The sequence below is a fragment of the Bacillus sp. NEAU-242-2 genome (assembly GCF_027853835.1).
GTDB classification, from domain to species: Bacteria; Bacillota; Bacilli; order Bacillales; family Bacillaceae; genus Bacillus; species Bacillus velezensis.
Window position 1 is genome coordinate 230,135 of sequence record NZ_JAPNNY010000001.1, and the last position, 57,671, is coordinate 287,805.

Consider the following 57,671-nt stretch of genomic DNA (forward strand, 5'->3'; position numbering starts at 1 on the left):
AATAAGAACGGCGTCTTTTGCATGCCGGGCGATTTCTTTGGCGAATAAAAATCCGAGTCCGCCCGCACCGCCTGTGATCAGATAAACACCTTTATCCTTCCACGGCTTTTCGGCGCCGAACTGTTCAAGCCCTGTTTCCTGCCATTGTGCCGTATAGCGCTTGCCGTTTTCATAGCGAATATGCTTGTCATCAGGATGAGCGCTGCATTCTTTTACATATCGGGACAGCGTGTCTGCTTTGACGTCCGGCTCCAATTCAATCAGCTGGCCGGTCAGGTTCGGGTTTTCAAGCGCCGCTGTTTTCAAAAGCCCCGTTAAGCCGCAAAGGAGCTGCGTATCCGCTTCTTGAGGCACGACAATCTGAATGAGCTCGCGCCCGCCGGAATTTGAAGCGAGAATTTTCTTCACTTCTTCGAAAGCCTGAAGCGCACAAGCTTCAAACCGTTCGTCTTCACTCTTATGCTGATCACGGAGCACGTGACAGCTGAAGTCTGTCTGTATGCTGTTCATTTGATCCGTAAACCGGTCTGATATCATCACGTGACGGGCTTTGAAATGAGTCGGCGCTTTTTCATGTACAGCGGCCTTCTCTTCCCATACGTGTTCAAAAAATAGTGTATCTGTTTTATCCGTTTCAATTTCCCGTGCGGAATAACCAGTCATTTTCACACATACATTGCCTTGTTCGTCACATACATCAATATCCAGCTTCTGCACGGCATCTTCAGGCTTGCTTTCGCCGCTGTACGCAATGGAAACCCACATATCGCTTTTACAGCTTTTCAACACATCAATCTGTTCGAGAGCAAACGGCAGCATCGGCCTTATGTCAGTCCCGTCTCTGTCAAGCATTAACCCGATTGTCGCGTGGAAGGCCGCATCCAAAAGGCTCGGATGGAGGACAAACTGATCTTTTGTATGAGAAATAGATGACGGGAGTGAGAGCTTCGCGAGCACTTTGCTGTCTTTTGCATAGATTTCCGTGACCGCTTTGTGAGCATCCCCGTATTCAATCCCCATCTGTTTATATGCCTGATAGCAAGCGTCAGGTGTGATCAGACGGCGTGACTCTCTTAATTTGTCAATCTCGATTTTAGCCGGTTCGCCCGCTCCGACACACGCCGCGCTTCCTTGCGCATAGAGAACGGGCTCTTGTTCCGCGGAAGCCGATTCACTGTAAACCGTGAAGCCCATCTCCCCATTTTCTTCGTCATAAAGGCGGAGATACAGTTCTGCGGATTCATCCGCCGCTGTAAACGGACGTATCCATACAACATGTTTCAGACGGACTGTTCCTTCTTCCTTCGTTTCTGCCGCGTGTTCAACGGCCGCCCGGACCATTTCCAGATAAGCCGCGCCCGGTAACGTCCGCTCGTTTTTGACGACGTGATCTTTCAGGAAAAATTCTCCGCCGCTAAAAGAGGACCGGAAACGAACACCTGACATGTTTGATACATTTTCATGAAGGAGCGGATGCAGCATGCCTGCCCTGTTTTGCGGCAGCGATTCTCTTTTCTCCGCCTTTGGCACCCAATACCGGATTTTTTCAAATGGATATGTCGGCAGGCTGATCCGATTCGGTTTGTTTTCACTGTACAAGAGATTCCAATCCATCGTTCCTCCGCCGGCCCACTTTTCGGCAATCATCTCCAGACTCCCGGAAGAAAGCCAATTATGTATCAAGTCCGGAGCAAGCTCTGCCTGTTTGCTTTTATCGGCTCGGTTCCGCCAGCATCCGCTGACCGTTTTACCCGCCAGAAAGCCTTCCAGCCTCTCTTTGAGCTGTGTCATATTCTGAGCGGTGAACGCAACCCGCTCCTCCATCTGTTCACGGCCGATCTGAAGTGTATACGCCGCATCCTCAAGCGGCAGGCCGGGATGAATAAATGCAGACAGCTTCGCAACATACTCTTTTAGCCGTTCTTCATTTCGGGCTGAAACCGGGAAAATGAATGTCTGTTCTTCTGCCGGTTCAGCCACTGTTCCGTGTGATTCTTCAGGGACAAATTCCTCCAGAATGAGATGCACGTTTGAACCTGTCGCCCCAAAAGAACTGATGCCTGCACGCCGGGGATATACGGTCTCATTTCCGTTTTCCTTTACTGAGGGCTGCTGCCATGCTTCGGTATGATGCTGGACGTAAAACGGTGATTGTTCAAAATCTAAATACGGATTCAGCTCCTCGGAATGAAGAGACGGCACCAGAGTTTTATGGTGAAGCTGCAGGGCAACTTTGCTTAAGCCGCTGATGCCCGCCGCCGATTCCGCATGGCCGATATTGGACTTCACTGATCCGATCGAACAGAACTGTTTGTCCTGTGTGTACTGGCGGAACGCCTTGACAAGGCCTTGAACCTCGATCGGGTCGCCGAGAGAAGTTCCCGTCCCGTGCGCCTCAACATAACTGACCGTGCGCGGACCGATGCCCGCTTTGTCCAGGCATTCTTCAATCAAATCGGCCTGCGCGACAGGACTCGGCACGGAAATTCCGCTCACTGTCCCCACGTGGTTGACGGCACTGCCCTTTATCACCGCATAAATCCGGTCTCCGTCTTTTACCGCCTCTCGCAGCGGTTTTAATAAAACGGCACCGATTCCTTCAGCCGGTACATAGCCGTCTCCGTCTTTCCCGAATGTATGACAAACCCCGTCTGTTGAAAACATGTCCCATAAACCGTATGTCAGATATTTATTCGGATGCAGCGACAAGTTGACGCCTCCGGCAACCGCCGATTCACATTCCCCGCGCCGAATGCTTTCCGCAGCAAGGTGAACCGCAGTCAGCGAGGATGAACAGACCGTATCGACCGCCATGCTCGGCCCGTGAAAATTGCAAAAATATGAAACTCTGTTTGCGATTTGCGCATAATTAAGAGAAAGCGGGAATACATGATCTTCAGAAGAAGCTTCAGCCCCGACCAACGTATAATCCTTATGCATCACCCCTGCGAAGACGCCGACGCGCTGTCTCTTATTCCGTCCGCGCGCCTCTGCGAGCGACTTCGGCGTATATCCGGCATCCTCAATCGTTTCCCAGCATGTTTGTAAAAACAGCCGTTCCTGAGGGTCCATTGTTTCAGCTTCCCGCGGCGTAATCCGGAAAAATTGGGGATCAAAGCAATCCGGATCATCAATAAATCCGCCCCATTTTGAAATGCTCTTTCCGGAAGGCGACTTTACATTTTCAAACCGGCGCCAGTCCCAGCGAGACTCCGGAATTTCGGTGACACAGTTTTTTCCTTCTTTCAGGTTTTCCCAGAATTCATGAATATTTTCGGCCTGCGGATAGCGGCCGGCCATGCCGATAATCGCGATATCTTCATCTTGCGGAACACTGCTTTTCCGTCTTCTTTCTGTTTGCTTCTCAACCTGCTTCTCTATTTTTGCAGGAGACGCGCTGAAATGGCTTCCGTACTGCTCTGTCAGGAAAGCCGCCAGCTCTGCTACCGTCGTATATTCAAACAGCAAAGTCGGAGAAAGGGTTTCGCCGATTTTTTCGCTTATCGTTTCGACGACGTCAAGCAGTCCGGACGATGTCAGCCCCATTTCATAGTAGCCGACTTGAGAATCAATCTGTTCAAGCGGCTTGCCGATTTTTTCAGCCATCAGATTCATGACATACCGTTCTGCTTCCTCATGCGGGTGTCCGCCTTCAAGCGATGCCGCAACTTCCGGTAAACCGGCTTTTTCAGGAGACTTCTCAGCAGTCTTTCGGTCTGTATTGATCAGCTCGGCATCCCGCACGAGCTTGCTTGTGAAATCTTTCAGCTCGGCTACTTTTCGGCCGGATGTGTTAAAAAACTCCAGTGTAATGTAAATGAGCTCTTTTTCCTGCCGAAGCGACGAACGTTTGATTCTCGTGATGCAGCCGGCCTGCAAAGGTTCGGAAGCTGTAAAAGATTCGTAGAAAAGAGGCAGAAACAGCCTCTTTTCCCCATTTAACAGCGAGGAGATCAATAGGTTTGCGCCGACGCCGCTTCCGTCAAGAAGAGTCGGATGGAACAAAAACCCTCCGGCCTGTCCCATCGCGTCTTTTCCGAGCGATACATCAAAGGTAACGCCGTCCCGCTCCTCAAACACTTCTCCTTCTGCTTTCATATATCCGCTGTGAACCAATTCCTGGCTTCTGCATTGTGCATACAGCTCATTTAAATCGATGGTGCGCTCCGCCTCGCGTTTGACAGAGTCAAGATCAAGCGTGTCACTGAAAACTGCGGGTGCCGTCTCGTGCATTTCCGCTTTGACGTAAATACGTTCTTCCGGCTGGACTCGTCCGCCGCTGACCTCAGCCCCTTTTGCGGTAAGTTTCCAGCGCCCTTCTTTTACCTTTGTACATTCAACCGTAAGCTTGACGGCGCTGTCTTCTTTCGCGATAAGCGGCTGATATATGGATAAATGGCGCAGCTGAAGCCCGTCGTATGAATAGCCGCGCTCTTTGAAAATCTGATAAAACATATCAATATAAGCCAATCCCGGAAGGACTTTTTGTCCGTAAACGTCATGATGTAAAATAAACGGATTTTTCAGCGATAAAGTGATTTGCTTATTGAAGTTCTTCACGTTAAACCTCCACTTCATAGGTATCCCAGATGTTTGCCGCAGCTTTTTCGTTCGTTTCTTCTTTGCTGTCCGGCGAAATCAGCCGCTTATTTAATGCAGGCGGTGTTAAAGGGTGGCGCTTGATTCGGCGCCCTTCGTCTTCCTGCCACGCTTCCACAATGACGTGGGCGTTTGTTCCGCCGTCGGCAAAGCAGTTAATTCCTGCCGCCGGTATTGGTGACGGCCAGTCTGCCAGAGTGCGGCTGAACTGAATATTGGCCTTTTCTCTATCAAAATGTGTGTTTTCATGCTCACCTGATAAAAACGGGATAAAGCTCTTTTCTTTCAGCATGAGAACAACCTTTATGAAACTTGCAATTCCTTCCGCGCAAAGCGGGTGCCCGATGTTCGGTTTCACAGATCCGATTCCGAGCGGGCCGGCATCTTTTGAACGGTAGACGGATTGAATGGCCTTCAGTTCTAACAGATCCGTCACGACCGTGCCTGAACCGTTCGCTTCAATATGAGTAATGTCTTCCGGCTGTTTTCCGCTTTTTTCAAGAGCCGTCTTCATGACGGATTTTTGCGCTTCCAGGCTCGGCGTAGCCGGGCCTGCCGTTCTTCCGTCATTATTGACGGATGCCGCCTTCACTACGGCATAAATAGAATCTCCGTCTTCAATGGCCTGAGACACGGTTTTTAAAAGAACCATTCCGACTCCCTCGCCCAGCACGACTCCATCGGCGCGTTCGTCAAATACATGGAACGACTGCGCTTTACTTAATATGCCGCGCTGTTCAAATAATTTATGGGTTTCTTCTGATTCAAACAGGCTCACACCGCCGACGACGGCCGCTTTTATTTCTCCTGTTAGAAGAGCCTGCACGGCCATATTCATTCCGACTAAAGCAGAAGAACAAGCCGTATCGAGGACAACACTCGGGCCGCGCATATCAAAATATTGAGAGAGATTTGCGGCCAAATAATTCTGGCCCAGCGCGACGATCGGGTTTTTCGCATCCAGCAGTTTCTCTTCACCCGGTCTGTGACGGCTGCGTCCGCCGAGATACACACCTATTGCTTCTCCCTTTATCTCATCCGGCGTATAGCCCGCGTGATACCACAGGTTAAGACATTCTTCCAGAGCGGCCAAAGCTTGAGGGTCCATTGCCTTTACATCTTCTTCAGCCAGTAAAAAGAAGTCCGGATCAAATTGATCAATTCCATCAAGCATTCCCGCGTAATAAGGCGTCTTCAACCCCCATCGCTCAGCCGGAACAGGACCGATAGCCGAACGGCCTTCAGCCAAAAGCGACCAGTACGCCTCTAAGGAAGCCGCCCCCGGAAACCGGCAGGACATGCCGACGACCGCGATATCTTCCCGGTGAATCTGTTTTTCGGCCGGCTCTTCTTGCACCTTAACGGCTTGTGTTACAATTACCGGCTCAGCCGGCTTCTTCATAACAGGCTCCGCCGCCAAATCAAACCGTTCTGACAAAACTTCTGTATATCCTTCGAGAAGCCAATTTGCGAAAGATTGAATCGTCGGATATTCATACAGAATGGACGGGTCAAGCGATGCCGAGAGATTCCGATTGATCCGCTGCAGAAGCTGAGCAAGGATAATGGAGTCCACTCCGTAATCTTGGAATAATACGTCTGTCTCAAGCTGATCCTGGTCAATCCGCAGCTCTTCAGAAAATAATTCTTTCAGCCATTCTTCTGTTTTCCTTGTTAATTGAGCGTTGTCTGCGGCAGTATCAGCGGTTTTTTCCGCCGGTTTTACCATAGCCGGGCTCATTGGCTGATCCTGCCTGCTTCGCCGCAGGAATCGCTCCGGCTTCCACAGCTTAGGATTCAGAACGGCCGGCAGCACCGGGCCTCTTGCTGATGCAAGAAGTATGCCGTCAAGGAGCTGTAATCCTTCTGCATTCGTGATGCTGTATAGCCCGCTCTCTTTATAAGCTTTGTTCGTGACTTCGCCCATTCCGGTTTCTTTCCAGTTCGGCCACTGAATGCTTACGATCGGCAGCTGCTCTTTGTATGAGTCTGCAAAATAGTCCATATACGCATTGGCCATGGCATAGTCGGCTTGTCCTGCCGAAAGCGCCGGTATCGCAGCTGACACGGAAGAGAACAAGACGAAAAACTTCAGCGGCTCTTCGCTGAGCACACTGTATAATGCCTGAAGCCCGTCTACTTTCGGCTCGAGCACGCGCTGTATGTCTTCATCGGTTTTTCTGATGAATGCGAGCGTCTCTTTATCGGTCACACCCGCACAGTGAATCACGCCGCCGATAGGTCCGAGCGTCTGTTTGATCTGACTCAGTTCCTGTCTCAGCCCGGCTTCATCAGCTAACGGGACTGACAATACCTTCACTTGTACACCTTTGGATTCCAAGTCGAGAACAGCTTCAATTTTCGCTTTTACAGAAGCCGTCACCCCATTCAGTCCGCCCGTCCACTCACTTCGCGGCGGAAGGGTCTCACGGCCTGTAAGCACCAGTTTTTTCACTCCGTAATGTTCGGCAAAATGACGTGCGCATAAAAGACCGATCCCCCTCGTCCCCCCGGTGATCAGAAGCACATGGTTGTCCGGAAAATCAATTCTCTCGCCTTGCATATTCATATTTTCTGATTCGCTCAATACAGCGCGGTAGCGCAAGCCGTCCCTCCGGCAAACTTCCGCGTCATCAGTACGGGCATGAAACTCATCGGCAATCTGCTTCGCCAGTTTGTCATCAGAAAGCGCTCCTTCAAGGTCGAGATGCCTTGAAGACAGATGACCGTACTCACATGCCAGCATTCTGTACAGACCGGCCCGTTTTGCTCCTGTTGTTTGATTGGCCTCTTTATTTAATGACTCAAGGTCTTTCGTGACACAAAGCAGTGTCATCCCTTCTTTATGCCCATGCTCAATCAATTGCTGAAGCCATTTGATTCCGGCCATGTCTTGAGAATCTTCTTTCGCTGCGCCGAGGAGGTCGATGACTCCGCCAAACGCCTGCCAGTCATATTCACCGGTAAGGTCTGATGATGTGATGATACGGTGATTCGGCATATGCGCTGCGATCTCTTCTGCGAGATTGATCGTGTCCCCGCCTGTCAAAATCGCAATGGAACGTGGGCACGGTTCACGCAGTTCGAGCGGGCTCAGTTCCCATTGTTTTGTCAGAATACGTTTCATCCGTTCCTCTGTATGGACCTTATTTTTGTCAGGATTCTCAGGCACCCAATACGTGTCTTTTGCGAACGGATAAGACGGAAGACTGAGTAAACGCGGCGTACCTTTTTCATAAAGCCGGTTCCAATTCAACACCCCGCCTTTCACCCATACCTCTGCCAGCTTGGCGAATTTTCCTTTTTTAATCCAGGCGTCAATGACGATGTCCATATCTTCATCTGCCGTGAATAAGGCAAACGTATCTTTATTGCGGTGAGACTGGCCGGTATACAGCCCCGCGATGTTTTTCTCATTTTTCGTAAATGCTTCCAGCTTTGTTTCCAATTCCGCCATCGTCGCTGCAAGAATGGCCAGGCGCTCTTCCATTTCGTCCCTTCCGGTTTGCAGCGTATAAGCGACGCCCGCCAAGTCTTGATCTGTATACGGCGTTTGACGGATCGCTTTTTGCAGCTGCTGCGCCTGTTCAAACAGTTTTTCTTTTGATTTGGCGGACAAAAGGATGATTGCCGGATTTTCCGGACTGTGCTCAGGCTGCGCGGCTGCTTTCGGAACATACTCTTCAATGACGATATGGGCGTTGACCCCGCCGATGCCAAATGAGCTGACCCCGGCCCGGCGCGGAATCGCATTTCCGTTTCTATCTTTCGCTGCCGTCCATTCCTGAGTCTCCCGCACGATGTAGAAAGGACTGTCATCGAGCTGAATGTACGGATTGATCGTCTCGCAATGCAGGCTTTTCACCAGCGTTTTGTGCTTCATTTGCAAAAGCACTTTCATGACGCCTGATACTCCCGCGGCAAGCTCTAAATGGCCGATATTGCTCTTGACCGAACCGATGCCGCAGCGGTGATCGGAGACTTCGGGCTCTTGATTTGTTTTCGCCAGCTCGTGAAACGCCGCTTTCAAACCGTTTATTTCAATCGGGTCGCCCAATTCCGTTCCTGTACCGTGCGCTTCAATATACGTGACGGTGCTCGGGTCCACGCCCGCTTTCCGATATGCTTTCACCAATAAATCAGCCTGCAGTTTCGGATTCGGCGAGGTTAACGTATTCGCCCGGCCGCCGTGGTTTTCAGCCGTACCGCGGATCACGCCGTAAATCGGATTGCCGTCACGTTCTGCATTTGTCAGTTTCTTCAGCATCAGAATTCCCGCGCCTTCTCCTCTGACATACCCGTTGGCATCTTTGGAGAAGGTTTTGCATTTTCCGTCTTTGCTGAGCATGCCTGCTTTGCTGTAGCTGATATGCGCTTCTTCCGTCAGAATCGTGTTGATTCCCCCGGCAATCGCCATGTCGCATTCTCCGTTTTCTATAGCGGATACCGCCCGGTGAATCGCAACAAGCGAGCTTGAACATGCCGTTTCAATCGGCTCGCTCGGCCCGTGAAGATTTAACAAATAGCTCAAACGGTTCGGACCGATGGAAGGAATCATGCTGCCTGTCGCCGCATGTCCTTCCGGCGCAAGTCCTGCCCTTGTGAACAAATCTTTATAACCGGTATTTCCGGTGCCGATAAAGACACCCGTATTTGTGCCGGAAAGGCTTTCCGGCTTACAGCCCGCATCTTCTATCGCCCGCCATGCATAAGTCAATAACAGCCGCTGCTGCGGATCTAAATATTGGGCTTCCCGCGGTGAAATCCCAAAGAACAGCGGATCAAATTCAGCTATTCCGTCGATAAAGCCGCCCCACTTGATATTCGTTTTGTTCCTTTCAAGATTCGGGTCGCCATCAAACGCTTGCCAATCCCAGCGTTCTTTCGGAATGGTTGTGATAGAATCTTTTCCTTCTTTCAGATTGCGCCAAAATTCCTCTATATCCTTCGCGCCCGGGAATCGGCCGCTGATTCCGACAATGGCAACAGGGTCCAAGCGGCGCGGCTCTTGTGTCGCTGCCCTAGCGTTCATTACCGTTGCGAAGCGCTTTTTCCGCTGCATTTTCGGTTTTTGGGCTTTTGGCTGCTCTTTTTTCGGAGACTCCTTCTTCTTTTCGCCGAAACGGCCCGGATGCTCTTTTGCCAAATATCCGGCGAGATTGCTGATCGTCCCGTGCTCGAAGAAGATCGTCGGCGCCAGCTCCAGCTGATACGCTTCATTTAATTGATTCGTAAAGACGGTAAAGGATACGGAATCAAAACCATATTCACTCAGTTCCGTATCTGTATCAATGTCCTCACGGTCAACTTTTAAAATGCCGCTTACCATGGCTGTCAAAGCGGTGTGAAGCGCTTGAAGAGATTCTTCTGCATCGTGTTTTTCTTCCGGCTGAAAAGGAAGACCTGCTTCTGTTTCATCCGTCAAATACTCTGCTAAACTGCGGATCGTCCCGTGCTCGAAGAAGATCGTCGGCGCCAGCTCCAGCTGATACGCTTCATTTAATTGATTCGTAAAGACGGTAAAGGATACGGAATCAAAACCGTATTCACTCAGTTCCGTATCAATATCAATCTCGTCTTGGCCGACTTTTAAAATTGAACTGACCAATCTGATAAGCGCACCGTGCCATTTGTCTCCCGAAACGGCGGATACAGGCTCTATTTTCTCCACCTGCGGCTTTTCAGTTTCAGAAACGGACAGGAACGACTGTTTTAATTTTGCTGCGTCTCCTTCAGCTGCTAAAAGCTGCGGCTTTTCCTGAGCCATTCCTTCATAAAATGCGGCCAGGCCTGACGCCTTTTGAAGCGGAACCATGCCGAAAGCTTTTTTCATCATTCTTTCCGTCTCGTCTCCCGCCTGCATACCGCCATCTTTCCACAGCGTCCAGTTAAAGGCGATCGTTTTTCCGTGCCGCAAGCCATTCTCCGTAAGGGATTGCCTGTAAGCGGCGTATGCATCCATAAACGCGTTGCCGGCGGCATAATCAGCCTGCCCGACATTGCCGAGAACGCCGGAAACACTGGAGAACAATACGAAAAAGTCAAGATTGCAGTCTTTGCTGGCTTCATCTAAATAAGCGGTGCCGATCACTTTCGGATCAAGCACTTCCCTGAACTCTTCCTTCGTTTTTTGCAGCAGGAAACGGTCTTGAATCACTCCCGCTGCGTGAATAATTCCGTTAAGCTCCCCGAACTCCGCCGTAATCTCTTTTATCAGCGCTTCATTTTCCCGCCGGTCTGCCGCATTCAGCTTTTTGTAGACGACATTTGCGCCTGAGTCCTGAAGTATAGCAAGCTCACGCTGTTTGGCTTCTGTCAGATTTGAGCGGCCGGTCAGAATGATTTTCGGGTGTTTTACGCGACCTGCGATTTCTTTTGCGAACATCAACCCCAGGCTTCCTGCGCCTCCGGTAATCAGATATACGCCTTCGTCCTTCCAGACGGCGCCGCCACCTGCAGGATGCATTTCTTCCCAAGCCTTCACATACCGTTTTTCTCCTGTATAACGGATATGTTTATCATGCGGCCGATGACTGTCGTTTTTCAGTTTTTGAGCGACAGCCGGCATTTCGCCGATTGATTCCATCTCGATGAGCTGACAGTCAAGTTTTCCGTATTCCAGCTCTGCTGTTTTTAACAAACCTGTTAACCCCGCAAACAATTGCTGGCTGCCGTCTGCTGAAATAACGGTCTGAACCAGAATGCGGCCCTGCCTTTTTTCGCTGATGATCCGCCGGATGTGTTCAGCGATTGTCTGCGCAAAGCTTTGGAAGCGTTCAGCGGCTGTTTCACCCTCACCTTCTGCAATCAGCAGTTCGGCGTCTTTCAGGCCGGATGCCGCTTTATCTTTTATACGGCAGGCATCTTCACAAAGTATGATCAAATGCTCATCAGCATGGACAGAAGCTTTCTCGGATGCGGCGGCTTCTTTCCAAACCGGTGCAAACAAGACCTTTTCCGAGCCTGATGGCCGCTGAGCCGATTCTGCATCGCCTTCAAGCACTCTCGTAGAGAATCCTCTCACCTTCACGCAAAGCGCTCCTGTTTCGTCGAACAGGTCAATGTCGGCTTTCTGCACGGAATCACCGGTTTGATATCCTTCACTGAAGCGCGCATGCGCCCGCATAGTCGGCGTGCATGCTTTGATGACTTCAAGATATTCCAGCGCAAACGGCAGAATCAGCTTTTGTCCGGAAAACTCCTGCATAATGCAGATCGTCGCCGTCTGAATAGCCGAATCAATGATGCTCGGATGAAGCGTAAATTGTCCGTTCGTATGAGAAACAGAATCCGGAAGCTGTATGTCCGAAAGCACTTCTTTCTCGCCGATAAAGGCGGACTTAATGCCTTGGAAGGCTTTTCCGTGGAACATCCCCCTGCTCCGGCCTTCCCGATAAAAGGCCGCCGGATCAAGAATGTCCGCTGTGCATCTGTTTTGTATGGCAGAAAGGTCGGTCTCTGGCTCTCGTTCAGCCTTTATGATTTCGGCCCGTCCTTGGCTGTGCAGCACTTCTTCATCGTCAGCGTTTACGCTGTAAATGTCATATGAGATGATGCCGTCCTCTTCAGGGAACAGCGCAATATGGACTTGGCGCTCTTGTTCGTGAACGACGATCGGTTTCATCCAGACGGTATGATGGAGCGTTATTCTGTCTTGGTCTTTTAATAAGCCGCCAAGCGCCCGTTTTACCGCTTCATAAGACATTTCCAAATATGCCGCTCCCGGCAGTACCGCTTTTTCCCTGACCACATGATCCTTCAGGAAAAATTCTGAGCCTGTAAACCGTGAGCTGAACCGCTGAACGGCCAAATCTGACGTGTTTTGCTGCACGAGCGGGTGTAAAACTGAGACTCCGGTGTATGCGGCAGATGTTTTCTTTTCTGCTTTTTTCGGCCAGTACGGCTCCTTTGCAAACGGGTAGACCGGCACGCTGATCCGTTTCGGATGCTTGTCTTTGTAAAGCTTGTGCCAATTGATGGCGACACCTTTACTCCACATTTCACAGAGCTTCGTTGCTTTTCCTTTCGCAAGCCATTTCTCAATGAGTTCAGCACTGTCATCATCATCAGAAAGCCAGGCAATATCTTTCGCCTGCTGTTTTTCTCCTCTGAAGCAGCCTGTTACAGCCGGCTTATCATTGATAAAATCGGCAAGCTGCCGCTTGAGCTCCGCAGTGCCGCTTGTGATAAAGGCCGCGCGCTCTTCCATCGCTTCCCTTCCGACTTGGAACGTGTAGGCAAGATCAGCGAGGCCGGCGGCCGTTTTTCTTTCCAGAAAAGCCAGCAGCTGTTTTGCGTACTCCTTCAGACGATCTTTTTTTCTGGCAGACAACGGAATGATGAACGGACCGGCAGCGTCTGCTGCTTCGGATGCATCCGGATATTGTTCAAAAATCGCGTGTGTGTTTGTTCCGCCAAGACCGAAAGAGCTTAAAGCCATGCGGTGCGCTCTGTTCTCACGGGTTAACTCTTTCTTTTCTCCCGCTACGTAAAACGGAGAGTCTTCTAAATGAAGATTCGGGTTCGGCTCTTTGTAATTGATGCTCGGCGCGATTTCCTGATGATATAAGCTCATGACAACCTTGATACAGCCCGCCATTCCGGCCGCTGTATCCAAATGCCCGAGATTTGTTTTGACTGAACCGATGCCGCAGTATTGTTTTTTATCTGTATATCGGCCGTACACCGATTGAAGTGCGGACAGTTCGATCGGGTCGCCGAGTTTTGTTCCTGTGCCGTGAGCTTCGACGTACGCGATCGTTTCAGGATGGATGCCCGTCTGATCAATGACCTTCTGAATGACCTCAGCCTGTCCTTTGACGCTCGGCGCATAAAATCCGACCTTATCCGCTCCGTCGTTATTGACGCCGATTCCGCGCAGCAGCGCATAAATATGGTCGCCGTCCTTAACGGCATCCGACGCTTTTTTCAAGAGCACGGCGCCGGCTCCTTCACCGCCAATCATTCCGTCAGCAGCCGCGTCAAACGCTTTAATATGCCCGTCGCTTGAAAAATTCAGCCCCGGCTGATGAACATAGCCGGCACTTGATTCCGTATGAAGGGTCGCACCGCCGACAAGGGCATACTTGGCTTCGCCGGACTGCAGGCTTTGAAAAGCCGAATGCATGCCGATTAACGAAGATGAGCAGTTGGCATGGACAAAATAGCTCGGCCCTTTCAACCCGAGTTTATGAGAAATCATCGTCGGAATCGTACCGCTTTGGGCAAGCACCCATGACACGTAGCCATCCGGCGTTTCCAGCTGTGCTGTCGTCTCCTCCGGCAGCAGGCTGCGGTAAGAGTTCGCGCTGGCAGACATATACACGCTTGTTTCCGGAATTTCTTTTGAGATATATCCCGCATCCTCGATTGCCTTCCATGAATGGAGCAAAAGCATTCTCAGCTGAGGGTCCATATATTCCGCATCTTTCGGCGAAAAGCCGAAGAAACCGGGATCAAACATTTCTTTCCCCTCTAAAACTGATTTAGCCGGAACGAAGCCGGGATGATCAGCCAGTTCTTCAGAAACACCGGATCGGCGGAGCTCCTCTTTTGAAAAGAAGGTGATGCTTTCTTTGCCTTCTTTGATGTTATTCCAAAATTCATAATGATCTTTCGCTCCCGGAAACTCACAGGATATACCGATAACCGCGACACTGTCCTCATAATAATCGGGAATTTCTCCCGCTGGGTGTTCCCGGTCTTCTGTATTCACTTTCTTTTGCGGCACAGGAGCCAAAACGGCTTCTTTCGGTTTTTGTTCTGTGATGTACCGGCTGATGTCTTTTACCGTCGCGTATTCAAACAGCTCCGTTACACTGAATTCACAATCCAGTTCCTGCGTCATCCGGTCAGTGACAGTCACGGCAAGAAGCGAATCTCCCCCCGCATCAAAAAAGCGGTCATCAAGCTCTATATCTTTGCTTTTCAATACATCCTGCCAAATCGCCAGCACCGCCTGCTGGATATGAGATGATGAAAATGTTTGTGTGTCCGGCTGCTTTTCCGTCAGATCACGGGCAGCAAGAAGCTTGCGGTCAACTTTTCCGTTCGGTGTGAGCGGCAGCTCTTCAAGACGGATAAACGAAGCTGGCGTCATATAGGCCGGCAGCGCTTGTTTCAAATGATTGCGCAATTCCTTTGCAGACGGAAGCGGCTCTCCGTTTTTCAGGATATAAAATGCGCAAAGCTTTTCATTTCCGGAGTGATTGTTCACAACCACTACGCTTTCCTGTACGGCCGGATAGGCATTCAGCCGGCTCTCAATATCTCCGGGTTCAATCCGGTAGCCGCGGATTTTGACTTGGGTGTCCATCCGTCCCATGTATTCAATGCGGCCGCCGGGAAGAAAACGCGCCATATCGCCTGTTTTATAAAGCTTTGATCCCAGTTCGAGCCGGTGGCTGACGAAAACTTTATCTGTCAGCTCAGGCTTGTTGAAATACCCTCTTGCCAATCCGTCTCCCGCAATACAAAGTTCTCCCGGCACCCCTTCTAAAACAGGGTTGAGACCGGAATCCATAATATACACACGGGTATTGGCGATCGGGCGCCCGATCGTAAGCGCGCTCTCATTTTCCGTTATACGCTGCACCGCGGACCAGATTGTCGTCTCTGTCGGCCCGAACATATTCCAAGCCTCACTTTTCGTATCGAGAAACTGCTGCTTCAATTGTTCGCTGAGCGCCTCTCCGCCGCAAAGGATTTTCACTTTTTCTTCATTTGACCATCCGGAATGAAAGAGCATTTTCCACGTAAACGGCGTCGCCTGCATGATCGTCGGTTTGTACTCTTGAATCAGCTCTTTCAGCTTCCGTGCGTCTTTTGTGACTTCTGTCTTACAGATGTTGCACTCCGCTCCTTTGATTAAAGGAAGGTACAGCTCCAGTGCCGCGATATCAAAGCAATATGTCGTGACGGCAAGCAGTTTGTCTTTAGACGAAAGCCCCGGTTCATATGCCATCGAGATTAAGAAATTGGTCAGGGCCCGGTGCGGAATCATCACGCCTTTCGGTTTGCCCGTGCTGCCCGACGTGTAAATGACATACGCCAGATCGTCAGGTGTCACTAACCGCTTCAGCGACGTTCTTTCCGCGGCTGTGCTTTCAATACAAGACCAATCGCGGTCAATGGCAGTTGTCTGCACGCCTCCCCAGTTCAAGGAGTGCTCTAAATCAGCTGTCGTCAGACACATTGAAATCCTGCTGTCGGCGATCATATATTCCAATCTGTCAGCGGGATAAGAAGGATCAAGCGGCACATACGCTCCCCCGGCTTTTAAAATGCCGAGAAGGCCGACAGCCATATGCAATGAACGGTCTGTATAAATGCCGATGAGATCATCAGGGCCTGCACCGTGCGCCTGCAAATAGAGCGCCAGCTTCGTGCTTTTTTCATCAAGCTCACGGTACGTCAGCTTTTGCTGTTCATACACGACCGCACAAGCGTCCGGCGTTTCTGCCGCCTGACGTTCAAATAATTCATGGAAGCAGGCATCCGGATATTCACGGCTTGTCTCATTCCAAGTCTTAAGAATCATGTGCTCCTCTCTTTTTGTCATGAGAGAAACGTTCTCAAGCGGCATATCCGGATTCGCCGTCAAAGCTTCGGCGGCCTGTACAAATTGGCTGAAAAGTCTGGCCGCCCCTGCTTCGTCGAATAATTCGGTGCTGTATTTAATCGTAAGATCCATGCCTGATGCTTCTTCCCACATTTCAAATACAAGATCATATTCCCCCTCCTGATGAATGTCTTTTACAAACTCACAGGAGAATTCCTTGTATTCATCCAGCATCGATTGATAACTTGAATGCTGCAGAAAGTTCTGATAGAAAAAGGCATTGCTGAAAACAGGCGAACCGTTCTGCCGGGGTTTCGCATGCACATCATGCACCATTTTCGGAAACGGATAAAAGGAGTGATCCAGTCCGTCCAGAACGGCATCCTGCACCTTTTGAACAAAGTCAGCAAATGTTTCTTTTCGTCCGGCTCTGCTCCGTATAGGAAGCATGTTGAGGAAATGGCCGACCACTCCGTCAAAGCGTTCTTCAGGTCTGACCATTGCAGGCATGCCTGTCACAATATCTTCCTTATCTGTATATTTGCTTAAAAGCACCATATAGCAGCTCAGCATAACGGTAGACAAATGAATCGAACGGGATGCGGCAAACGCCGTTAGATTATTCAGCAGCCGTTCGGGAAGACGGCGTGTCAGCGTATCTTCTGTAAACTCCGGAACGCTGCTGTCCGCGCGCATCGGCGGAAGCTGAAGGTCAGGCAGATCGCCCCCGAGCTGTTTCATCCAGTAAGCGCGGGCAGCTTTGCTTTCTTCACCCGCTAAATACCGCTTTTCCCAAGCCGCGAAATCGGAATGAATGCCGGGAGCGGCGGCCGCAAACTCTTCTTTTCCCTCCACCAGCGCCTGATAATGATCCAGCAGACTGTGAATAAATGTAATGGATGAAATACCGTCAAACACGATGTGGTGAATGACCGTCAAAAGATAATGTTCCGAGGCGGATTTTGAAAGCAGCTGCACACGCAGCAAAGGCCCGCCTTCTTTGACAAACGGCTCTTTCACTTTTTTCCGTATCAGAGCGGATATTTGTGATTCATTGACGTCAGAAATATCTTCTTCCAAGAATACAAAAGGATCTGCCGCTTCTATGAAATAAAACCCGCCGTCTGTTTCATTCACGGCGCTTTTGAGCATCGGATGCTGCTTTAATACGAGCTGAAACGCCCGTTTCAGTTTCTCTTTGTCGATTCCGGTTGTGAATCGGAAACAGAGCGGGACATGGTATGCAGTCGTTTCAGGCGACATTTTCTGCAATGTCCACAGCCCTTTTTGGACTTCTGAAAGCGCCGGCGCCGTTTGCCGTCTCTCCCGTTCTGCCGGCGGTTCGGCTTTTTGGGAATGATGCTCCGCTGACATGTTTGCCGCTTTTTCAGCAGTATAAGCCGCTAAAGCGCCAATCGTCGGGTTTTTGTGCAGCTCTCTTGCCGTCAGCCGGATGTGATACGTTTTTTCAATTGATCTGGCGAGTTTCATCATCTTGATGGAGTTGACGCCAAGACTTTGAAACGGTGTATTTGGATCAACAAGCTCATCCGCGATGGAAAGTTCCTCTTTCAGAAAACGGATAAAATCCCGTTCAATTTCTTTCTCTGCAGAAGCCGTGTCTGAATTGCCGCCTTCTTGTCTGTTATTATGTAATGAATCAAATTGCCCTTGTTCAAATGAATGTTTCAGCTGAGTGCGCTGGATTTTCCCGATTGCCGTCTTAGGAATGTCTTCTTTTGCGACCGGAAGCAGATAATCAGGGGTAACGCCGATTCTCTGTGTCACGTGCTGGTGAATGTGATGAAGAAGCTTCGTCATGCGGTTCTCATCCAACGGAATGGATGTCACAAAGAAAATCGCCAGCTCATCTGTCGTGCTTTGATTCGGCCGGACGGCGCATGCCGCTGTATATGACGTTTCAATTTCCGGCAATTCCTCAACCGCTGATTCAATGGCGTGGCTGTAATAATTCACACCGTTGATAATGATGGCATCTTTCGTGCGCCCCGTTATCGTCAGGCGGCCTTCACGCAGAAATCCGAGATCTCCCGTTTCAAACCAGCCGTCTTCTGTAAAGACACTCTCGTTTAAGTCCGGGCGCTCATAATATCCGCTCGTTACAGTCAGACCGGACACTTGGAAGCGGCCGATTTCTCCTTCTTCCACCACTTGATTGCGGTCATCCGTAATTCTCATATTAAACCCCGGGATCGGCAGACCGATCTCGACGAAACGATCGTCGTCACTCGTGTTTTCCAGTGTAAACTCATCTGAGAAAATAACGCCCGAAGACGTTTCGGACATTCCCCATGCGGGACGGATGGCATTAGCCGGCAGACCGTGCGGCTCTAAAAGCTCCATAATTCTGCGTCCGACTTTCGCAACCGCGGCCTCCCCGCCGTTCAGCATGTAACGCATGGAAGATAAGTCCCATTTCCGTGTTTGAATCTCTTCTGCGAAATCGGCAAGCAGCCCAAAGGCAAAATTGGGGGCCCACGTGACCGAAGCGCGGTAATGATCAATCAGGTCGAGCCATTTTAAAGGATCCATCAAAATGGATTCGCTCGGTATGTTGATTTCCTCACATCCGAGATAAACATCACGCAGATGAAGCATTCCGATGCCGCCGACATGGTCAAAAGGCATCCAGTTAAACGTGACATCCTCACTTGTATAGCCCTGCATCTGAATATTTCCTTTGACCATGCAGACGATGTTTTCATGGCTGAGCATCACGGCTTTCGGCGTGCCCGTGCTTCCCGAGGTCAAAAGCAGCATCGCCAAATCTTCCGGACGGGGATGATGCCAGTCCGTATCCATTTCATGCGCACTGAGATCTTCTGCCGCCAAAGCGCAAAACCCGGAAAGCTCCTGCTCCTCCGCCCATTCAGTCATCTCCGGCAGCACTTCACGGCTTGTGATGACATACGGCTGATTCAAAAGCGTCCAGGCGTCTTTCAGTTTTTGCGTCCCGCTGTTCATTTCTGTATAAGCCGGAGCGGCCGCAAGCGGAACCGGGATCGCTCCTAAAAAAACACAGCCCCAAAACGCAGGAATCAGCTGGGAATTGTCACTGAGCTGTAATATGACTTCATCCTGAGCCTTCACTCCTGATTGGCGGAGCCCTTTCACAATCGAAAGAGCGATCTTTTTCAGGCCGCTGTAAGTCTGGTACACTTTAGTGCCGTCAGGCTGTATATATGTGATGCCCTTTTGATCTCCCGCTGTCGCGGCGGTTTTGTGCAGGACTTCAGGAATCGTCATCGGCTGATCCGCTGAAAGCCGCAATGGTTTTCCGTAGCTGACAGATGGCTTGAGTAACCCGCTTGCCTTCATATCACTTTTCATAGAGCTGCCTCCATTTCATCTGTATGTAAGATGTATGTCTTATACTCCGTACATCGTCGTGATTCGTTTTTTCACTTCATCATCATGAAACGTCTCATCGTGCATGATTAACTCCTTCTCAATGACAGCCGGAAGCTGCTCGCGGAACGGCGTCACCAAGTGCCTTTTCAATGTAATTAAAGAGTTTCTCGGTTTTTCCGCAAGCTCACGAGCCAATTCCTGCGCATAGTCTAATACTTCCTGCCGCGGAAGCACCGGAAAAGGCACTCCTCTTTTCTCCAGGTCACCGCCGCGGTAGTGGCCGCCGTTTAACAGCATTTCATGGCCGAGGCTTGCCCCAAGCTTCTCCGGAACGATAAAGGTAGCCCCCATTCCGGGGGTGAAACCGTATTTCATAAAGTTTGCGGTATACACGCTTTCTTTGCTTAAAATGACAAAATCACTGAAAAGCCCCATGACAAACCCGCCTCCGATTCCGTGGCCCTGCATGGCTGAAATAACGGGGATATCACATTCCAGCGCCAAAGAATACATGCGGTCTTCCGTAAACTTCGTGATGCCCTGCTGAATCCTGAGCAGACCTTCCTGTGTGCCTCCGGAAGCAAAGTAATGGCCGTATCCTGTTAAAATCACAGCTTTATAGACTGACGATTTTTTTATACGGGTGAATGCTTCCATCAATCCATCCGTCAGTTCTTTGGAGAAAGCGTTTTTATGGGCTTTATCCTGCATTGTCACTTGGATAATATCCGGTTCAATTTCGAGCAGTTCAACTGCGGCGTTCGGCATGATATCCTCCTAACTGTTCTCCGTTTCCCAAGGAAGCCGCCCCGTTTCTGCATAACGGAAAATGGCTGATTGGTTATCCGGATCTGAAAACATCGCTTGATTTTCGGCTAGAGCAATGGATTTTGAACGATGAACAAGGTCGTTTAAGGAATCCATGTATTTTTTATAGCGGATGACTGCTTTTTTCGACAGCGGGCGAAGACGCAGCAAATGCTTTCTCAGCTCTGTTGCTGAGTCCGGGACGCATACGTCACAAAGTCCCCATTCAAGCGCCTGGCGCGCCGGCACGGGCTTTGTCATAATCGTCATATAATGCGCCTTTTGAAATCCGATTCTTTGAATTAAAAACGGCAGAACGCAGGCTGGATAAAGTCCGAATAACAGTTCAGATAAACTGAACGAAGCACTCTCCTCTGCAATGACGATATCGCACGCGGCGGCAAAACCGACACCTCCCGCATTTACTTTTCCGCGGACGCGGGCGATTGTGATGTACGGCCCGGATTTTAATGCCAGCCACAAACGGTAAAGCGGCTCCTGCGATTCCGCATGCTGCATTCCCTGCCTCATTTTTCGGTACATCTCATCAAAATCCGCCCCGAAACAAAATACCTCCGGCTGCCCTTCAAGCACTACGGAGGTCACGGAGTCCTCACATTCAGAAAGAACGTGCAGGCATTCCTCCACTAAACGCTCATTAATCGTATTGTTGGCTTCAGGCCGATCAAAGGTGATGAAGCAGACATTTTGCTGAAAACGGACGTTGATCGTCTCATAGGTCACGGGATCCACCTGTATTTCCGATGAAATTCCGTGATTTCTTCCAAATATAAACGAGGGCTCCCGGCATGATGGTCTAAAATGTTCGGAATCATATTCATATCCAATTTGACATTCCGGGTTCCGAACTTCACCAAACCGCTGCCTTTAAACAGTTCTTCATACTCTTCCATGGACAGCCTGTATCTGTTGTTCAGATGCTCTTCTATTTTGAAAGAATGCTGCCGCGTTTGTCCTTCAGGCGTCACAACGCCGCTGTAAAATTCTGAACAGCATCCGGAGCCGTACGAGAAACAGCCGATCCGCTTAGAAGTGTCGAATGCCCCTTGGTCAATCGTGCTTGCAAGAGCCAGTAAAGAGGCTGCCCCCATAATGTTTCCGACTCTTTGGCAGTAGCGGAGCCCCGGCTCTACCCTGGTTTGAAAATCCTGTTCGATCTCAGCGTTTTTCGCTTTTGCAAGCTTGCGCATCATCGTCCGGTGGGCCCCTTTGACCATGCCGCCAAACGGTGTATGGAAGGCTAGATAGTGAAACGTCTCTTTGTAGTCAGCGCCCGGCACACGGTTTTTGTACTCGCGAAATGTCTGTTCACAGCAATCGAGGTATGACATCAATGACAAGTCGGCGTCACCGGCTTCACTGTCCGGGATCGGACGGCATGTATCCATCACCTCATAGCCGTAATAGCCGTTGGCGCCCGCATCCGCCTGAAATACAATTGGATTTTCACCGATCAATAAGGCGACGGCACCCGCTCCGGCGCTCGGTTCGGCGTAAGACCAATCCTCGCTTAACGCATCGCCGCCTTCGGCAATTAAAAACCGGGAAATATCCGTTGCGACGACAAGCGCCTTCGCTCCGGGGGATGTCTGCGACAAAATAAAGTTAAGCGCCATCTGCAAACCCGCCGTTCCTGAATAACAGGCCTGCTTCAGTTCAAATAAACGGCAGTTCCGGTTGAGGCCTAAGTAATCATGAATATATGTACTGAGTGATTTTCCGAAGTCAATACCGGACTCCGAGCAGGTAATCAGCAGCTCGATTCTGTCTTTTTCAGCCTCTGTCAATCGGTCGATAATCGGCTTTGCCGCGTTAACGCCGAATGTGACGGGGTCTTCGTACGGAAGCGCCACCGCTTTTTCTTTCATCAGTAAATTCTCAAATCTGGCAGGGTCTAAGTTTCTGTACTCCGCCAGCTGCATGACATCAAGGTATGCCGTCCCGCCAAACACATTTATCGCTTCTATTCCGGCAGCCGCCATGAACTTCGCCTCCAATATGAATTTTGAGTTTCCGATTTTTCACCGTTTTATCAGACAGCCTGTACCTTTTCATAAAGCTTTGCCGCCAATTCGCCGATGTTTGACACTCCCGTCAGCTCAACACGCGGGATCTGCAGTGATAATTCTTCAAGCATCATCGTGATAATTTCGGCGCGGTCCACTGAGTCCGCCCCCAGATCAACTAACCGGTCTTCCTGTGAAAGCTGTTCGCCTTCTAAATCAGGCAAAACCTCGTAGATTGTGTTCTGCAGCAATTCAAAGATTCTTTCTTCACTCATTGTCAGTTCCTCCCTGTTTCATCTTTTATGAATATTCCATGTTTTCAATCTATCATTTCGTCTTGTCAACACGTTTGCAGAAATGAGCCTAACTTCTGATTCAAAAGCGAGGCCGTCTCTTCCATAAGACGAAGGCCGATACCATCGGCATGGCGGTTTTTCCAGGACTCCAGCTCCGTACCTTTCACCCATTGATTAAAGGCGCCTAATGCCGGGCCGCAATGAATCTGGAAGTCTACCTTGGCTTCCGGGTCTCCTTTAATCGCCGAAGCAGAGCTTTGCCTGAAATACCATTTGAATATGAGCGCCATTTTCTGTTTCGGATTCCGTTCGGCTTTTGAAATGTCTTCATTCGAATAATGAGCCTTCACTTTGTCATAAATACTGCTTACACTTGCCTTAAAATACTTCTCTTCTATTTGTCTGAGTGTCTTTTCATCAATTTCTTCAATTGAGCGGTGACGCTGATACAGTTCATGCAGCTTAGAGGCCCGGGTCGGAAAGAACAGCCCTTTCTTTAATACCTGCACCTTGCTGCCTGATTCAAACATATCGCCGGCCGGCGCGTAGGCCGTGTCCTGTACATTCATCTGCTGCAGGAGATCCTTTACGAGGCCGCTCGTCGCTGCTTCAACGGTGCATTGGTTAATGGATCCGGTCACAATAAAATCAGCGCCGAGCATAAATGCGGCCATAGCAGCCTCAGGCGTTCCGATTCCCCCTGCGGCTCCGATGCGGACGGTTTTGCCGTATCGGTATTTTTTCATCATGTCATCTCGTAAACGGATGATCGCCGGCATGAGACTGTAAGCAACTCCGCCGTCAGTGTGGCCGCCTGAATCAGCCTCTACGCAGATGTCATGCGCAACGGGTATTTCTCTCATCAGACTTGCTTCTTCAGCGGTAATTTTGTTTTCGGCTGCAAGTTTCTGCAGAATGTGATCAGGGGCCGGGCTGAGAAACGCTTCCGCTACTTCCGGACGGGACAGCTTGGCGATAATCCGCTGACGCGCTATTACTTGTCCGCCGGCACCGCGTTTTAACCCCTTAGCGCGAAACCTTACTAAAGCGGGAGTAACCGTTAAAAATGCTGATGCTTCCAAGTTCTGAATCCCATGCTTCAGTAAAAGATCAATCATTTTTTCTTCTGAATCTGTATGCTTCATGTTATGTACAACATTAATACCGAAGGAACCGCCGTCACGAAGCTCATGCTGAATTGACAAAATGGCGTCCTCAACGTGCGCGATGTTCAAACCGCCCGTTCCGAAAAAGCCCATCATTCCTTTTTCGGCCAGTTTGACGACCATTTCCTTCGAAGAAATTCCGCGGTACATGCCGCCGGCCAAGTAGGCGTATTTCAATTGATAATCGCGCTTAAACTCTTCATTTCCTAAAGACGCCGCCGTAATTGAGCTTTTTCCAGCCTCAGCCGGGACTTTGATTTCATCTGTTATCGGCTCCGCTTCAGCCGTAATTCTTTGAATCAGCCCTGTCAGCACTTTTCCGGGACCGATTTCCTCAAAACTCATGTTCTTTCTTCCCATTAAGAAACGGATACTGTCTGTCCAGTTCACCGATCCCGTTATTTGTCCGGTGAGTGTCTCTTTCAGCTCGGTCTGCTCATATGGTCTTGCCGTCACATTTGAAATGACCGGGATGGACAGCGGCTTAAAATGGAAAGTTTCAATAAACCGTGAAAATTCCTCCTTCGCTTCCATCATATATCTGGAATGAAAGGCGCCGCTGACATTTAAGCGGTGAACCATTTTTACGCCGTTTACGGCTTCAAAAACGGATGCGGCTTTTTCAATATCTTCTTTATATCCGGAAATGACAATTTGCTGCGGTGTGTTCATGTTGGCGATATCAACCATATGCAAGTGATACTCTTTTAAAACGTCCGTCACCTGCTCATGAGTCAGGCCGATCACCGCTGCCATGCCGCCTCCTTTGGCGCGGCTCATCAGTTCGCCCCTTTTTCTGACCAGCTGTAAGCCTTCTTCAAAATCAAAGGCGCCCGAGGCGTATAACGCGTTATATTCGCCTAAACTGTGTCCGGCGGTAAAATCCGGTTTCAAGCCGGTTTCTTCTGTTTTTTTCAAATAACTGAGGGCATTGACGACATAGAGCGCCGGCTGAGTGAATTGAGTCTGATTGAGACGTTCTCCGTCCCGGCACAGCTCCTGAATAGAATATCCGAGAATATGATCGGCCTTTGCAGTTAATTCAGGATAGCGGCCGAACAGGTCCTCTCCCATCCCTATTTTTTGCGAGCCTTGGCCTGGAAAAACAAAGCTGATCATCTTACAGTCTCCTTCCGGGCGGTGATAAAATGCTGTCTTCTATTTGCTGCAAATGGGTTTGTTCTTTATGAAACGGCGTCATAATGGCACGGATGCGTTCAGCCGATCCTGCGGGAAGAATCTGTTTGGCAAATGCGGCCAACGTTCCGGAAGGCCCGGCATCGATATACAATCCTTTTTGGCGGCTGTCTGCGAATTGAAGCGCTTCACGGAATCGAATCGGCTTTCTTACAATATCCCAGAAAAAGTCCGCTTGTATATCGGTCTCAGCCTCTCCGGTCGCACTGGAGATGTACGGTATAAACGGAGTCCGGATTGATTTCTGAGCTAAAAAACGCTTGTACGGCTGTTCCGCCTGATCAACCAGCGCTGAGTGAAACCCGTAAGATACCGGCAATAGCTGATGAGGAATCTGCTTCTCTCTCAGATCGTCCATGATCTTTTTGATATGTTCCCGCTCTCCCGAGATGACAAAGTGAGAATGATAGTTTACAGATGCCAATTCACTATGTTCGCCGAGCAGCGGATCATCTTGATATAAAGCCGGATCACCCAGTATCGCAAGCATGCTGCCGTTACGGCAAGTTTCCGTAATGATTCGGGCCTGTTCCAGCACGCAATCTAAAGCATCCTCGGCGCTCAGCACACCCGATACAGCGGCTGCTGCATACTCTCCGAGGCTTGCTCCGATCACATAATCGGGACGTATGCCTCTTTGCTCCAAAGCATATGCAAGTGCGTACTCAGCCATAAAAATGGCAGGATGGCTGAAAAGAAGGCGGTCAAATGGATCAGACAGACGATTGCCTGTATGATAAACCTCTTTCAGGACAGAGTAACCGAAACGGCTGACTGCAAAATCGTCCAAGTCAAGCATTTTCTGCCGAAAAGCGGCGTTATGTGCAAACAGCTCTTTCCCCATTTGATAGTATTGGGAACCCTGTCCAGAAAACATGAAAACAATTGGCTGGTTCATTTGTTCTCCTTTTTGCTCTTTATTTTTTTAAAATATTGATTTGTACGTTTTTCGTGATGTCGTGTGCAGGTGAAGTGGTCGTGATGTTGTATGGCTGGCACTATTGTGTGAGATAAGAATTTTGACTTGCGTTCCGCTACATGGCGGGTGAAGCTTCAGTTTCTTTTTTGATGCGGTGAATAAGTCCTGTCAGCACATGGCCCGGGCCGACTTCTTCAAATTCCATCCGCCCTTTGTCCAGCAGATAGCGGATGCTGTCGTTCCATCGCACTGAGTGGTCGATCTGATCGGCCAGAACGGAGTGGATTCCGTCTTGCTCATAAGGTCTGGCATGCACATTAGAAATGACAGGAATTGATATAGCAGAAAAATGAAATGACTGTAAAAATTTTTCGAACTCTTGTTTTGCTTCGCTCATATATCTCGAGTGAAAAGCGCCGCTGACGTTTAACGGATGAAACATCGTAACGTCTTTTAATCCTTCGAATACGCTTTTGGCTCTTTCAATGTCTTCTTTGCGTCCGGATATGACAACTTGGTGAGGAGAATTCATATTGGCAATATCAATCGTATGTAATCCGTTCGTTTGAAGGGCGTCTGACACTTGAGCTGCAGTTAACCCCATAACGGCGGCCATTTTTCCGTCAGTGGCCATACTCATTAATTCGCCTCTTTTACGGACAAGCTGCAGGCCGGTAATAAAATCAAAAGCACCTGCTGCAAACAGCGCATTATATTCTCCCAAACTGTGGCCGGCCACATAATCCGGCTTTATGTCATTATCTTGGATTTTTTTCAAATAGCTTAACGCGTTTACAACATATAAAGCAGGCTGGGTGAACTGCGTCTTGTGAAGGTTGGAATACGGATTCTCAAGACAAAGCCGTTTCATGGAATATCCGAGTGTTTCATCAGCCTGCTCCGTTAAGTCTTTAAATTCATCAAACAATGAGCTCCCCATTCCCTGCTTTTGAGAACCTTGTCCGGGGAATAAGTATGTGATCATTTTCTCAGCCATCCTTTCTCGGATTCAGTTAAGAAGCATGTTCAAGTTGATAGTAACTTCACAAAAATACCATGTCAAGTTAATTTATCCTATGCGGAATCCTGAATAATGCCTATTTTTCCCTGACGGAAGGCGGACTCAGGGCTTTTGGAACAGACGTAAGCAGAATGTCCCATTCGGCCTGCCCGGCGCTTTTATCCGCAAACTACCGTTACTCAGCCATTCATCACCCAAAAGCGAGCAATAACTATCATTTCATTTCAGAAGTTCCGTGCCCCAAAAGAAAAACTAGTTAGATAGAACCAAATTATACGCTACTTAAAATGAAACAGCCCTTTTTGATTTTTTCTGTTGCGGAAATTCACGAAATGTTCTTTTTTTTCAATCTGAAAGTAAATATTGTTTTTCAAAAGACTCTCCATTTTTTGACCCGGCTTCTCCCCGAAGGAGTGCCCCGGATACACACGCACATGCGGCGGAATAGAGGCTTTGATCCTCTGTATACTGTGAAACATATCTTCAGCTGAGCTGCCCCTGTCCTCACATATACCGCACCCCTCTGTAAACACGGTGTCACCGGTAAAAAGGTGATCAGATAGCAAATAGCACATTCCCCCGGCCGTATGTCCCGGGGTCAGTATACTTCTGATGATAAACCCTCCGGCCGCAAAGGTTTGGCCGTCTTCAAGCGCTATTAAGTTTCTGCACCGGAATTGATAGAAATCGATTTCCGCCGACGACATGTATATATCAGAATGATAGATTTGCTGAAGCGGCTCCGCCAAGTTTACATGGTCATAATGCGAATGTGTTAATAAAATAGCTGATAAATCAACATCCAATTCATGCAGTTTATCGGTTATTTTATCGATTTCCCAGGACGGATCCACCGCTATCGCAGATTTTTTTGAGCGGTCTGCGATAATATAACAATAGTTGGACCACATCTGGTGATAAGTTTTGATTTGATGCACTTCATATGTATGATCCATTGTCACCATTCCCATTTAAAAGATCCGGGCAGACTGCTGCCGCCGCCCAGCCGACTGTAACCACTTTACCAGATGGCACCACGTTTTTCCATGGATTTTCCGGTAAAGTTTAAAAAACTTTCTGCTCCCGCCAAAAGCACCAGTCTGGGCCTTTTTTACAAATTGCTATGCTGATATATCAGGAAATCAGGATGTTCATTTAGATGAATTCTTCAGGTAATTTTATTCAGAAAATGAAGGATGGTATATTTCAATCCTTTTCTTCAAGCTAAACTAAACCCCTACGGCGGCTTCCTCAAAATATATCAGAATACATTAGCTCCTTACACCGAATTTCAATGTTATGTTTATGAGTTGGCATTAACACACAATTCGAATTAGAAAGATACGACGTAATTCACACACAAGATGTTGTTTCTTCACTTTCTTTTGCCAGAATACAGTCCAAAACTTAGAACGCCGGAGCATTCTCCCCTGAGTAATCTTTTATGCTAGAGTAAAGCATCTTCTGGACCAAACGGCACGTACGCCGCTTGATGGATTACTTAAACTCTTATGTTTCCTCTTTAAACGGGACTATTGTTGGTGATTATCAAATTTAACCTGTGTTAAACTTTAGACGGGAGGTAATTATGGAAAATAAAAGAAACGCTGAACCGAGCCCAAAAGCTATAAGAATTCTAACTTACATCATTCCTATAATTTTAATAGGGCTTATCCTTGTCCTTAAGAATATTAACACCGCCGCAGCGGAAATTTCATTTTATATTGTTGCTGTCGGTGTAGTTCTCTTAGTGGTTTTCAGTTTGATCAAAAATAGAAAAAACCGCAGGAAGAACTAAATGTAAGGGGGCTAATTACTAGTCCCCTTTGACTCTTTTAGATTGTCAGCTCACCAAATTCCATTCTGATTTAAATTCTTCCCCCATCTCCCTGTGAATTTGTAAAAGCAGGTACTCATGATAATCATGTAGCCCTTTAAGAGATTTTTCACGAGTAACATTCAGATTTTCAGGAATGGGTTTCTTCATTATTTCACTATTAATTGACGATATAGACGATCACACCAAACACGGCATTCTGAGCTGTCAAACCAAATGCTGTCCATAAACAATGTTTATATCGCATAAAGCAGCAACTCGTTTGAATTCCTTTTTTTTCGACTTTATCCAACCACGTTGGCGGTTTTATATTATCGGATCGCCTTTTGTCTTTTTCTCGTGCTCAGTCCGGGCTGCCAACTCTTCCGTATTCTTTTTATTTGGGTTGCCTTGTATCAATTGAAGCGTCGCGGATTTTGCAGGCCTCGGCATGTACTCACCTCATTTCATGTCAAAAAAGTTGCATTTTTCGCTTGTTTTTTTCGCCAATCGTGTTACGATGAAATTAACAACAAAACCAGTCGTACCAAGCCCTCTCGGCAAATTTGCTGAGGGGGCTTTCTGCTGTTTTCGGAACTTTGAAAAGCGGTGTTTGTTTGCAGAAGGGGGATCGCCGTTCTCCGTTCGTTTCCCTTCCAGAGATTTGTTAGGGGGAGAGGGTCACTTGCCCTTACTGCCGTGAGCCTTGTTGTGACAGGCGTTACACAAGCTTTCAAGGTTCTTTATGTCCAATCGTTTCGACCAATCTTGCTTTACTTCCACAATATGATGCACCATGTCAGCCGGAGTGAAGCAATGATCTTTCAAACAATGCTGACAGAGATAATTGTCTCGTATCAAAGCAAGTTGTCTTGTTCGTTTCCATTCAGTTGATTTATAAAAACTTGTTATTGTTTTGTTTCTTGAATGTTTGTTGTAATGTTTCGTTTCTTCTTGTCGTTGTGTCTTGTGTGTATCACAGTACCGGTCACGGGTGAGGCTGGAACACCCGCGGGCAGCGCATATCCTTAGAGGTTTAAGAGGCATGATGCCTTATCCTTTGTAACCTTTATATTCATTGTTATTCCTCCTCAAAGATTTAATAGAAAGAAAACATCACTTGAGCCTTTTTTCATTTATGCTTATTGCACCTAGGTTATGGCTAATTGGTCTTACTGATCCATCTTCTCTATGAGCAACAATGTCAATATAAATCGGTTTGATCCCATACTCATCCCCAGTAAGATAAGAGAAATCTACACGGACTTTATTCTTTATTTCTTCGCCTTTATATAAAACACGCGGAACGGAAGTAATGTCATCAAGCTCAATCTGTAGCAAAGGCGTTGCTTTCGATGTCTTTAAAGGTTCTGGTTCTTTGTGATTTAGCACTCCTTCCGAGACACAACTGCCAATTATCGGCCCACCAATATATTCAACAGCTTCTGTCTCGCCTTTAGCAGGAGAAAAAGTCTTCGCTTCTATAAACGTTTCATTAACAATATTGGAGTCTTCAACTTCAATTATTGCAAGGTCTAACCCTCCATCAAGAATTACGATGCCTGTTTTAATTGCCTTTTCAATTTCCATGCGCATTTTTTCTTTTGCTCTTCTATCAAGAGGTACATCCGTTTTAACAACTGGAATTTTCAAGTCTGTTCATCCTCCTTCATATTCTTTCCATGTATAGTTGCGAATTCCTGACCATCACAAAAAAGTGTTTCAGTAGCATCTGTTTGATCTTCCTTCAGTAACTCCAGTCTTTCGTCACGATTAGAAGTTTTTGCCCAATTATTGAATTCCTGAATTCCTATATTCACGCGTTCCAGATGCAACTGCTTTTGTTTCTCGTTCAATTCGATTTTCCTTTTACTGATTTCAATGTCATAATTAATCTGTTTTAAAAGAAGCTCTTGCTCAGTGCACCACGCTTTAAATTGATCAACATATAAATTGTCTTCAGACATGGTTAATCCCTCCAATAGAAAAAGCGCCCTCCCGATTGGAAAGCGCTTGATATATTCTTTCTAAACTGCCCTCGCGCTCAAGCCGCCGTTAACCGCTAATAGTCTAACCTGAGATTTACCGGACGCAGTTTACAGAGAACATAAAAAACACCCTGAAGAATGCTATTCTTTATGACTTGCCCTAAAGCTACTGTCAGCCAAAATCCTGCAAGAAAAATAAACCATGATGTTAGAAAAGGATGATTGTATATTGTTTCCACGAGACTTTCCTCCTATACTAGTATAAGGGGGGATTAAAAAATGGGTATTCTACCAAAGTTTATTGATAATGCTGCCGGCAAACCAGCGCAGGCAGTAGGTGACACATTAACGGATTTATGGAAATTAGGAATTGGCAATCACGTGTCACTATGGTCTAGGAAACAAGAATTTCGCCATAAGCAAAATTTTGAGGACTATGTTTATAAGGTGCAAAATAAAACTCAAGTTATTCCTGAGGAGTTTCTTAAAGAACCAGAACTCAATATAGTAGGACCTGCTATAGAAGCTTCAAAGTTCTATATTGATTCAGAACAACTACGAGAAATGTTTGCCAACCTTATTTCTTCTACTATAGATAGTAGAAAATTTTCCAAAGTTCATCCTTCATTTGTAGAGATAATCAAACAGTTATCGCCATTAGATGCAGCCATCTTGATAAACTTTAAACAATTTCAACAACTTCCAGCAATAAGAGTTGACGCGTCTAAAAATGATGCAGGTACTTATGTTGTTATTCAACAACATATTTTGAATTTTAAAGATCAAGTTGATTATAAAGCTCAAGCTTCATCAATATCTAATCTCCAAAGAGTAGGTTTATTAGCTGTTGATTATTCAGTACGATCCGGGAATCCAGAATACTATGATTATATTTCTTCTCATCCTGTGCTTGAAGAAGCTAACCAGAGATTGATTGAAATAAGAGATGTTGATCCAGAGTTTACTAAGCTTGATTTTAAAAAAGGAATCTGTACCAAAACACCTCTATGTGAAGATTTTATAGAAATTTGTTTATAGTTGAACTGGGGAGCAGCTTGTTAACTACTCCCCCTCCTGTTTATTCATCCGTATCACATCGAATTTTTTCCGCAGAGAAATCTTTTTCATTCTTCGGCATTTCTTTAGTTTGTATATACAACAACGAGAACACCTCCGTATTTTAATCGTTATCAGATGTCTTCGTAGTAGGTAAATTCGACATACGATCCAATTTTCGAACCCAGTGTCGGTTCTTTGATCCGCAGCCCTTGCAAGTTACGTCGAAGTTTTCGAAACCTTTTGACGGTGTTCCAATGCTGCTCATTATTATCCCTCCTCAACAAAAAGCGACCCCGCTCATCAGCAGTGCCGCTCCCTTGATTTATTACCTACTACCATAATACCTTATCTAAAACAAAATGGTGTGCCGTTATCGTGCCAACTTTCTGCCAAAATCTTTTTAGTACATTCCTTTTTGCTCTGCTGCAGTCATCCCGCTCACCCCTTCATTACTTGGTATCGTTCTATCAAACCATGCCTTTCTCTTCTAACGCTGAACCTGTTGCGCCTCTATTCATGCCGCTCACCTTCTGTAACACAATAATATCACGAAAAACGCCCAAATTTTCCATTTATCCACAAAATCCACGGATTACCCATATGTTATAGACTGTGCAACTGCCGAGTTCCGTCAGCCCTTGCCACCCTTGTTTTCAAGCGATATCCCTAAAATGAATTCCACGTTTGCTTTTTGAAGGGAATCAATAAAAATATGCAGAAAAAAGACTCATCTAGTTTATGAGATGAGCCTGTTTATATCTTGAATTTCTTCATGGCGTTGTTCATGGCATCCTGATTGATTCCAATGTATCGAAGGGTTGTCCGCTGGTCCGAGTGATTGAAAATCGCCTGCAGCATGGCAACATCTTTTGTTTGCTTGTAAAAATGGTACCCGAATGTTTTCCTCAGCGTGTGTGCCTATATCGTCCAAACCGACATACTCAGCGGCAGCCCTTAGAATCTTATAAGCCATCGACCGGGAAATGGGCTTGTTGATCCCTTCGCGGCTTTTGAAAAGATATACAGCATTAACGTTTTGATAAATACCTAAACAGCTAAAATCAGTGGGCAAAATGTGGGCACGAGGGGTGCATCCCACCCAGAACCCTGCTACATCACACGCTTAAACATCTTCTCCATCTCATACGTACTGTGGTGGATAATGATTGGCCGGCCGTGCGGGCATGTGAACGGGTCTGTCGTTCGGCGCAGGTCGTCCAAGAGCGCTTTGATTTCGTCGTTGCGCAAATGGCGGTTCGCTTTGATTGAGCCTTTGCAGCTCATCATAATGGCCGCTTCCTCCCGCAGTTTTTTAATATCGATCTGTTTGGCGTCAAGCACCTGCTGAATGATTTCTTCAATCAGTTCAGCTTCTTCCCCTTTTGGAAACCAGGCCGGATGGCAGCGGACGATGTAGCTGTTCGTGCCGAATGCTTCTAAAAATACTCCGACGCTTTCAAGCTCATGCTGATGCTGGTCAATGATCAGCGCTTCATTTGCCGCATAATGAAAGGTGAGCGGCACGATCATATCCTGTACTTCAGGCTCGACCTGCCCGACTTTCTCCCGGAAATATTCGTATTTAATCCGTTCTTGCGCCGCATGCTGGTCAATGATATACAAGCCGTTTTCGTTTTGGGCTAAAATATATGTCCCGTGCATTTGGCCGATCGGATACATCACCGGAACTCTTTCTTCCCGTATTTCTTCAGAGTCAGCCTCCACTTCAGGCTCCGGAATATCGGAAACAGGCGCTTCCGTTACCGGCATGCCGATCTTCGGCGGCACTCCGTGACCTGCTTCATCGGTCAGGGACTCTTCTTCTATGACCGGCTCAGGCTCTTTTACGACCGAACTCAGCTTCATCGGTGAGTAAGACGGCTCAGGCGTTTTTTCAGGAAGTTTCCGCTCAGGCGCGCTTTCCTCGAATGTCATAAATTGCTGTTCGTTTTTGGCCGGTGCCGGCGCTGATTTTTTCGGTAGCTGGGCGCTCGGAATAAGCCGTTGCTTTTGAAACACTTCCTTTATCCCGTCACGGATCAGCTCATGCAGCTCCGTCTCTTTGCTGAGGCGGACTTCAAGCTTCGACGGATGGACATTGACATCGACCAAAATCGGGTCCATCGTAATTTCGATAAACGTAATCGGATGGCGGCCGATCGGCAGAAGTGTGTGATAGCCCTCATGCACCGCTTTTACAAGCGGGAAATTCTTAATGTATCTTCCGTTAATGACAGATGACATGTAGTTTCTGGATGCACGCGTGATTTCCGGAAGTGCAATGTAGCCCTTGACTTCAAAATCAAGCGAGCTGACATGGAGCGGTATCATTTTTTTCGCAACCGCCGTCCCGTAAATTGCGGCCAGCACATGGCGCACGTCCCCGTTACCGTTTGTCTGCAGCAGATTTTTCCCCTGATGGCGGAGACGGATCGATACTTCCGGATGCGCAAGAGCAATCCGGTTGACGACATCCGTAATATTGCCGAGCTCCGTATGCACGGTTTTCATATATTTCAATCTGGCGGGTGTATTGAAAAACAGGTTGGTAACGATAATCTCCGTTCCTTTTCTGCTGGAGGATTTCTGTTCAGAAATGATATTCCCGCCCTGAAGAATGAGATGGGTTCCCGCTCCCTCGCCGATGCTCGTTTTGATTTCCAGATGAGAAACAGACGCGATACTTGGCAAAGCTTCTCCGCGGAAACCGAGTGTTCTCACCCGGAACAGGTCGTTTTCATCTTTGATTTTGCTGGTCGCGTGGCGGCGGAAAGCCCGCTTGCAATCATCGGTTTCCATACCTTCGCCGTTATCGAGCACCCGAATCGACGAAAGCCCCGCTTCCTCTATGTCGATTTCAATGACTGTGCTGTTTGCGTCGATGGCGTTTTCCACCAATTCTTTAACGACAGATGCAGGCCGTTCGACCACCTCACCGGCCGCAATTTTATTTGAGAGTTCATCTGACAGCTGGATGACTTTTGCCAAGTCCGTCACCTCTTTCTATTTTAATTTTTTTTGCAGCTTGTACATTTCATTCATCGCCTCAAGCGGCGTCATATCGAGAATATTGATTGACTTAAAAGCTTCAAGCACTTGTTTTTCTTTATTAGAAACAGCCGGTGTCTTCTGTTCTTTTTCACCGTCAGCAAAAAAGGACAGCTGTGCCGGTTCTTCTTTGACGGCGGGCTTTTTCTCAGGTGCCGCCGGAAGCTCCGGTTTATCTCCCGTCTGCTCAAGCTGTTTCAAAATCTCCTGCGCCCGGCTGATCAGATCGTCCGGAAGCTCCGCAAGCTGGGCGACATGAATGCCGTAACTTTTATCTGCGGCTCCCTCTTTGATTTGATGGAGAAACACGACCGTTCCGTTATATTCCTCTGCGCGCACATGAACGTTTTTCAGCTGAGGAAGCTTATCTTCAAGCACCGTCAGCTCATGATAATGCGTGCTGAACAGTGTTTTAGCGCCGATATGATCATGAACATATTCAATAATCGCCTGTGCCAGCGCCATTCCGTCGTACGTTGATGTCCCGCGGCCGATTTCATCAAACAGGATCAGGCTGTCTTTTGTGGCGTTCACAATCGCGTTTTTCGCTTCCAGCATTTCCACCATAAAGGTGCTTTGTCCGGAAATCAAATCATCCGCTGCCCCGATTCTCGTGAAGATTTGATCAAAAATCGGCAGAACCGCTTCTTTTGCGGGTACAAAACAGCCGATCTGGGCCATGATCGATAGAAGTGCGATCTGTCTCATGTACGTGCTTTTACCTGACATATTCGGACCCGTAATCAGGAGCATTTCCCGCGAATCGCCCATCAGGCAGTTGTTCGGCACGTATTCTTGACTGTCCATCACCTTTTCGACGACGGGGTGTCTCCCTTCAATGACTTTTACTTCATTATCAGAAAAGACGGGCTTTGTGTAATGCCTGTTTTCACTGATCGTAGCAAAGCATTGCAGCGCATCCAGCTCACTCATTTGTTTGGCAAGACGCTGCAGACGCGGAATAAATTGTTTCACCTTTTCACGCAGTCCGGCAAAAAGCTCATATTCCAGCTCGCAGATGTTGTTTTCCGCTTCTAAAATAAGCGCTTCTTTTTCCTTCAATTCCGGCGTAATGTACCGTTCGGCGTTTGTGAGGGTCTGCTTCCGCTCATACCGCCCGTCCTCAAGCAGATGAAGGTTTGCTTTTGTGACTTCAATATAATAGCCGAACACTTTATTGAAACCGACCTTTAATGAACGGATGCCCGTATAAGCGCGTTCCTGCTGCTCCAGTCTGGCAATCCAGTCTTTACCGTTTTTGCTGGCGTCACGGTACTCATCGAGCTTCTGATGATAGCCGTCTTTAATTAAGTTGCCTTCTTTTAACGATAACGGCGGGTTTTCATGAAGGGCTTCTTCTAACAGGTCAAGCAAATCTCCGCACGGATCAATCAAGCCGGCGCGTTCTTTTGCTTTTTTATGGTTAAGAGACCCTATAAGCTCTTTAATGCTCGGCACTTGTTTTAAAGATTCTTTCAGCTGGATTAAATCCCTTGCGTTGACGTTTCCGAATGCGACCCGGCCCGCCAGACGTTCTAAATCGTATACTTCCTTCAGGCGCTCGCGCAGGTCTTCACGCTCAAACAGATGATTGATCAGCGTCTCGACCATTTCCTGGCGTTCTTCGATTTGGGATGCCCTGATCAGCGGACGGTCAATCCATTGTTTGAGAAGCCGGCCGCCCATCGCTGTTTTCGTCTCGTCTAAAAGCCAAAGCAATGACCCTTTTTTGCTTTTCGAACGGATCGTTTCCGTCAGCTCAAGATTCCGTTTTGAATACAGGTCAATTTTCATCGCTTCTTCCAATTCATATACTTGAACCGGCTGCAGATGATCCAGGCTCCGTTTTTGCGTTTTCTGCAAATACGTATATAAACGCATAAACGTCTCTGTCAGCTCTTCGCCCGGCAAGTGCTTTGCGATTTCAATGCGTTCTGTTATTTCCCCGTCTTCGATCGAAATCGTTGCGCTGCACCGTTCTTTCAGCTGAGCAGCTGTATGTTCGTTAAACTTGCTTGATACGACAATTTCCTTTGCGCCGACTGAGTAAATTTCTGACATGACATCTTCAATCCGCTCAATAAATACGGCCAGGTTTTCTCCGGTCGTTAAGTCCGATAAAGCGAGACCGTATCCGTTACGAAATTCGGAAACGGAAGCGATAAAGTTGTTTTCCGACTCATGGATGCCTTTTCCATCCATCACGGTTCCCGGGGTGATCAGCTGGACGACTTCTCTTTTTACAACGCCTTTAGCCGCCTTCGGATCTTCCGTCTGCTCACAGATCGCCACTTTATAGCCCTTTTTAATCAGCTGTTCAATATAAGCCGCCGCAGAATGATACGGCACGCCGCACATCGGAATTTTATCAGCCGAACCTCCGTCTCTGCTTGTCAGTGTAATTTCAAGCTCTTGCGACGCTTTTTTTGCATCTTCAAAAAACATTTCATAAAAGTCACCAAGCCGAAAAAATAAAAAGGCATCTTGGTGCTCTGCCTTTATCTTCAAGTATTGCTGTATCATAGGCGTGTAACTAGCCATCATTTAATCCCTCACTATGTATCTTCTCTTATCCGAATCCCATTATAACATAAACAAAAGAGTGATATCTTTATATATAAAAAAGAGACTTGGGGTGTTAAACTCCCCTAGCCTCAACTTATTCTTCAGGATCTCCGACTAAAAATTCAGGGTTAATGTCCTCTAATTCTTCATCAAGATCGTCTTCCCAATCATCATCATCGTCTTCTTCCCAGTCAGGATTGACTTCGACGACGACTTTCGTTTCACCGACCACTTCTGCTAAAAATTCTCTCTCTGCCTGAACCACGATTTTATTTCCGTTAGGAGAAATGGTGACTTCAAGACAATTCGGCTGCTGCAGCACTTTGGCAATGACTTCGTGTTCGTCATCTAAGTAATTTGTGTCTCTGTATCTGAGTTTAATCACATCGACATACTTTACTCTCTCGGTTACAACTTCCGTTTTTGTATTATCGGCGTAAGAGTACCAGACGTTTATATCATAATACCCTTCAATTTCTACAGTCTTCCCGATCTTTTCGGCATCGTACTTGTGGTTGATAATCCAGCCGCCCAATATACTTGACGGTTTTTCTCCAGGCGAGATCGTGTTGGTGCATTGGGTGAATTTTCTTCCTTTCGCAACTACCGCTTTCGTAATAATTTCCCTGTATTCAGACATTCCGGCAGGCCTCCTTGTTCTTCTTCGTGTTATCTTATGCTGGGCATTTGTCTCATGTGCATTTTTATAATAAAAATATAAAAATACAAAGTTTCTGTTTCATTGTATGCAGCCCTGCCCAGAAACTTTACTTTTAAGTATGATAAAACTTTCCAGTAAAAATAGGACAAAACGTTGAGATGATGAAAATTTAGTACATATTACAATTAGTTCTCAAACAGCAAAAAAACACGGGCCGATGAAGGCCCCGTGTTTAAATAGAACAGCTGTTATTCGAATGTTTTACTTTTGAACCGGTTTCTCCCGTCAGCAGGTTGCCTCCGGTAGATGTAATGATTTCGTTTGTCACCTGATTTGAGATCGTATGTGCGACAAGCTGAAGAAGGTCATTGACCTCAATCTGGGAATCTCTGAATTCCTGAATGATCGGAATCCCTTCAAGCTCTTCCTGCAGGGCGTCAATTTTACTTTCCACTTGTTTCAGCGCTTCAAGCTTTTCGTAGTGCTTCAGGTTAACGGCTTGCTTTTGCAGGGTTTTAATCTGATTAATAATCGCAGAGACTTTTTCATTTTCGTTAATCTGCGCCTCAGCGCGTTTGAAAAAATCAACTTCTTCTGTTTCAGAAATCATTTTCGCAAGGTTCCTAGCCTGCTGTACAATGTCTTTCTTTGAGTAAAGCGTCATTATTATTTCACCTCGATTGCTTCTCCTGCCATCACACCGTCAAGCGACCATGTTTTCGCCTGTTCGATTTTGACGCGTACAATCTTGCCGATGGCGTCTTTCGGCCCTTTGAAGTTGACGAGCTTGCTTTTTTCCGTATAGCCGGCAAGAATGTCAGGGTTATTTTTGCTTTCTCCCTCAACTAATACTTCGACAGTCCTGCCTTCATATTCCTTCATTTTTTTGGCTGAAATTTCTTTCACCAAATCATTGAGGCGCTGAAGACGTTCTTTCTTGACCCTCATCGGAACATTGTCTTTCATCTTCGCCGCTGGTGTGCCTTCACGAGGAGAGTAAATAAACGTATATGCGCTGTCAAATTCCACTTCGCGATATAACGAAAGGGTTTCTTCAAATTGTTCATCCGTTTCATTCGGAAAACCGACAATAATATCGGTCGTCAGTGAAGCGTTCGGCATCGCCGCTTTAATTTTTCCGACAAGCTCCAGATAGCGTTCTCGGTCATATTTACGGGCCATCATTTTTAACATCGCTGAGCTTCCTGATTGAACCGGAAGATGGATATGGTCTAAAAGGTTGCCGCCTTTGGCTAGCACTTCGATCAGATGATCATCAAAGTCACGCGGATGACTCGTCGTGAACCGGATTCTCGGAATATCAATTTTACGCAGTTCGTCCATTAAATCACCGAGACCGTACGTCATATCCTCAAAATCTTTTCCGTACGCATTCACGTTTTGACCGAGCAGCGTGATTTCTTTATAGCCTTCGCTTGCAAGTCTTCTGACTTCCTGGATAATTTCCTCAGGACGGCGGCTTCGTTCTTTTCCGCGGGTATACGGTACGATGCAGTATGTGCAGAACTTGTCACAGCCGTACATAATGTTGACCCAGCCTTTAATTTTTCCGTTGCGGACTTTCGGAAGGTTCTCAATGACATCCCCTTCCTTCGACCACACTTCAATGACCATCTCTTTTGATAAATATGCCTCTGATAACAGTTCCGGCAGACGGTGAATGTTGTGTGTGCCGAAAATCATATCGACAAACGGGTGCTTCTTAAGGATGCGGTTTACGACTGATTCTTCCTGTGACATGCAGCCGCAGACGCCGAGAATCAAGTCCGGGTTGTTTTTTTTAAGCGCCTTTAAATGGCCGAGCTCTCCGAACACTTTGTTTTCAGCGTTTTCCCGGATGGCGCAAGTGTTTAATAAAATAACGTTCGCGTCATCAACCGAATTTGTCGCTTCATAACCGAGCGCCATAAAAATACCCGCCATGACTTCCGTATCATGCTCGTTCATTTGGCATCCGTACGTGCGGATATAAAATTTCCTGCCTTCACCGAGGCCTTTAAATTCTTCTGAGATTTTAAAATCGTTATGATATTGAACGGATTCTTTGCCCCGTTTTTTCGCATCTTTTAAAGAAGGCGGAATATATACGGCTTCAAAATACTTGCTGTAATCCTTTTCGGATTTTTTGTCCGCCGGATTCACTTGTCCGCTTTCCTGCTTTTGCTTTTCATTCATGTTCGAATGTCTCCTTTCAACCGAAACTTCCACCCTCAAGTATACTGGTTAAAAGCGTTTGGCACAACCGCCAGCCTATTATTGTACACCTTATTGAGAATAAGAATCAATAAGAAATAAAAAAGAGGGAATCATTTCCCCCTTACACAAGCTGAAGCTCTTTTGCGGCTGAACGGATTACTTCCAGGGCCCGGTCAAGCTCCTCTTTTGTATGCTCCGCCGTAATAATGGTGCGGATTCTCGCTTTTCCTTGGGCGACCGTCGGGTACACGATGCTTTGCGCAAACACGCCGCGGGTCAATAAAAGGTCTGATAATGCCTGGGCTTTTTCTTCCTCCCCTATTAATATCGGCACGATCGGTGTTTCGCTTTTTGTGAGGGTCAGCCCCATTTGAACCAGTTTGTCTTTGAAATACGCCGTGTTCTCCCATAGCTTTTCCATATGCTCCGGCTCTTCCAGCAGGACGTCAATGGCTTCTATGCATGCGGCCGTTACCGCAGGCGGATGAGAAGTGCTGAATAAGAAAGGGCGCCCTTTATGGCGCAGGTAATCGATCAGAACCTGCGACCCTGCGGCGTAACCGCCAAGCACTCCGATGGCTTTGCTTAATGTGCCCACTTGTATGTGGACTCTTCCGTCAAGCCCGAAGTGATTAACCGTTCCCCTTCCGTTTTTTCCGAGTACGCCGGAAGCATGCGCGTCGTCGACCATCACAAAGGCATCGTACGCCTCTGCAAGTTTGACGATGTCAGGCAAAGGAGCGATGTTGCCGTCCATTGAGAATACGCCGTCGGTGACGATCAGGCGCATGCGGTAATTCATTGATTTTTTCAGCACCCTTTCCAAATCGTCCATATCAACATGGCGGTACACCTTTTTATCTGCTTTTGTCAGCCTGATCCCGTCAATAATGGAAGCATGGTTCAGTTCGTCAGAGATCACGATATCTTCTTTTGTAAGAATGCTTGATAAGACGCCCTGATTCGTTGTGAACCCCGATTGAAAAACAAGTGCCGCTTCTGTTTTTTTAAAGTTTGCCAATTTTTTCTCCAGCTCATTGTGCATTGTGAATGTTCCGGCAATTGTACGGACGGACCCCGTACCCGCTCCGAATTCTTCCGCGGCGCGTTTGGCCGCTTCGACAAGTCTTGGATGCGACGTCAAACCGAGATAATTGTTCGATGAAAGCTGTATCACGTTTTTCCCTTTGACTTCCACCGACGGACCCTGCTTCGTTTCAATTTGTTTCATTTGCTGCCACGTTTTATTTTCTTTCATTTTATCAAGCTCTGCTTTTAGAAATTCAAATTCTTTCATGATAGAACCCTCCCCTTATGGAATCAAAATGACTTTGCCGCACTGTCCCTTTCTCATCAGGTCAAACCCTTTTTCAAAGTCTTCAAGCGGAAACTGATGCGTGATCACCGGCGTCAGATCAACAAGGCCGGATTCAAGCAGGTGCGATACCTGCCGCCATGTTTCAAACATTTTTCTGCCTGTGATGCCTTGGACGGTAAGTCCTTTAAACACCACGTCATTTGTCAGGTCAACCGTTACCGGACGTTCCGGCAGACTCAGCATGTGGAACCTTCCCCCGTTGGCCGCCATCTTTAATCCTTGTGTTATGGCTGCCGGGTGGCCTGACATTTCGCAGACAAGGTCGATCCCTTCTCCGCCTGTTAAGGTGTCGATCACCTCAAGCGGATCTTCCTCGTCAGCTGAAATGGTGATCGCAGCTCCCAATTTCTTCGCAAGAGCCAGCCTGTAATCATTTTTATCAATGGCCGCAATACGGGATGCACCGGCCGCTTTAGCCACCGCCACCGCCATCAGCCCGATCGGTCCGCAGCCGATAATTGCAGCGGAACCACCCGCAAGCCGGCTGCTTTCCAGCACCGTATGCACCGCGTTGCCAAGCGGCTCTTGAACAGAGGCGACGGCGGGGTCCATATCAGCGGGGTTTTTCCAAACATTTCGGGCCGGCACTTTGACATATTCAGCGAAGGAGCCGGCTGTATCTACGCCGAGTATCTTTGTATGGGTGCACACATGATGTTTTCCTGTTAAACACGGGACACAAGTACCGCAGACGAAGTGGGTTTCAGCCGAAACGTAGTCACCTATTTTGACATTTGTGACGTGCTTGCCTGTTTCCGCTACGATACCGCTGAATTCATGTCCGAATACTTGAGGTGTTTTGATTCGTTTCTGCGCCCATTGATCCCAATTATAAATATGCACATCTGTACCGCATATAGATGCGGCCTGTACTTTAATGAGAACTTCATTCTCATTAATGGAAGGTATGGGAATTTCTTTCAGAGTTGCTCCGAAAGCGTTTTCATTTTTGACGATAGCTTTCATCTTTCCTCCCAACATGTACACTCCTCCTCGAAAAAACACTGTAATAACTGGATTGTAACATGAGTTAAAAAGGAGGTAAATACCAGTGTCCACTCCAAGAAAACAACTGCTTCCGTCCGGAAAAATGGGCGGGATTTTTTTTGAATATTATATGAATAAAGCCATTTATCATCTCTTCGTACTATTAATATAATATTGTGAGAAAATATGACAGCAATAAAAACAACCTGCTCGCCTTACGCAAGCAGGTTGAGAATGTCATGTTTTTGTTTTTAACGGGGTTCGACGATTAACTTAATCGCCGTTCTTTCTTCTCCGTCAATCTGTATATCTGTAAAAGCCGGAATACAAATCAAATCTACGCCGCTTGGCGCGACAAAGCCTCTGGCAATCGCAACCGCTTTAACAGCCTGGTTTAAGGCACCCGCCCCAATTGCTTGAATTTCGGCGGCTCCGCGTTCCCTCAATACGCCGGCAAGCGCGCCTGCTACTGAATTTGGACTTGATTTTGCTGAAACTTTTAAGATTTCCATTTCTGCTCCCCCTTAGTTTTACAATGGATAAGTGAGTGTTCATTAGAACAATCATTATTAGATGTTGCTATCCAAAAAGCCATCCCCACAATGCTTTTCAAAAATAGCGGGCTACCTTCCATTTCTACTATATTCACTAAGAAGTTGCTATATTCCTGCTTTTCCTTTTAATATTTTTATAAAATAAACACATGATCACCTATTCAAAGAACATATGGTCATCATTGATTAATATCCGTTCGATATTTACGGCCTTTTTCGTTTGATCGTCGATGTCAATGAGCACTCCGCTCAGCGTAGTTTTACCTTCCGCCACCGTAAACCGGACGGGAAGATTGGTTTTAAACCGCTTGATGACCGTTTCTCTGTCCATACCGAGAATTCCGTCGTACGGACCCGTCATGCCTACATCAGTAATATATGCCGTTCCCTTCGGCAAAATGCGGTTATCTGCCGTTTGCACGTGTGTATGGGTGCCTACCACGGCAGAGGCTCTTCCGTCTGTGTACCAGCCGATCGCAATTTTTTCGCTTGTCGCTTCGGCGTGAAAATCAATAAAAATGTACGGTGTGCGCTTTTTCGCTTCTTCTATTAATTCATCCGCTTTAGCAAACGGATCATCAAGCGGCGGAAGAAACGTCCGTCCCTGTAAATTAATGACGGCAAGCTCTTTTCCATTCGATTTAATATAAGTAATGCCTTTGCCCGGCGTACCTTCCGGGAAATTCGCCGGCCGGACAAGATGCGGCACATCATCAATAAAGTCGAAGATCTCTCTTTTATCCCACGTATGGTTTCCCATTGTAATAGCATCTGCTCCCGCTTCCATCAGGCTGTGGTAGATCTTTTCCGTCAGTCCTTTTCCGTGTGCTGCATTTTCTCCGTTAATAATTGTAAAATGCGGTTTATGTTTCGCTTTCAGTTTCGGGACATATTCTTTTACCATGTCGCGGCCCGGGGAACCGACAACATCTCCGATAAATAAAATTCTCATACATTCCATTCCTTCCTTTTCAGGGACTCAAAAAAATAAAGTGATGCGCTAAGCATCACTTTATTTTGCATACTCTACGGCTCGAGTTTCTCTGATTACGGTCACTTTAATGTGGCCCGGATAATCAAGCTCGTCCTCAATTCGTTTACGGATATCACGCGCCAAACGATGGGCTTCTAAATCATTAATGGAGTCCGGCTTCACCATGATGCGAACTTCACGGCCGGCCTGAATCGCAAATGATTTTTCAACACCTTCGTAAGACTCGGAGATTTCTTCAAGCTTTTCAAGTCTGCGGATATAGTTTTCGAGCGTTTCACTTCTCGCGCCCGGTCTTGCGGCTGACAGTGCATCAGCGGCAGCGACCAGAACGGCGATAATGGAAGTCGGCTCTTCGTCTCCGTGGTGTGACGCAATACTGTTAATGACGACTGGATGCTCTTTATATTTGGTCGCAAGCTCCACTCCGATTTCCACGTGGCTTCCTTCCACTTCATGGTCAATTGCTTTTCCGATGTCATGCAGAAGACCGGCCCGCTTGGCAAGCTTTGCATCTTCTCCAAGCTCGGAAGCCATTAAACCGGCTAAAAACGCAACTTCCATAGAATGTTTCAGTACGTTCTGCCCGTAGCTTGTACGGAATTTCAACCGGCCGAGGATCTTGATCAGATCCGGGTGAAGTCCGTGAACGCCGACTTCAAACGTCGTCTGCTCACCCATTTCCCGGATATAGTCATCAACCTCACGGCGGGATTTTTCAACCATTTCTTCAATGCGCGCCGGATGAATACGGCCATCCTGAACGAGTTTATCAAGAGCAATTCTTGCCGTCTCCCGTCTGATCGGATCAAATCCGGAAAGAATGACTGCTTCAGGTGTGTCATCAATAATCAGGTCAATACCTGTAAGCGTTTCAAGCGTACGAATGTTACGCCCTTCACGGCCGATGATACGTCCTTTCATCTCATCATTCGGAAGATTGACGACCGATACCGTCGTTTCGGCAACATGATCTGCTGCACAGCGCTGCAAAGCAAGCGACAGAATGTTTTTCGCCTTTTTATCTGCCTCTTCTTTCGCACGGTTTTCGGTTTCTTTTGTCATGATGGCGATGTCATGTGAAAGCTCATTTTCAACCCGGTCAAGAATGATTTGTTTCGCTTCATCCCGTGTCAGGCTCGAAATGCGTTCGAGTTCTGACTGCTGCATACGAATCATCTCATCCACTTTGCTTTCCATCTCTTCAATATGTTGTTGTCGTTCATTCAGAGAATGATCTTTCTTCTCCAACATCGCTTCCCGTTTATCAATTCCTTCGTGTTTACGGTCAAGATTTTCTTCTTTTTGAAGTAAACGGTTTTCTTGTTTTTGAAGCTCATTTCGTCTTTCACGAACTTCCTGTTCAGCATCTATTCGAAGTGTATGGATTTCGTCCTTTGCTTCAAGCAGAGCTTCTTTTTTCAGTGCTTCAGCATCACGCTTTGCATCTTCAAGGATTTGCTCGGCAGCACCGCGTGCGCCCGCAATCTTTGCTTCGGCAATGGTTTTACGAACATAGTAGCCAACAACTAAACCGAGCAGAGTCAGCAAAATGGAGATGAGAACCGTCATTGGGGTCATACTTTCACCTCCTCTTGCTATGAACTTGGTTTTTGCTTAAATAAGTGCCGGCATGTACATTGTCTGATTTTCTCAACATACAGAACCTTCACAGGGAATGAGTCTCTCATGCCCTTGTCAAGTTTAAATGGTTTAACAATCATGTTAAAAAAACAAATGTTACAACTTCATTGTAATTGTGTCGGAAATACTTGTCAAGCTTGCCAGCTTAACGATTCGCCTTCAGCTCGGATCGCCGCCCATGTATATATCATACCATACCTTCATCCGCTTTTCGTGAATGACGGCTCTGTCAGTCCGCCTGGTTAAGCAATTGGTAAATTCTATTGTTTACCTGTCCTAATTTGGCGTTATTCTGAATGTTTGACAGTAATATGACATATTTGCTTGCCGAATGGCTGAAGCTGTTCAAAATGTTGTAACCGGGCATAACACCGTGATTGGAATAGCTTCCCGGATCAATGTAAAACCCCATCCCGTAAGCGGCACTGCTTCCTGCTGTAAACATTTTTGTGAAGCTTTCTTTTGAAAGGAGCGTGCCGTTTACGATCGCTTTATCAAATTTATAGAGATCTTCAGCGCTCATATACATATCGCCCGCCCCGTACAGCTGCGATAAATCCAAAAGGTGCGGCGTTACAAGACTGCCGCTCTCATCGACTTTGTAGCCGACGGCAGGATATTTAGCTTCAGCAAATGTTTTGTAAAATCCGGCATGCTTCATTCCGGCCGGTTTGAACACGTGTTCTTTTATATATTGTTCATAAGACTCCCCGCTGACCTGAGATACGATATAAGCAAGCACTGAATAGTTGGAATCCCTGTAATCCCAAACCCCGGGCTGCCGTTTAATTCCGCGGTATTCTATATCCTTGATTAAATCAATTGGAGAAATCGGTCCCCGACCCTCAATATGCCCGTTTATGCCGGACGTATGATTGAGCAGGTTTTTCAATGTAATGCGCGTGCCGTTAGGAAAATTCGGCAAGTATGTACTGACGGGGTCACTCGTCTGCAGCAGCCCTTTTTCTTCAAGCTGCAGGACAGCCGTCGCGATTAACGCTTTTTGTGAAGAACCGATATAATATGATGTCTCCGGATTGTTTTTAATTTTTTGTTTTCGGTCCGCATAGCCAAAGCCTTTTTTCAGCACAACTTTTCCATCTTTTACGATCATTGCTGTGCCGCTGAACCCGATCTGTTGCAAGTAATTGCTGATCTGTTTATTGCGATCGATTGATTTAGGTGTTTTCTCTTTTTGCGTCTTTTCTTTTTTCTGTTGAGTCTGGTCTTTTGAAGTATCAGATTGAGCGGCGGGAGCATTTTTAACGGATTCCTTCTCCCGATGATGCGCTGTGACGGTCCAGATCATAATAAAAACAGTGACAAGCAGCAGAAAAAGAAACAGCCCTCCCGTTTTCATCAGCTTCTTCTTTCTTTTTTTATTTATTCTTGTGCGGCGGGGGCTCGTCATCTTTTTTCCTCCTCAGATATAATTTCAACTTTCGCCATGATGTTAGACGAGTGAAGGGTGAAAAAAGTTGTAACATTCCAGATAAAATTTTCCGAAACAGCCAGTGTTTTTTGAAACACACAAAAAAAAGAGCGGAAATTGCTTACTCCGCTCTTTTGATCGTGTTTTTATTCTTCTAATTCCATCTCTTCCTGAACTTCTTCCGCTTTGTCCGTTACACCGTTATTGTCTAAACCGTAATATTCACGGATTTGTTCCTGAATCATCAGCATGATGTCTTTATTTTCTTTTAAGAACTGCTTGGCGTTTTCACGGCCCTGACCGAGGCGTTCTTCTTCATAAGAATACCACGAACCGCTTTTTTGCACGATATCCAGTTCAGTTCCAAGGTCGATGATTTCCCCTTCTTTGGAGATTCCTTCACCGTACATAATGTCCACTTCAGCCGTACGGAACGGAGGAGCGACTTTGTTTTTTACGACTTTAATTCTCGTTTTATTCCCCATGACGTCGTTACCCTGCTTTAATTGCTCGGCACGGCGCACTTCAAGGCGCACGGAAGAATAGAATTTCAGCGCGCGGCCGCCCGGTGTCGTCTCCGGATTTCCAAACATAACGCCGACTTTTTCACGAATCTGGTTAATAAAGATTGCGATTGTTTTAGATTTATTGATGGCGCCGGAAAGCTTACGGAGCGCCTGAGACATAAGACGCGCCTGTAAACCGACGTGTGAATCACCCATGTCACCTTCAATTTCAGCTTTTGGAACAAGCGCCGCAACAGAGTCAACGACTACGATATCAACAGCTCCGCTTCGCACCAGCGCTTCAGCAATCTCAAGCGCCTGCTCTCCCGTATCCGGCTGAGAAAGCAGAAGCTCTTCGATATTGACACCGAGCTTTTGCGCGTAAACAGGATCAAGAGCATGCTCAGCATCAATAAATGCGGCCTGTCCGCCTTTTTCTTGAACCTCAGCGATTGCGTGAAGCGCTACAGTCGTTTTACCTGAACTTTCAGGTCCGTATACTTCAATAATCCGTCCACGCGGGTATCCGCCTATTCCGAGAGCGGTATCAAGTGCAAGGGAGCCGCTTGGCACCGTTGAAATTCTTGTATCCGTTTTTTCTCCGAGCTTCATGATGGAACCTTTGCCGAATTGTTTTTCTATTTGCTTAAGAGCCATATCTAAGGCTGCCTGACGATCACTCATTTATTTTTTCCTCCTTTATCTTGCCACTACATATACTATACCTTGTTTACTGGCATTTGCCAAGAAAAAAGCGAACGCATATTCGGATTTTTTCCGCGTTCGCTTTTCTGCAAAAGAGCATAAGTTCCCTTATAAAACTTAAAAATCAGAGAAAACGGCTCTTTAAAACTTTATTTTTGATCCAGCATTTTTAAAATGAGATGGCAGCCGTATTTAGCGGCGCGCTTTCTGATTCCGGTTCTTGAGCCGGCAAAGTGAAATTCGTGCACCTCTTCTTTTCCTTCCGCTGAAATGCCGATAAAGACGCGGCCCGGCGCATGCCCTTCCTGCGGATCGGGGCCCGCAACTCCGGTAAAGCTGATGCCGATATCGCTTCCGGTCAGCTTTCTCACACCGGCTGCAAGCTCTTTCGCACACTCTTTGCTGACCGCTCCGCTTTCTGCGAGCGTCTCAGCTTTCACGCCGAGCACATGCTGTTTCACGCTGTCGGAATAGCAGACAACGCCCCCTGCAAATAGTTGAGACGCACCGCTTAAATCAGTCACCCACTCTGAAAACAGGCCGCCTGTAAAGCTTTCGGCAGAAGAAATCGTGATTTTGTTTTGTCTGCATGCTTTTGAAAGCTCCTTCACCAGGGACGTATCATCATATCCGTAGAAAAATTCACCGACACGTTCTAAAATGGCGGCTTCCGTTTCTTTTAAAAGCCGTTCTGTTTCTTTTTCGTCAGCATGTTTCGCCGTTAAACGCAGCGTGACCTCGCCGTCAGCAGCAAGCGGCGCAATCGTCGGATTCGTCTGCGCGTCAATGATATCTTCTAAATCAGCTTCAAGCTGGGATTCACCGATTCCGAAAAAACGCAGCACGGTTGAAACAATTTTCTCATTAGAACCGAGCTTTTTAAGAAGCAGCGGCTTCGCTTCATTTTCAAACATCGGACGCAGCTCGCTCGGCGGTCCGGGAAGCAGCATATAAAGCCTTGAGCCGTGCTCTGCAAGCATTCCCGGCGCCATGCCGAAATGATTCGCCAAAACGTCCGAGCCCTCAATAACGAGCGCCTGTTTGCGGTTATTCGGCGACATGGTCCGTTTTGTTTTCACGAAATATTCTTCGATCGACCGGAATGCTTCGTCATTCAGAACGAGCGGGCGCCCCAGTGTGTTTGCAATGGTTTCTTTCGTTAAATCGTCCTTGGTCGGTCCGAGGCCGCCTGAAAAAATAATCAGATCTGAGCGCTCTTCGGCAATGCGGATGACTTGCTTAAGCCGCTCCGGATTGTCACCGACAGCGGTATGGTAAAACACGTTTACACCGATTTCCGCCAGCTCTTTACTGATAAACTGCGCGTTTGTATTGGCGATCTGGCCGAGCAGAAGCTCCGAGCCGACCGCAATGATTTCTGCTTTTTTTGCTATTTCCATCTTTAAGTCCTTCTTCCTTAGTTAGATGTTTTTAACGCATCCCAGTTCTTCGCAAAATAATCCCAGCCGGAAATGACTGTGAAGAGCACGGCCACCCATAAAGCGATATCGCCGAACGGGAAAGAAACGAGCTCAAACGGAAGATTATGCAGCAAAAGCGCGGCAACAGCGATGATCTGGGCCCATGTTTTAATTTTCCCCAGCATATTGGCGGCTACAACTTCCCCCGTTCCCGCCAGCACAAGTCTTAATCCCGTTACGGCAAATTCGCGGCTGATGATGATGATGACCATCCACGCCGGCGCAAGGTCAAATTGCACAAGCGTAATTAATGCCGCGGACACCAGCAGTTTGTCAGCCAGCGGATCTAAAAATTTCCCGAAGTTTGTCACGAGGTTCAGTTTTCTGGCGTAGTAGCCATCCACCCAGTCAGTCGTTGATGCGATAATGAATAAAACAGCTCCCGTAAGATGCGCGACCGGAATCGATTCATCCCCTATATGAACGCTGCCCCAATGAAAAGGAACAAGCATGATAATCATAAATACAGGAATTAAAGCGATTCTTGCCAGTGTGATTTTATTCGGTAAGTTAAACATAAAGCCCCTCCAATAATATGTACTCGGACGTGAAGAAAAAGTCATCTTAATCGTTCAGATGACTTTTCCCCTTTTGTTTTTTCATCTTGATTGTGATGGTCTGCGCCATCACATCATGCGGATTGAGTTCATAGGACAGAACCTCTCCGTTGATTTTAATTTTCAGGTTAGGGGCATAGCCCGTGCGGATTTCAATCTGCTTTTGATCCGTGACGTCTTTTTTAAAGGTTTCGCCTTTTTGCAGCGTTCCTTCTTTTAAAGAACCGCCGCTGTCATCACGGACGCGGATCCATGCGCTGTCAGAAGCAATCAGTTCAAGCTTATACTTATCTGCCCCGGAGACGTTGTATGAAGAAGCCGAGCCTTCCGTTCCGGCCGCTTTGATCTCCGTCTTATCACTGCTTTTTTCTTTCTTTTTCTGCTCTGACGCTTTTGTGTCCTTTTTGTCTTTTTTGCTGTCAGATTGCGCTTCGTCGTTTGTATTGCCGTCGTTTTTCAGCGCAGAATCCTTAGGAATCTCATACTTGCTCTCACTTTGGGTGACGGCCTTATCTCCGTCTGTCTGCCCGGATTTGCTCATTCCGAACTGAATAATCGCATAAATGATCGCGATGACGATAATGACACCGATGACGACAAGGACGGTCGGAAGCCATTCCGCCGCCTTTGAAGCGGACTTAGGAAGCTCCCTTTGCATGGCGAGACCGGAGATTTTTTCCGACACATCGTCATGGTACGTGTTAGGGATGTCTTTTTTATATTCTTCAAATAACTGATCTGAATCAAGCCCGACAGCTTCAGCGTATTGCTTGATAAACGCCCGCACATAAAAATTGCCGGGAATGACGTCATAATTGCCTTCTTCCAGAGCGGTTAAGTATCTTTTCTGAATTTTCGTCGCCGCCTGGAGTTCATCCAATGACATCCCTTTTTCCTCTCTGGCTTCTTTAAGCCGGATTGCTAATTCTGTCACAACAAACACCTTCCAATATTAAAAATCAAAGCTTGAAAAACCGGTCTGATCAAACATTTGCGGTTCTTCTGCATGTTCATATGTAATGACTTCGTCAGGATCATTTCTGAGTTCGATAATATAATCGAAATCATCGAGCGTATACTCCGAATTTTGAACAAAAATATCGGGGTGCTCCACGACCTTTGTCGCCGGAAGCCGCATAATTTCACTGACGAGCTGAAGATGGCGCTCAGATCCCCGTCTTGTCGAAACGATGCCGTCGAGGATAAACACGTTTTCCGTGCTGTATTCATCGGCAACCAGCTGGCTCCGGATCGTTTGTTTTAGCAGCGTTGATGATACGAAAAGCCATCTTTTGCTGGCACAAACGCTTGACGCAACGATGGACTCCGTTTTTCCGACCCTCGGCATTCCTCGGATTCCGATCAGTTTGTGCCCTTCTTTTTTAAACAGCTCGGCCATAAAGTCAACCAGAAGACCGAGCTCGTCCCTTTCAAAACGGAAGGTTTTTTTGTCATCGGCATCACGCTGAATGTATCTTCCGTGGCGGACTGCGAGACGGTCGCGAAGCCTCGGTTCTCTCAGCTTCGTTACTTTAATGGTCTCCATTGTTTTTAAAATTGATTCCAATCGTTTAATTTGATCTATATGCCGGCATCTGAGCAGCATTCCCCTTCTGGAAAGGTCGACACCGTTAATTGTGACAATATTAATTGACAGCATCCCGAGAAGAGATGAAATATCCCCGAGCAGGCCGGGGCGGTTCACTTGAATTTCATATTCAAAATACCATTCGAGCTTTGCCAAATGATATACCCCCTCCATTGTGGCAAATTTTTACCTTCCTTTATCATAAAACATTTTTCTCTAATTAGAAAGAAGAATGTTGCTCTATAGAGGAAAACATAAAAAAAGAGAGGAGAAATCCCCCCTCTTAATGAGTGCTGTTATTTTCAACAAGCTTCACCATCATATTTGCGATGGCGCGCTGTTCATCTTCAGAAGCAACGCTCCAAAGATCAGCAAGCACTTTTTCCTGATGGTTTTTCGAGTCGACTTCGTTCGCAAGGTAACCGCCGATTTCTGTAGCGAGGTCAGTGATTGTTTCATCACTCATCCCTTTTTCCTGCGCATAGTTCAATCTGTCGCCAAGGAAATTCTTCCAATTATCCCAGTTTTCTAATACTGACATGTTGGGTTCCTCCATTTCATCTGTTGTTACAAAATTATTTTGTCCGTGCAGATGCAAACTATACACACATTTTTTCAGCAGTGCCAGCCGCCGTTTACGGATAATATATGCCCCGTAATATAGGAAGCCTTGTCCGATAATAAAAAGGCCGCCGCTTCGGCGATTTCCTCCGGCTTCGCCAGCCGGCCCGCGGGAATTTCCTCTGCCAACGCTTCTTTTTCATCAGACGTGAACTGATCAAGCATATTTGTATCAACGGCACCCGGCGATATTGCATTCACGCGGACGCCGCTCGGAGCGAGCTCTTTGGCAAGCGCTTTGACGAACGAATGCTGCGCTCCTTTGACCATGCTGTATAATACCTCGCACGATGCGCCTGTTTCTCCCCAGACGGAACCGATCGCGACGATGCCCCCGCTTTTTTTCCGGATCATGCCGGGCACCAGATTACGCGCCAAAAGAAACGGACTCGTCACATGCAGCTGCACCATCTCCCGCGCCGTGTCATCCGTAACGTCCGTAATCAGGCCGAAATGACTTTTGCCGCTGTTTAATATCAGAGCATCCACAGGCTGCTTAACGGAACGGCTGAGTGTCTCCGCGCCATCCGGTGAGGACAGATCCGCCTGTATAACGGAGGCTTTTACGCCGAATGATGCGCTCAGCCTTTCCGCAAGCCTGTGTGCGGCTTCCTTATGAGAATGATAATGCAAAAGGACGTCATATCCGTTTTTTGCGAGGACTTCACTTATACTTTGTCCGATTCCGCCGCTTGCTCCGGTTACGAGCGCTGTCTGTTTCATCAATCAATACTCCTTCTTTCCCCAGAAAAACATCCCTCAGGGCGTGAGGGATGTTTTGTTATGATTTTGGCACGACTTTGCAGACTGTCAGCCTGTCTTCTGATATTTCTTCTTTAATGACCCGCTTTACGTCTTCCAGGGTGATCTGCTCCAGTACGGTTACGACATCAAACAGACTCATATCTAAAAAGGCGTAGCGTGTGAATTGGTTGGCGATATATTCAGGTGAATTGAGCGCTTTTAAAAATGACCCGATTTTCTTTTTTCTCGCAAGGTCAAGTTTTTCCGCAGTCACGGCTGATTCTGCATCAAGCAGCATCTGTTTTAATTCGTCAGCGAGCTTATCCGGCTCCGGTGTATCTCCTCCGACAGAGGCAAAACCGAATCCGTATTCAGCCGTGTAATCAAAGCTGAAGGTTTCATCAATGTAGCCTTTATCGTACAAGTTGCCGTAATGCGGTGAGCTTTTTCCGAAGAGACATTCAAGCATGAGGTTCATGCTGAGCTCGTGCTTCAACAGCTCCCGCCCCGTTTTATAAGGGTCTTTCGCCTTTAAGCCGACAAGACATTTTGAGCCTTGCACGTTCATTTTTAATTCCTGCTCCCGGCGGAAAACCGCTTCCTGCTCCTGAACCTCTTTACGTTTGATTTCAGGCTGGTCTGTAAACGGCTTTTTCTCCTGGTTTTTCCGCACCTGGCTGATGACCGCTTCAGGATCTACGGGACCGACGATAAAGAGCAGCATATTGCTCGGGTGATAAAACGTTTCGTAGCACTCATACAGCAGATCTTTCGTAATATGAGAGATGCTCTCCACCGTTCCGGCAATGTCAATTTTCACGGGGTGGTCTTTATACATATTTTCAATAAGGCCGAAAAACAGCCGCCAATCCGGATTATCATCATACATATTGATTTCCTGACCGATGATGCCTTTTTCTTTTTCAACTGATTTTTCCGTGAAATACGGGTCCTGAACAAAATCCACGAGTGTTTCCAGGTTTTTCTCTACATTAGAAGTGCTGGAGAACAGATAAGCGGTTCGTGTAAATGATGTAAAGGCATTTGCCGACGCCCCCTGCTTACTGAAGTCCTGAAACACGTCGCCGTCCGCTTTTTCAAACAGTTTATGCTCCAGAAAATGCGCGATTCCGTCAGGGACGTGTACCATTTCTTCCTTATTTAAAGGAACGAATTGATTGTCAATGGAACCGTACTTTGTCGTAAACACGGCGTATGTTTTATTAAAACCCTGTTTCGGCAGCACATAGACATCAAGGCCGTTTGCCATTTTTTCATGATACAGCGTTTCCTGAAGCTGTTCGAAGTTTATCGGTTTAGTCAAGATGCTCCCCCCGTCCCTTTTAAGAAATAAGTCGTATCCAGCTTAATGTTCTTTCCGACATTGATAATGTCCTCTTTTGTCACTTTCTCGATATTGTCGAGGAAAGTTTCGATCGGTATTTCCACTTGGGCTGAAGCCTGCTGATACAGAAATTCCGATAAGCCGTATGCCGTATCAATCGTTTCTAACACTTGGTTTTTAATAACGGCTTTCGTTTGGGCGATATCGTCCTCTGAAAAGTCACCGTTTTGCATAGCCTGAAATTGTTCTTCGATTATGGTGACGGCCTGCTTATAATTTTTCACCTCAATGCCCGACATGACCATCAAAAGCCCTTTGAAGCTTTCCACCCTTGAGGCTGCATAATAGGCGAGGCTCGCTTTTTCACGGACATTTATAAACAGCTTTGAATGAGAGAACCCCCCGAACAGCCCGTTAAACACCTGCAATGCCGGATAATCCGGATCTGTATATGTCGTATTGGTCCGGAATCCGATATTCAGCTTGCCCTGCTTGACGTCCTCTTCATCAATGACTTCCTTCGGATCGGGCTGTTCATTCGCCGCGCTTCTTTCAAAAGGCTGCAGCTCCCGTTCTTCCGTTTTAAAATACGTATCAACGGCCGTTTTCACCTGATCTGAATCAACATCGCCGATGACGTACAGGTCCAGCTGATCTTCGCGTATGGCTTTTTGATAGGCTTCATACAAATCTTGCGGTGTAATGTGTTCAACATCATCGAACTCGCCGTTGACGTGAAGGGCATACGGTTCGCTTTTGCACATTTCCTGAACGAGACGCAGATTAGAATATCTCATCTTATCATCATATACGGCTTGAATCCGCTGTTTCAGCGTCCGTTTTTCCTGCGTGACATAAAGGGGCAGGAAGGCGCCGTTTTCCAAAGCGGGCGAAAAGACAAGCTCTGATAAAAGCTGAAGGCCTTTTTCCAATAGCGGTGTGCGGTCCTTCAGATACTTTTCATTAGGAATCTCAAGTCTGAACGTAATGACATGACGTTCTCCCTTTTTTGTCAGATCAGCTGAAACGGATGTGCCGTACAGCTCATCAAAATAAGAACGCAGATCAGCGGTTTTCGGGCGGCTTTCTGTTCCGCGCAGAAGCACATGCGGAAACAGCGCCCTTTTTGTTACGAGCTCTTTCGTTAAAGGAGCCAGCATTTTAAACGTCAGCGAAACGGTTTTAAATTTCTCAGTCTTTACGATATGGGCGGTGATCCCGCCGTGCTTTGACTTCATTTCATTTACATAAGTCATGTGAAACCTCCTTCGTTCATTCTTTAATAGTATGTATTATGACCAAATTTCAGCATTCGCAAAAAAGAGTGCGCAGATGTAATTATATCAACTGGAGGATTTATAAGGAAACAAAAAACCTCTGCCCGAAAACAGGCAGAGGCATTGTACGTTATTTTTTCAAATTGAAAGGCCACCAGTTGGCTCTTCCGAATATTTTCACCATGACCGGTACAAAAAACGGAAGGACGACAATTGCGTACATGAGAAGGCCTGTTAATACCACGGTTGCAATCTGTAATAAGGAAAGAACGCCTGACGGCAGCATGGCCGCAAAGGTTCCCGCTAAAATAATCGCCGCAGAAATGATGACGGAACCCATATTTTTCATACTGCTGATCATTGCGGGCCCCGTTCCTTCTTTTTTCAGCTCATTAAAGCGGTCCATTAAAAAGATGGAATAATCCACACCAAGAGCCATCAAAATAACAAAGCCGAAGAACGGTACGGCCCAGTTTACGCCCGGATACCCGAAGAAGTGTGTAAAGATGTATTCCGTCACGCCGATGGATGCGAAATACGTCAGTACGAGCGACGCCACTAAATAAACAGGCATAATGAGAGAGCGCAGCATTATGATGAGAATCAGAAAAATTCCCGCCAGCATAAACATTGCCGTCCGTTTGAAGTCTGAATCCGATACTTCTTTCAGATCGGCATTCATGCTGGAGACTCCCGAAACGCCGAAAGAGGCATTCTTCAGATCCGTGTTCGGAATGGCTCTTTTTACGCTCGCTTTGATCGCTTGAATATCTTGAATGGCCGTATTTGAGTAAGGATTGTTATCAAGAACGACGGTCAATTCTGTCGTTTTTCTGTCATCTGACATGTACGTATTAAACACGCTTGTGAAATCACTGTTTGTCAACGCGTCTCTCGGCACAAACCAGCCTGTCATTTCTTTATCTGACGCCTTGTGAAGCTCACCCAGGTAATCATTCGCCCCCATCATGCCGCTTGATACTTTCTTAAGCCCTTTTACACTATCGTTAAGGCCTGAAGAAAGATCGCTGAGCCGGGAAGAAAAATCACCGAGACCGCTCTTCATTTTTTTCTGGCCCTCCGCGAGCTGTCCTGCCGCCGATTCAAGGCGCGGCATTTGTCCTGCAAGAGCCCCCTGTCCGTCTGACACTTGCTGCAGACCGTTTTCAATACTGGTCAGTCCATTGATCATTGCGTTAATTTGAGTGTCAATCTTCTTCTGTGCGGCTGCCAGCCGGGCAAATTGTTTTTCCGCTTGCTGCAGATGATCCTTTTGACTGTCGACCTGTTTAGAAAACGCTTCTGCATCCGCGTTTGCCTTGGAAACGGCTGACTGTACACCCGTAAAGGCCGATTTGATTTCTTTGTAAGAGGGATCGGTTTTGACTGACGGTATTGACGCTTCCAATTTTGCAAACGGCAGCCGGGCAAGCTGCTTGTTCAAATCGGCAAGCTGTCTGCTGGCTTCATCTTTCATCGGCAGGACGGTTTTTACCAATTTTAAAGCGTTTTGCGTTTCTGAAGCGAGACCGCTGTTTTGTTT

Annotated in this window: 36 protein-coding genes and 2 pseudogenes (2 of these 38 running past the window's edge); 2 read left to right on the forward strand and 36 right to left on the reverse strand. The window is 47.1% G+C overall.

Annotated features, from left to right (window positions below; genetic code table 11):
- The 10 genes from OWN49_RS00685 to OWN49_RS00730 all read right to left on the reverse strand — a co-directional run.
- Window positions 1-4,560 carry the beginning of a type I polyketide synthase gene (locus OWN49_RS00685; RefSeq protein WP_270908448.1) on the reverse strand. Its footprint begins 8,868 nt before the window's first position, so 4,560 of the gene's 13,428 nt are visible here — the first part of the coding sequence; the start codon lies at window positions 4,558-4,560; the stop codon falls past the left edge of the window.
- A 1-nt stretch (window position 4,561) separates the two neighbouring features.
- Window positions 4,562-19,510 carry a non-ribosomal peptide synthetase gene (locus OWN49_RS00690; protein WP_176283327.1) on the reverse strand — a complete coding sequence of 4,983 codons (14,949 nt, stop codon included), beginning with the start codon at window positions 19,508-19,510 and terminating at the stop codon, window positions 4,562-4,564.
- Window positions 19,511-19,549: 39 nt separating this feature from the next.
- Window positions 19,550-20,299, reverse strand: a complete 750-nt coding sequence (locus OWN49_RS00695) for a polyketide synthase (protein ID WP_003154094.1) — start codon at window positions 20,297-20,299, stop codon at window positions 19,550-19,552.
- Window positions 20,300-20,308: 9 nt separating this feature from the next.
- Window positions 20,309-21,082: an enoyl-CoA hydratase/isomerase gene (locus tag OWN49_RS00700; protein WP_060674185.1), complete on the reverse strand. Its 774-nt coding sequence runs from the start codon at window positions 21,080-21,082 to the stop codon at window positions 20,309-20,311.
- Window positions 21,079-22,341 (reverse strand): hydroxymethylglutaryl-CoA synthase family protein, encoded by a 1,263-nt coding sequence (locus OWN49_RS00705; RefSeq protein ID WP_032857383.1) that lies wholly within the window; start codon window positions 22,339-22,341, stop codon window positions 21,079-21,081. The genes OWN49_RS00700 and OWN49_RS00705 overlap by 4 nt, the downstream gene beginning before the upstream one ends.
- Window positions 22,342-22,391: 50 nt before the next feature.
- On the reverse strand, window positions 22,392-22,640 hold the full coding sequence (locus OWN49_RS00710) for an acyl carrier protein (RefSeq protein ID WP_017417810.1): 249 nt from the start codon (window positions 22,638-22,640) through the stop codon (window positions 22,392-22,394).
- A 65-nt stretch (window positions 22,641-22,705) separates the two neighbouring features.
- The gene (gene fabD / locus OWN49_RS00715) at window positions 22,706-24,946 is read right to left on the reverse strand and encodes an ACP S-malonyltransferase (protein WP_077722219.1); all 2,241 of its coding nucleotides are present in this window, start codon (window positions 24,944-24,946) and stop codon (window positions 22,706-22,708) included.
- 1 nt (window position 24,947) lies between these two features.
- Window positions 24,948-25,922, reverse strand: a complete 975-nt coding sequence (locus OWN49_RS00720; RefSeq protein ID WP_003154101.1) for an acyltransferase domain-containing protein — start codon at window positions 25,920-25,922, stop codon at window positions 24,948-24,950.
- A 136-nt stretch (window positions 25,923-26,058) separates the two neighbouring features.
- On the reverse strand, window positions 26,059-26,928 hold the full coding sequence (fabD, locus tag OWN49_RS00725) for an ACP S-malonyltransferase (RefSeq protein WP_146276802.1): 870 nt from the start codon (window positions 26,926-26,928) through the stop codon (window positions 26,059-26,061).
- A 314-nt stretch (window positions 26,929-27,242) separates the two neighbouring features.
- Window positions 27,243-27,920: an MBL fold metallo-hydrolase gene (locus OWN49_RS00730; protein WP_003154103.1), complete on the reverse strand. Its 678-nt coding sequence runs from the start codon at window positions 27,918-27,920 to the stop codon at window positions 27,243-27,245.
- A gap of 632 nt (window positions 27,921-28,552) precedes the next feature.
- On the opposite strand from OWN49_RS00730, the gene OWN49_RS00735 reads away from it, so the two are divergent.
- Window positions 28,553-28,762, forward strand: coding sequence for a hypothetical protein (locus OWN49_RS00735; protein WP_077722217.1), 210 nt, complete (start codon window positions 28,553-28,555; stop codon window positions 28,760-28,762).
- A gap of 285 nt (window positions 28,763-29,047) precedes the next feature.
- On the opposite strand, the pseudogene OWN49_RS19445 reads toward OWN49_RS00735, so the two are convergent.
- The 4 genes and pseudogenes from OWN49_RS19445 to OWN49_RS00750 form a co-directional block, all read right to left on the reverse strand.
- A pseudogene (locus OWN49_RS19445) lies at window positions 29,048-29,233 on the reverse strand (phage terminase small subunit P27 family); the annotation flags it as partial.
- Between the two features lie 228 nt (window positions 29,234-29,461).
- On the reverse strand, window positions 29,462-29,827 hold the full coding sequence (locus tag OWN49_RS00740; protein WP_076983109.1) for an HNH endonuclease: 366 nt from the start codon (window positions 29,825-29,827) through the stop codon (window positions 29,462-29,464).
- Between the two features lie 69 nt (window positions 29,828-29,896).
- A complete protein-coding gene (locus tag OWN49_RS00745) occupies window positions 29,897-30,433 on the reverse strand; it encodes a hypothetical protein (protein ID WP_225979752.1) in 537 nt (178 codons plus the stop codon).
- Window positions 30,430-30,747 carry a hypothetical protein gene (locus OWN49_RS00750; RefSeq protein ID WP_077722215.1) on the reverse strand — a complete coding sequence of 106 codons (318 nt, stop codon included), beginning with the start codon at window positions 30,745-30,747 and terminating at the stop codon, window positions 30,430-30,432. The genes OWN49_RS00745 and OWN49_RS00750 overlap by 4 nt, the downstream gene beginning before the upstream one ends.
- A 300-nt stretch (window positions 30,748-31,047) precedes the next feature.
- Here OWN49_RS00750 and OWN49_RS00755 point away from each other — a divergent pair, with 300 nt between their 5' ends.
- The gene (locus OWN49_RS00755; protein ID WP_077722214.1) at window positions 31,048-31,806 is read left to right on the forward strand and encodes a DUF4393 domain-containing protein; all 759 of its coding nucleotides are present in this window, start codon (window positions 31,048-31,050) and stop codon (window positions 31,804-31,806) included.
- 774 nt (window positions 31,807-32,580) lie between these two features.
- Here OWN49_RS00755 and OWN49_RS00760 read toward each other — a convergent pair.
- The 22 genes and pseudogenes from OWN49_RS00760 to OWN49_RS00865 form a co-directional block, all read right to left on the reverse strand.
- A pseudogene (locus OWN49_RS00760) lies at window positions 32,581-32,848 on the reverse strand (tyrosine-type recombinase/integrase); the annotation flags it as partial.
- 89 nt (window positions 32,849-32,937) lie between these two features.
- Window positions 32,938-34,815, reverse strand: coding sequence for a DNA mismatch repair endonuclease MutL (mutL, locus tag OWN49_RS00765; RefSeq protein ID WP_038463888.1), 1,878 nt, complete (start codon window positions 34,813-34,815; stop codon window positions 32,938-32,940).
- 15 nt (window positions 34,816-34,830) lie between these two features.
- The gene (gene mutS / locus OWN49_RS00770) at window positions 34,831-37,416 is read right to left on the reverse strand and encodes a DNA mismatch repair protein MutS (protein WP_077723155.1); all 2,586 of its coding nucleotides are present in this window, start codon (window positions 37,414-37,416) and stop codon (window positions 34,831-34,833) included.
- Between the two features lie 118 nt (window positions 37,417-37,534).
- The gene (gene cotE, locus OWN49_RS00775; protein ID WP_003154111.1) at window positions 37,535-38,080 is read right to left on the reverse strand and encodes an outer spore coat protein CotE; all 546 of its coding nucleotides are present in this window, start codon (window positions 38,078-38,080) and stop codon (window positions 37,535-37,537) included.
- A 253-nt stretch (window positions 38,081-38,333) separates the two neighbouring features.
- Window positions 38,334-38,765, reverse strand: coding sequence for a RicAFT regulatory complex protein RicA family protein (locus tag OWN49_RS00780; RefSeq protein ID WP_003154113.1), 432 nt, complete (start codon window positions 38,763-38,765; stop codon window positions 38,334-38,336).
- A gap of 2 nt (window positions 38,766-38,767) precedes the next feature.
- Window positions 38,768-40,297 carry a tRNA (N6-isopentenyl adenosine(37)-C2)-methylthiotransferase MiaB gene (gene miaB, locus OWN49_RS00785; RefSeq protein ID WP_003154116.1) on the reverse strand — a complete coding sequence of 510 codons (1,530 nt, stop codon included), beginning with the start codon at window positions 40,295-40,297 and terminating at the stop codon, window positions 38,768-38,770.
- Between the two features lie 142 nt (window positions 40,298-40,439).
- On the reverse strand, window positions 40,440-41,618 hold the full coding sequence (locus OWN49_RS00790) for a glycine C-acetyltransferase (protein ID WP_109955188.1): 1,179 nt from the start codon (window positions 41,616-41,618) through the stop codon (window positions 40,440-40,442).
- A gap of 12 nt (window positions 41,619-41,630) precedes the next feature.
- A complete protein-coding gene (tdh, locus tag OWN49_RS00795; RefSeq protein ID WP_043867101.1) occupies window positions 41,631-42,677 on the reverse strand; it encodes an L-threonine 3-dehydrogenase in 1,047 nt (348 codons plus the stop codon).
- 257 nt (window positions 42,678-42,934) lie between these two features.
- Complete coding sequence (gene spoVS / locus OWN49_RS00800) at window positions 42,935-43,195, reverse strand: stage V sporulation protein SpoVS (protein WP_003154135.1); 261 nt, start codon at window positions 43,193-43,195, stop codon at window positions 42,935-42,937.
- A 199-nt stretch (window positions 43,196-43,394) separates the two neighbouring features.
- Entirely contained in the window at window positions 43,395-44,189 is a 795-nt protein-coding gene (locus OWN49_RS00805) for a TIGR00282 family metallophosphoesterase (protein ID WP_003154137.1), read from the reverse strand.
- Window positions 44,190-44,249: 60 nt separating this feature from the next.
- A complete protein-coding gene (rny, locus tag OWN49_RS00810) occupies window positions 44,250-45,809 on the reverse strand; it encodes a ribonuclease Y (RefSeq protein ID WP_003154140.1) in 1,560 nt (519 codons plus the stop codon).
- Between the two features lie 292 nt (window positions 45,810-46,101).
- Window positions 46,102-47,283, reverse strand: a complete 1,182-nt coding sequence (locus OWN49_RS00815; RefSeq protein WP_077722212.1) for a serine hydrolase domain-containing protein — start codon at window positions 47,281-47,283, stop codon at window positions 46,102-46,104.
- Window positions 47,284-47,450: 167 nt separating this feature from the next.
- The gene (recA, locus tag OWN49_RS00820; protein WP_003154145.1) at window positions 47,451-48,494 is read right to left on the reverse strand and encodes a recombinase RecA; all 1,044 of its coding nucleotides are present in this window, start codon (window positions 48,492-48,494) and stop codon (window positions 47,451-47,453) included.
- A gap of 170 nt (window positions 48,495-48,664) precedes the next feature.
- On the reverse strand, window positions 48,665-49,915 hold the full coding sequence (locus tag OWN49_RS00825) for a competence/damage-inducible protein A (protein ID WP_077722211.1): 1,251 nt from the start codon (window positions 49,913-49,915) through the stop codon (window positions 48,665-48,667).
- Between the two features lie 17 nt (window positions 49,916-49,932).
- Window positions 49,933-50,514 (reverse strand): CDP-diacylglycerol--glycerol-3-phosphate 3-phosphatidyltransferase, encoded by a 582-nt coding sequence (gene pgsA / locus OWN49_RS00830; RefSeq protein WP_003154147.1) that lies wholly within the window; start codon window positions 50,512-50,514, stop codon window positions 49,933-49,935.
- A 46-nt stretch (window positions 50,515-50,560) separates the two neighbouring features.
- The gene (locus tag OWN49_RS00835) at window positions 50,561-51,487 is read right to left on the reverse strand and encodes a helix-turn-helix domain-containing protein (protein WP_077722210.1); all 927 of its coding nucleotides are present in this window, start codon (window positions 51,485-51,487) and stop codon (window positions 50,561-50,563) included.
- Between the two features lie 18 nt (window positions 51,488-51,505).
- Window positions 51,506-52,297 (reverse strand): DUF3388 domain-containing protein, encoded by a 792-nt coding sequence (locus tag OWN49_RS00840; protein ID WP_003154149.1) that lies wholly within the window; start codon window positions 52,295-52,297, stop codon window positions 51,506-51,508.
- Window positions 52,298-52,424: 127 nt separating this feature from the next.
- Window positions 52,425-52,682: a DUF3243 domain-containing protein gene (locus OWN49_RS00845; RefSeq protein WP_003154150.1), complete on the reverse strand. Its 258-nt coding sequence runs from the start codon at window positions 52,680-52,682 to the stop codon at window positions 52,425-52,427.
- Between the two features lie 74 nt (window positions 52,683-52,756).
- Window positions 52,757-53,485: an elongation factor P 5-aminopentanone reductase gene (gene ymfI, locus OWN49_RS00850; RefSeq protein WP_176283326.1), complete on the reverse strand. Its 729-nt coding sequence runs from the start codon at window positions 53,483-53,485 to the stop codon at window positions 52,757-52,759.
- Between the two features lie 58 nt (window positions 53,486-53,543).
- Entirely contained in the window at window positions 53,544-54,830 is a 1,287-nt protein-coding gene (gene yfmH / locus OWN49_RS00855; protein ID WP_156735030.1) for an EF-P 5-aminopentanol modification-associated protein YfmH, read from the reverse strand.
- On the reverse strand, window positions 54,827-56,107 hold the full coding sequence (gene yfmF, locus OWN49_RS00860; protein WP_094246928.1) for an EF-P 5-aminopentanol modification-associated protein YfmF: 1,281 nt from the start codon (window positions 56,105-56,107) through the stop codon (window positions 54,827-54,829). Before yfmF ends, yfmH begins: the two co-directional genes overlap by 4 nt.
- A gap of 151 nt (window positions 56,108-56,258) precedes the next feature.
- Window positions 56,259-57,671, reverse strand: the 3' end of a protein-coding gene (locus OWN49_RS00865; protein ID WP_176283325.1) for an MMPL family transporter. The gene runs 1,707 nt beyond the window's last position; only the last 1,413 of its 3,120 coding nucleotides appear in the window; its start codon lies beyond the right edge, outside the window; it ends in the stop codon at window positions 56,259-56,261.

What these genes read in the sequence shown, in the direction of transcription:
- OWN49_RS00735 (WP_077722217.1), top strand. Translation starts at nt 28,553, where the DNA reads ATGGAAAATAAAAGAAACGCTGAACCGAGCCCAAAAGCTATAAGAATT.
- recA (WP_003154145.1), bottom strand. Translation starts at nt 48,494, where the DNA reads ATGAGTGATCGTCAGGCAGCCTTAGATATGGCTCTTAAGCAAATAGAA.
- OWN49_RS00690 (WP_176283327.1), bottom strand. Translation starts at nt 19,510, where the DNA reads ATGAAAAGTGATATGAAGGCAAGCGGGTTACTCAAGCCATCTGTCAGC.
- OWN49_RS00805 (WP_003154137.1), bottom strand. Translation starts at nt 44,189, where the DNA reads ATGAGAATTTTATTTATCGGAGATGTTGTCGGTTCCCCGGGCCGCGAC.
- OWN49_RS00705 (WP_032857383.1), bottom strand. Translation starts at nt 22,341, where the DNA reads ATGGCGGCTGCCGGAATAGAAGCGATAAATGTGTTTGGCGGGACGGCA.
- OWN49_RS00740 (WP_076983109.1), bottom strand. Translation starts at nt 29,827, where the DNA reads ATGCCTCTTAAACCTCTAAGGATATGCGCTGCCCGCGGGTGTTCCAGC.
- OWN49_RS00730 (WP_003154103.1), bottom strand. Translation starts at nt 27,920, where the DNA reads ATGGATCATACATATGAAGTGCATCAAATCAAAACTTATCACCAGATG.
- OWN49_RS00815 (WP_077722212.1), bottom strand. Translation starts at nt 47,283, where the DNA reads ATGACGAGCCCCCGCCGCACAAGAATAAATAAAAAAAGAAAGAAGAAG.
- OWN49_RS00710 (WP_017417810.1), bottom strand. Translation starts at nt 22,640, where the DNA reads ATGAGTGAAGAAAGAATCTTTGAATTGCTGCAGAACACAATCTACGAG.
- cotE (WP_003154111.1), bottom strand. Translation starts at nt 38,080, where the DNA reads ATGTCTGAATACAGGGAAATTATTACGAAAGCGGTAGTTGCGAAAGGA.
- miaB (WP_003154116.1), bottom strand. Translation starts at nt 40,297, where the DNA reads ATGAATGAAAAGCAAAAGCAGGAAAGCGGACAAGTGAATCCGGCGGAC.
- OWN49_RS00695 (WP_003154094.1), bottom strand. Translation starts at nt 20,299, where the DNA reads ATGCCGAACGCCGCAGTTGAACTGCTCGAAATTGAACCGGATATTATC.
- fabD (WP_146276802.1), bottom strand. Translation starts at nt 26,928, where the DNA reads ATGATCACATACTTATTCCCCGGACAAGGTTCTCAAAAGCAGGGAATG.
- fabD (WP_077722219.1), bottom strand. Translation starts at nt 24,946, where the DNA reads ATGATCAGCTTTGTTTTTCCAGGCCAAGGCTCGCAAAAAATAGGGATG.
- rny (WP_003154140.1), bottom strand. Translation starts at nt 45,809, where the DNA reads ATGACCCCAATGACGGTTCTCATCTCCATTTTGCTGACTCTGCTCGGT.
- OWN49_RS00750 (WP_077722215.1), bottom strand. Translation starts at nt 30,747, where the DNA reads ATGTCTGAAGACAATTTATATGTTGATCAATTTAAAGCGTGGTGCACT.
- spoVS (WP_003154135.1), bottom strand. Translation starts at nt 43,195, where the DNA reads ATGGAAATCTTAAAAGTTTCAGCAAAATCAAGTCCAAATTCAGTAGCA.
- tdh (WP_043867101.1), bottom strand. Translation starts at nt 42,677, where the DNA reads ATGTTGGGAGGAAAGATGAAAGCTATCGTCAAAAATGAAAACGCTTTC.
- OWN49_RS00780 (WP_003154113.1), bottom strand. Translation starts at nt 38,765, where the DNA reads ATGACGCTTTACTCAAAGAAAGACATTGTACAGCAGGCTAGGAACCTT.
- OWN49_RS00720 (WP_003154101.1), bottom strand. Translation starts at nt 25,922, where the DNA reads ATGAACCAGCCAATTGTTTTCATGTTTTCTGGACAGGGTTCCCAATAC.
- OWN49_RS00755 (WP_077722214.1), top strand. Translation starts at nt 31,048, where the DNA reads ATGGGTATTCTACCAAAGTTTATTGATAATGCTGCCGGCAAACCAGCG.
- ymfI (WP_176283326.1), bottom strand. Translation starts at nt 53,485, where the DNA reads ATGAAACAGACAGCGCTCGTAACCGGAGCAAGCGGCGGAATCGGACAA.
- pgsA (WP_003154147.1), bottom strand. Translation starts at nt 50,514, where the DNA reads ATGTTTAACTTACCGAATAAAATCACACTGGCAAGAATCGCTTTAATT.
- OWN49_RS00825 (WP_077722211.1), bottom strand. Translation starts at nt 49,915, where the DNA reads ATGGAAATAGCAAAAAAAGCAGAAATCATTGCGGTCGGCTCGGAGCTT.
- OWN49_RS00845 (WP_003154150.1), bottom strand. Translation starts at nt 52,682, where the DNA reads ATGTCAGTATTAGAAAACTGGGATAATTGGAAGAATTTCCTTGGCGAC.
- mutS (WP_077723155.1), bottom strand. Translation starts at nt 37,416, where the DNA reads ATGGCTAGTTACACGCCTATGATACAGCAATACTTGAAGATAAAGGCA.
- yfmF (WP_094246928.1), bottom strand. Translation starts at nt 56,107, where the DNA reads ATGACTTATGTAAATGAAATGAAGTCAAAGCACGGCGGGATCACCGCC.